We start from the raw sequence: 55,080 nt of genomic DNA on the forward strand, positions 1-55,080 counted from the left end.
CCTGCAGAACGGCCACCTGCCCGTCCCCACCGGCCCCGGCATCGGCGTCGACCCCGTCCCCGACATCCTGCGCGAGGTCACCGTCTCCACCGAATGGATCGCCCTGTGACCCGCTGAGCGGCGAGTGCCGGGACCCGGCAGCAAGGCCCGGCACGGGACCGTGCGGTGAGATCGGAGACGAGAGGACCCGGCCCACGCGCGACGCCGGCCGGGCCTTCGCCGTTCGGTCACCCCGACGGCGTCGGCGACAAGCCCGTGCGCGCTACCGCGAACGCGGCCACGCCATCACCGGACTGTCGTTGCAGCACCAGTCACCCTCCTTCCTTCGGAAGAGGGCACAAGCCGTTCCAGAAGAAGCCGACAGAAGGCCGAACAATCATGGAAAGCACAGGAAGGCGTTCTCCGGCGGTGACGGGCCCCGCTCGCGCGTCGACCGGGTACGGACAGGCGACCTTGCAGCGGGATCTGGACGCGATCCGCGACGCCGGCGCCGTGGGGGTGCAGGCACGAGTGGTGTCGCCCCGCGGTGAGCTCTCCGCCGCCAGCGGCACCGCGACACTGGGCCGCGACGTGCCTGTCCCGCTCGACGGGCACTTCCGGATCGGCAGCAACACCAAGACCTTCACCGCGGCGGTGATCCTGCAACTCGAGGCGGAAGGCCACCTGTCCCTGAGCGACAGGGTCGAACGGTGGCTGCCCGGTCTGGTGAGGGGCAACGGCAACGACGGAGCCGCGATCACCGTCAGGAACCTGCTCCAGCACACCAGCGGCCTGCACGACCACCCGCACGACGTCGAACAGGAGATGCGGACCGAGGCGGGGTTCCACCGGCACCGGTTCGCGCGCACGCCCCCCGAACAGGTGGTGGCCCTCAGCGTCGCCCATCCCCCCGTCTTCGCGCCCAACTCCGGCTGGGGGTACGCCAACGTCAACTACATCCTGGCCGGAATGGTCATCGAGAAGGCGACCGGGCACTCCTGGCGCGAAGAGGTCAGGCGCCGGATCATCGCGCCGCTGGAGCTTCGGCACACGACCCTGCCCGGCGACTCCCCGTCCCTGCCGGAACCCCACGTCGAGGGCTACACCCAGGACGCCCAGAGCTCCCGGCTGTTTCGCAGCACCGAGGTCAGCCTCGGCTGGGGCGGCCCCGCCGCGGAGATCGTCTCCACCACCGACGACCTCGGCCGTTTCTGGCGGGCGCTGCTGGGCGGACGACTGCTGCCCCGCACGCAGCTGCGCAAGATGACGACCACGGTCCCCACGGGCGTGCCCGGCTGGGAGTTCGGCCTGGGAATGGCTCAGCGGCGGCTGAGCTTCGGGATCCCGGTATGGTCCCACGCCGGCGGCACCCCGGGATTCGTCACCGACAACGCCGTCACCCCCGACGGCCTCACCAGCGTGATCGTGTCGCGCTCCACCGACGGCGGCTCACCCGCGCAGCACGAGGCCGCCGACCGCCTGATCGAGAACGCGGTCCGCGCCGCCTCGCCGACCGGCTGACCCGCCGGCCCGTACCGCTCACGCCCTCGGATCGTCGTCCGTGGGCGTGAGCGCCGCTTTCCGCCGCGGGCCGGAGCGTCCCGGCGATCCTGGTGGGACCACCGGGCGCGACCGGGCGGAGGCGACCGGGAGGACTCAGGAGAACAGGGCCCTGCCCCAGTAGTCGCCGGCGTCCTTGACTCCGCCGGGACAGGCGAACAGACCGCTCGAGACGTGCTTGATGTACTCGTTGAGCGAGTCCTTCCTGGCCAGGGAGAGCTGGACCGGGACGAACTGGCGGCGCGGGTCCCGCTGGTAGGCCATGAAGAACAGGCCCGCGTCCAGGCGGCCGAGACCGTCGGACCCGTCGACGTAGTTGTAGCCCCGGCGCAGCAGGTGGGCGCCCCCGTTGCTGCTGGGGTGGGCGAGCCGCACGTGGGCGTCGGCCTTGACGACCGGTTCGCCCGCCGCGTCCTTGGCGACGAAGTCGATCGGGTCGAACTCGGCCTTCTTCCCCAGCGGAGCTCCCTCCCCCTTGTTCCTGCCGAAGATCTGCTCCTGCTCGAGCAGGGACGTCCGGTCCCAGGTCTCGATCATCATCCGGATCTTCCTGGTGACCAGGTAGCTGCCGCCCGCCATCCAGTCCTGACCGTCGCCGGGGGCCACCCACAGCTGCTCCCTGAGCAGCTTCGCGTCCTCCAGCTTGAGGTTGTTCGTCCCGTCCTTGAACCCCATCAGGTTGCGGGGCGTCGCCTGCGCGCGCGAGGTCGAGGAGGTACGGCCGAAGCCGAGCTGGGACCAGCGCACCGAGACCCGCCCGAAGCCGATGCGGGCCAGGTTGCGGATGGCGTGCACGGCGACCTGCGGGTCGTGCGCGCACGCCTGGACGCAGATGTCTCCGCCGGAGATCTCCGGCAGCAGGGCGTCCCCGGGAAACTTCGGCAGGGGGGCCAGGGCGGCCGGTCTCCTGGCCGCCAGGCCGAACCTGTCGTCGAACAGGGACTCCCCGAAGCCGACCGTCAGGGTCAGCCCGGAGGCGGGCAGCCCGAGGGCCTCGCCGGTGTCGTCCGGCGGGGCCTCTGGGATCCCTCCGACGGCGCCGAAGGCGCCCGCCTCCCCGCCCTGGGTCATCCGGGCGGCCGCGGCCGTCCACTCCTGCAGCAGCTCGGCGAGCTCCGCCTTCTTTTCGGTGGTGACGTCGAAGGAGACGAAGTGGAGCCGGTCCTGGGCCGGGGTGACGATGCCCGCCTGGTGCTCTCCGTAGAAGGGCACGGCGTCCGAGGTCGCGGCGACGCTGGCGGAGGTCGCCACGGCCCCTCCGGACCCCGCGCGCACCGCGACGACGCCCGCGCCCGCCGCCGCCACTCCTGCCGCGCCCAGCCCGAACATCTTTCTGCGGCTGATCCGCTCACTCATGCCTTCTCCTCCGTACGGCTCGCGTGCCACCCACTCAGGACCGACCCGGTGGCCCTACTTGACGACAACCGCCGCGATCTTGCTGATCGGTTCGGACAGGGCGTTGATCGAGTCCGACAGCTTCTTCAGCTCGTCCTTGGACAGCTCAGTGTGGAGCTTCCAGCCGTCGCCCGCACGATGCGCGCCCAACTCGGCCTCCGTGGCGGCGAACTTCTCGTCCAGCGTCTTGACCAGGTCGGGAGCGCGCTCCTCGAGAACGGGCCTGAGCGCCTGGACGGCGGCCCTCGACCCCTGCAGGTTGGCGTCGAAGTCCCACAGGTCGGTGTGGGAGTAACGGTCCTCCTCACCGGTGATCTTCCCGGAGGCGACCTCGTCGAGCAGTTCCTTGGCGCCGTTGGCCAGCTGGACCGGGGAGAGCTCGGCGGCGTTGGCCTTCTCGACGATCGTCTTGATGTCGGTCATCAGCTTGTCGGCGACCGGGCCCGACTTGCTGATGTCCTTGGTGATCCAGAGATCCTTCTCGATCTTGTGGAAGCCGGTCCACTCCTCGCCCTCGGCCACGTCGTTCTCACGGGCGTCGATGGCGGGGTCCAGGTCGCCGAAGATCTCCGCGACCGGCTCGATCCGCTCCCAGTAGGTCCGCGACACGGGGAAGAGCGCCTTGGCCTTGTCACTGTCGCCCGCCTTGACGGCGTCGACGAACTCCTGCGTCTTGACCAGCAGGGTGTCGCTCTGGGTCTTGACGTAACGCTTGTAGCCCGCCGTCGCCTCGGCCAGCTTCGCGTCGGCGCTGAGCGGCTTGTGCTCGCCCGTCACCTTGAGCGGCCCCCGGATGCCCTTGCCGATCATGCCCGGCTTGCAGGCGGTCTCGTAGACGCCCGCGGGCAGTTCCACGATCACTTCGCGGGTCAGGCCGGGGACGATGTTCTCCACCTCGCCCATCACCCGGTCGCCTGAGGCGTAGACGTAGAACTCCGTCACCTTGCTGCCGCCGTTGGTGATGGTGAAGGTCGAGGTGCCGGCGGCGACCTCGGTGGTCGCGACCTTGCACTCGGTGTCGCTGGCGGCGACGGCGATCGGCCCGCCCGCGGTGCTCTTGGCGGCCTGGGGGCTCGCGGCGGGAGCGCCGCCGCCGGAGCAGGCGGTCAGCCCCGCGAGTGCGAGGAATCCTACGGCGATGGCGATGGAAGTACGCATGATGACCCTGTTTCAAGCCGCTGGACGCGGATCGGTGACGGACACGGGGGGTGAGGCGGCGGGGCGCTTGCGCTGGGGCCGCAGGAAGAGGAAGAGGGTGGGGACCGCGTAGGCGACCCAGGCGGCGGTCTCCAGCACGCTCGGCTGCGGGGTGATGTTGAACATCCCGGCCAGCAGCGCGCCGTACCAGGAGTCGGCGGGCAGGACCGAGCTGATGTCGAAGGCGTGGTTGGACAGGCCGGGCAGGACGCCGGCCTCCTGCAGGTCGTGCACGCCGTACTTGAGGATGCCCGCGGCGACCAGGATCAGCAGCAGGCCCGTCCAGGTGAAGAACTTGGTGAGGTTGACGCGCAGCGCGCTGCGGTACAGGCCCCAGCCGATCACGATCGCGGTGAGGACTCCCAGGCTGATGCCGACCAGCGGGCTGGCGCTCGTCGTCGCGCCCTGGACCGAGGCGAAGAACAGCAGGGCGGTCTCAAGCCCCTCGCGCGCCACCGCGAGGAACGCCATGACCGTCACGGCCACCGCGCCCATCTGCATCGCGTCGGTCAGCTTGGAGCGCAGCTCACCGGAGAGGGAACGGGCGGCCTTGCGCATCCAGAAGATCATCCAGGTGACGAACACGGTGGCCAGCAGCGAGACGACGGCCTCGAACAGCTCCTGCTGCCGGTACTCGAGGTGTGCCGCGGTGAAGGTCAGCAGCGCGCCGAACCCGATCGACAGGGCCACGGCGGCGCCGACGCCCGTCCAGACCTGGGGTAGTCGGTCCTTCCTGTCGCTCTTGACGAGGAAGGCGACGAGAACGGAGACGACGAGGGTCGCTTCGAGGCCCTCTCGTAGTCCGATGAGGTAGCTGGCGAACACCGTGACTCCTGGGAAGACTACAAAGGCTTACCTAATTTAGGGCAGGGCAACCTTACTCTCTACACGAGGATGCGTTATTTGGGCCCCCAGGTCGAGACATTGGCTCGCGATATGGCACTGATCTCCGGAAAACAGGCTTTGGGCGAGCTCCTTAAGAAGAGGTCAAAATCTGTCCCGAGACGGCGGGACCGGGCGCGGGAGCCGGGGCGGCCTGCGAGCGGCCCGCCGCCAGATCCCGGCTGTGGTGCTCCCAGGCGGCGGCCAGACGGTCGACCGCGGCCTCCAGGACGTGCGGGGACTCCGCGACCGACAGGCGGATGCCCGCGTGGTGACGCCCGTCGACGCAGTGCGCCGCGCCGGGGGCGACGATCACGCCGTAGCGGGCGGCGAGGTGGGCGTAGCTCTCGCTGTCGGTCACCGGCAGTGTGACCCACAGCGACAGGCCCGCGGCCTGCGGGTGCGCGCGCCAGGCGGGCAGATGCCGCCCCAGGAGGGTGACGAGTAGGTCACGGCGGGCGCGCAGGGCCGCCCGCAGGGCGTCGAGCCACGGGTCGTCGACGGCCTCCAGCAGGCGCGTGGCGATGACCTGGGCCGGGACGCCCGGCGCCAGGTCGCTGGCCGAGCGCAGCCGCAGCAGGTGGCCGCGCGGCGCGCCCTGCGTGCGGATCCAGCCGACGCGCAGGCCGGCCCACAGCAGCTTGGACAGCGAACCCACCGCGATGACGGCGTCCTCCCCCGCGGCCAGCGGCTCCGCCGGATCGGCGTCCGGCTCGAGGTGAAGGCCCCCCTGGGCGAGGTTCTCCACGATGAGGGCGCCGGTACGGCGGGCCGTGTTGAGCAGGGACTCACGGCGGGAGCGGCTCAGCACGGCTCCGACGGGACTGCCGCCGCCGGAGTCCACGTAGATCACCGGTGCGGACAGGTGGGCGGCGGCGCGGTGCGCGGCCTGGGCGTCGATGCCGAACGAGTCGACGGGGACGCCCACGAGGCGGGCGCCGCGCCCGGCGAGGGCGCCGGGCAGCCCCGCGTAGGTCGGGCAGCCCGTGACGACCGTGCGGCCCCGCGGGACGACCGCCGCGGCGACCAGGGTCAGGGCGTGCTGGGCGCCCGAGGTCACGATCAGCTGGTCGGGGTCGGTCGGCAGGCGGAGACGGCGGGTGAGGTGGTCGGCCAGGGCGGTCCGCAGGGCGAGGGAGCCCGCGGGTTCCAGGCCGTGGCCCTCGACGCCGGCCAGGACGTCCAGGCCAGATACCGGCGGGAGGTGGTCGACGCCCGAGGGCACGGCCTGTGACAGGTCGATCGACTCGCCTCCCCCCGCCATCTGGCGGCGCAGCAGCGCGGACGCCGGGTTCTCCCTCGGCGTGTCGGTCCAGGCGGGCCTGGACCTGACGAACGTGCCGGAGCCGCGCAGGCGCTCCACGATCCCGGCCGCCTCCAGCTCGTCGAGACAGCGGACCACGGTGCCGCGGCTGACGGAGAGCGCGTCGGCCAGCGGCCGTTCCGCGGGAAGCCTGTCGCCCGCCGCCACCAGGCGGCTCTCGACGGCCTCGGCGACGGCCTCGGCGATCCTGCGGTAGCGCGGCCCGGGGCGGTCACGCCAGCCGTCGAGCGCGATCCTCACCCACCAGCCCAGATCATGGTCCACTCCCCGAAATTGGCACTGTTCTTCCCGGGAGGCAACCGCGACCCTGGGCCGTGCCCGGAGGAAGAACCCGGAGAAAGGAGAGGTGTCCGTGGATCCGAGTCCCACACTGGCCAGGCGTTTCTGGGAGGCCCTCGAGCCTGTGCACTCGGTGGTCTACTTCACACCCGAGCCCGCGGAGGCGGCCAGGGCGCTGGGACTGCCCGCGTGGTGGACGGGCTACTTCGCGGGCAGGGCCGCGCCTCTCGGCGCGCTCGACGCGCCGGCGGTGACGGCGATGTTCTACGGCTTCGCCCCCGGCATGGTCTCCAGGGCCCTGCCGGACGCCTGGTCGTACGCCTCGCCCGCCGACGTGCTCGGCACCCGCCTGGAGGCCGTCCAGGCCGCCCTGAAGCGGACGCTGCCGCCCGCGGGGCCCGGCGGCCTCGAGCGGCTCGCCGTGCTCCTGGAACGGGCGGTGGGCGCGTGCCGTTACGAGGGCAGGCCGCTGGCGGCGGGCTGGTCGCGCGTCCGCCCTCCCTCCGACGCCGCCGGGCGCGTGTGGCTGGCAGCGACGGTCCTGCGCGAGCACCGGGGCGACGGGCACGTCATCGCCGCCGTCCACGCCGGGTTGCGGGGGCTGGACGCCGTCCTCACCCACGTGGCCACCGGAGCGGTCACCCGGGAGCTCCTCCAGGGCAGCCGGGGCTGGACCGACGACGAGTGGGAGGACAGCCGCCGCAGGCTGGCCGCCCGCGGGCTGCTGGACCGCACCTCACGGCTGACCAGGACCGGCGGGGAGCTGCGCCGCATGGTCGAGGACGCGACCGACCGGCTGGCCGCCGACCCGGTCGTGGCCCTCGGGGAGTCGGGAATCGAGGAGGTGATCGGCCTGGCGGCCCCGCTGAGCCGTCACCTGGTCGACACGGGGGTCGTCCCCGTCCCCAACCCGATCGGCGCTCCCCGCCCGTGACCTCCGCGACGTCCCGTCCCACCCACGATCGGAGAACCCGAATGACCGTCAAACTCGCCGTCGACGGCGCGGTGGCCACCGTCACCGTCGACCGCCCGGAGAAGCTGAACGCGCTCGACTACGCCACCATCGACCGGCTCTCGGCCGCGCTCGACCGGATCGAGGGCGACGACGCGGTCAGGGCCGTCATCCTGACCGGCGCGGGAGAACGCGCGTTCAGCGCGGGCGCGGACATCGGGGATCTGGCCAGAAGCATCGCGGGAGGCACGGACCGGGCCCTGCGTGAGATCGTGCGCCGGGGACAGGGACTCACCCGTCGCGTCGAGGAGTTCCCGAAGCCCGTCGTCGCCGCGGTGAACGGGCTCGCCTACGGCGGCGGGTGCGAGATCGTCGAGGCCGCGCACCTGGCCGTCGCGAGCGAGCACGCCGCCTTCGCCAAGCCGGAGATCACGCTGGGCTTCCCCCCGCCCTTCGGGGGGTCGCAGCGTCTGCCCCGCCACATCGGCCGCAAGCGCGGCCTGGAGATGATCCTGACCGGAGATCCGATCGACGCCGCCAGGGCGGCGGAGCTCGGCATCGTCAACGCCGTCGTGCCGCACGGCGACCTGCTCGCCGCCGCCAGGCGGCTGGCGGGCCGCGTCATCCGCCACGCGCCGACCGCGGTCGGCGCGTGCCTGGCCGCGGTGACCAGGGGGCTCAACGTCCCCATCGACGAGGGCCTCGCCGTCGAGGCGTCGTGGTTCGCCGTCACCGTGCCCACCGAAGGGGTCGCTCAAGGCCTGAGCCGCTTCCTCGACAGGGAGCGGCCCTCGGGTCAGGAGACCCGGCCCAGGCGGGGCACGGCCTCCAGCAGGGAGCGGGTGTAGTCGTGCCGGGGGGCGTCGACGACCTCCTCCGTCGGGCCCGTCTCGACCAGCCTGCCCTGGTGCATCACCGCGACGACGTCGGAGACGTAGCGGACCACGGCGAGGTTGTGCGAGATGAACAGCATCGACAGGCCCAGTTCCTCGCGCAGCGAGCGGACCAGGTTGAGCACCGAGCCCTGCACCGAGACGTCCAGGGCGGAGGTGATCTCGTCGGCGACCAGCAGTTCGGGCCGCGCGCCCAGCGCCCTGGCGATCGCCACCCGCTGCCGCATGCCCCCCGACAGCTCGCGCGGATAGCGCTGGGCCACGGCGCCCGGCAGGGAGACCAGCGACAGCAGCCGCTCGACCTCGGCCGCGCGGTCCGCGCGGGGCAGGCGGAGCCCCTCCGCGACCGACGCGCCCACGGTCATCCTGGGGTTGAGGGAGGCGTAGGGGTTCTGGAAGACCATCTGGATGCGCCGGGTGTCGGCGCCCGAGATCTCCCCGGTGTAGCGCACCAGCCCGGTCACCGCCTTGGCCAGGGTCGACTTGCCGGAGCCCGACTCCCCGACCAGGCCGACGATCGCCCCCTGGGGGATCTCCAGCGTGACGTCGTCGACGGCGGTGAACGCGCCGAACCGCACCGTCAGGTTCTTGATGATCACTGGGCCTCCCAGCAGGCGACGCTGTGCGCCTTGCCGTACGGGATCAGAGGGGGAAGCTCGGCGCAGCGGTCGCTCGCCAGCGCGCAGCGGGGCGCGAAGGCGCAGCCCGCGCCGACCTCGGCGGGAGCGGGCTGGCGTCCGGGGATGCTGGCCAGCGGCAGGGACCTGTCGGTGTCCATGTCGGGCAGCGAGGCGACCAGCGCGCGGGTGTAGGGGTGGGCGGCGCCCGTGACCAGCTGGTCGACGGGCAGTTCCTCGACCACCCTGCCGGCGTACATGACGACGACCCGGTCGCACAGTTCGCCGACCACGGCGATGTCGTGGGAGATGAACAGGGTCGCGGCGCCGGTCTCGGCCGTCACCTGGCGCAGCAGGCGGAGGATCTGCCGCTGCACCGTCACGTCGAGCGCGGTGGTCGGCTCGTCGGCGATGATGAGCCGCGGCGTGCCCATCAGGCCCATCGCGATCACCACGCGCTGACGCATGCCGCCGGACAGCTCGTGCGGATGCTGGCGCGCCCGCCGTTCCGGCTCGGGGATGTGCACGTGGTCGAGGCGGTCGACGGCCCTCTCCCAGGCCTTCTCCCGGCTCGCCCCCTGGTGCACCGTCGCTACCTCGGCGAGCTGGCCGCCGACCCGCAGCGCCGGGTTGAGCGAGGCCATGGGGTCCTGGAAGACCATCGCCAGCGAGGTGCCGAGCAGCTTGCGGCGCTCCTGTTCCGGCAGCTCGGCGAGGTCGACGCCGCACAGCCGCAGGCGTCCGGTCGTGACCTTGCCGGGGTAGGGCACCAGGCCGCCGATCGCCGAGGAGGTCAGGCTCTTGCCGCTGCCCGACTCCCCCACCAGGCCGACGATCTCCCCGGGCGCGACGGTCAGCGACAGGCCGCGGACCGGGGTCACGCCTCCGGGGAAGGTGACGGTGAGGTCCCGTACCTCCAGGACCGCCTCGGGGTCGGGCTCCTCGATCTCCTGCCGCGCGGCGGGCACGGGGGCCGCCTTCGCCGGTGTGGTGGTGCGCGCGGCGGCGCGCGCCAGGGCGTCTCCCAGCAGGTTGAACCCGATGCCGGCGAGCGCGACCGCCACGGCGGGACCGAGGGCGACGGCCGGGGTGTCGTAGATGCGGCTGAAACCCTCGAACAGCAGGCGTCCCCAGTCGAACGACGGCGGCTGCACGCCCAGGCCGAGGAAGGACATTCCGGCGAGCGCGAGCAGCGCGCTGCCCAGTGCCTGGGTGAGGTTGAGGATCAGCGGCTCGGCGATGTTGGGCAGGACGTGACGCGTCATGACCCGCATGCGGGGGACGCCGAGCATCCGGGCGGCCGAGACGTAGTCGGCCCCGGCGACGGAGGCGGCGAGCGTCTGGGTGAGCCGCGCGAAGCCCGGCGCGATGGCGACGCCGATGCCCAGCACCGCCCCCTTCGCGCCGAGTCCGGCGACCACCGCGGTGAACATGGCCAGCAGCAGCCCGGGGAAGGCGACCAGCGCGTTGACCGTGCCGGTGACCACTCGCGCGCCGCGGCGGGGCAGCACCGAGGGGAGCGCGCCGAGCACGGTCCCTATGACCGCGCCGATGAGCGTGGTCAGCAGGGCCAGGAGCAGGGAGAGCCGCCCGGCGACCATCACCCTGGCCAGGATGTCGCGGCCCAGATTGTCGGTGCCGAGCGGGTGTGCGTCCGAGACGCCCTGGAGGATGGCGGAGGGGTTGATGCGCTCGGCCTCCGCTCCCCAGATCGGCGGCCCGATGATCGCCAGGATCACCATGATCGTGACCAGTGTGGTCCCGGCGAGCCCGGCGGGGCTCCGCAACAGGTGCCGCATCAGGTCTCCTTCACTGCGGAGGTCGGGTCGAGCACGCCGAGCAGGACGTCGACGAGCAGGTTCACCACCAGCACGATCGCGCCGTAGACGAGGATCACGCCCTGGGCGACGGGGTAGTCCTTCTGCGTGATCGACTCCACGATCCGCAGGCCGAGGCCCGGCCAGGCGAAGACGTACTCGACGAGCACGCTCCCGGCGATCAGGCCGGTGAGCAGCAGGCCCCCGATGGTGAGGGTGGCGGTGAGCGTGTTGGGCAGGACGTGCCGGATGTAGAGGCGGGGGGCGGGCAGCCGTTTGGCACGTGCCAGCCGTACGTAGTCGCTGCCCAGCTCGCGCAGCGTCTCCACCCGGGAGATGCGGGCGATCATCGCGGCGGGGGCGATGGCCAGGGAGAGGATGGGCAGCACGTAGGACTCGGGGCCGCCCTTGCCCGCGGGCGGGAACCAGCCGAGCCCGATGGCGAAGGCCGCGACCAGGACGATGGCGTAGAGGAACTCGGGCACCGCGATGGCCGTGCCGGTCGCCGAGGTGAAGGTCGCCTCGGTGCCGCGGTTGCGGCCGTTCTCGGTGCGGACCCCCGCCCACATGCCGAGCGGCACCGCGATGAGCAGGGCCACCACGGTCGCGAGCAGGGCCAGGGTGAGGGTGTTGGGCAGCCGGGTGGCGATGACGTCGCCGACCGGCTCCCCGCTGAGGAAGGAGGTGCCGAAGTCCCCGGACAGCACGTTGCGGACGTAGGTCGCCAGCTGGGTGAGGATCGGCTGGTCGAGCCCGAGCGCCGCGCGCCTGGCCTCGACCAGCTCGATCGGCGCGGCCTGGCCGAGCGAGGCGCGCACCGGGTCACCCGGGATGAGGTGGATCATCGCGAACGACGCGACGAGCAGCACCGCCAGCGAGATCACGAACCGGATGAGGTGCCGGAGCAGGAACGCGCTCCGCGCGCGGGCCAGGGACACGCCGCCCGCGAGCAGGCGGCGGCCCTGGAGGCGAGGGATTCCGGCCACTCAGCCCGCCCCCGTCATCCGGATGGTGGTCGGCTGGAACAGGCCCGCCAGCAGCTCGAACTTGGCGCCCTTCTGCGCGATGAGCACGGTGTCCTCCACGACCGGCACCAGGTCGGAGTTCTCGAACAGGGCGGACTCCGCCTCGAGCCAGAGCTTGCAGCCCTCCTCGCCCGGCTTGAGCGCGGCATCGCCGACCAGCGTGTTGTACCGGCTGTTGTTCAGGTGGGCGAAGTTGCCGCCCTTGGGCGCGGCCGGCCCGGACAGGAAGCCGACGAGCTGGCTGGGCAGGGTGACGCCGATCGGCAGCCAGGTGACGTCCCAGTCCTGGGTGACGTTGAGCGACTCCGGCAGCTTGGTGTCGATGACGCCGTTCAGGACGGTCTCGGCGCCCACCTTCTTCCAGGCGGCGGCGAGGTACTCGGCGGCGGCCTGCGGACCGGCGCCCCTGGTGGTGATGTACAGCAGGCGCAGGGACAGCTTCTTGCCGTCCTTGACGCGGATGCCGTCGGGACCGGCCTTCCAGCCCGCGGCGTCGAGCCCGGCCGCGGCTGCGGCCGGGTCGAAGGCGGGAACGCGGCCGGTGACGCTGTCGCCCTGGCAGGGCCTGGGGTCTCCGACCAGCCCGGTGACCGGGCGTCCCGTCCCGCTGGAGGAGATGTTCCCCAGCTCGGGGAGGTTGATCGCCTGGGTGAGGGCCTTGCGCACCGCCGGGTCCTTGCCGGGACGGTCGTCACCCTGGTGGTAGAAGAACTGCCCCTTGGCCTCCGGCATGAGGACCTTGCTCACTCCCGGCGTCGCCTCGAGCCGTTTGCGGTCGGCACCGCGGACGATCGCGCCGTTGAGGCCGCCGGAGATGATCAGGTTGGCGGCGGTCTGCTCGTTCGGCACGACCTTCAGCACGACCTTGGCGGGCATGCCCGGCTCTTCGGTCGTGGCGCCGTTCGGCCCCCAGGCGTAGTCCTTGCGGATCTCGAAGGTGTAGTGGTCGCTGGGCACCGCCTCGACGAGCTTGTAGGGGCCGCTTCCCGAGGTGGCGTGGGCGATCAGCGAGCGGTCCTTGACCGCCTTGCCGCAGACGATGAACATCAGCGGGCTGCTCTCCAGGATGAAGCTGAACGGCTTGGGAGTGGAGAGGGTCACCGTCCCGGCCGCCTCGTCCGCCTTGGCCGTCATCCCGGCGGGGACGAGCACGCCGTAGATCGGCGACTTGGTGGCCGGGTCGGCGATGTGGTTGACGTTCTCCGCGACGTCGGCCGCGGTGAGCTTGGAACCGTCGGAGCAGGTGACGTCCTTGCGGAGGGTGAAGGTCACCGAGTCCGGTTTGACGTCCCACTTCTCGGCCAGCCCGGGGACGATCTTCCCGTCGGGGGTCTGGTTCACGAGCGTGTCGTAGGCCAGCGACAGCACGGTGTTGGTGACCCCGAGGATGCCCATGGCCGGGTCGAGCAGCCCCGGGTCGGCGGGGAGCGCGAAGGAGAAGGTGCCGCCTTCGACGGGCTTCCCGGACGGGCTGCTCTCCGCGCCGCCACAGGCGGCCGCGAGCAGGCTCAGGGAGGCGAGAACGGCCGCGGGCCCTACGTTTTTCATCGGAACTCCAGAAAATTTCTTTGCCACTTAGCCCGCCTCGGTCATCCGGATGGAGGTCGGCACGAACGTCGCCGCCGGGAAGTCGAACTTGACGCCCTTCTGGGCGACGAGCACGGTGGTCTCCACGACCGGCACCAGGTCGGAGTTTTCGAACAGGGCGGACTCCGCCTCGAGCCAGAGCTTGCAGCCCTCCTCGCCGGTCTTGGCCGCCGCCTCGGTGATCAGCTCCTCGTAACGGGTGTTCTTCAGGTGGGCGAAGTTGCCGCCCTTGGGCGCCGCGGGGCCGCTCAGGAAGCCGACGAGCTGGTTGGGCAGGGTGACGCCGATCGGCAGCCAGGTGACGTCCCAGTCCTGGGTGGCGTAGAGCGACTCCGAGAGCTTGGTGTCGATGACGCCGTTCAGCGTGACCTCGACGCCCGCCTTCTTCCAGGCGGCGGCGAGGTACTCGGCCGCGGCCTGCGGACCAGCGCCCCTGGTGGTGATGTACAGCAGGCGCAGGGACAGCTTCTTGCCGTCCTTGACGCGGATGCCGTCGGCACCGGCCTTCCAGCCCGCGGCGTCGAGCCCGGCCGCCGCGCCTGCGGCGTCGAAGGCCGGAACGCGGCCGGTGACGCTGTCACCCCGGCAGGGCGTGGGGTCCTGCACCAGCCCCTTGGCCGGGCGGCCGGTGCCGCTGGAGGAGATGTTCCCCAGCTCGGGGAGGTTGATCGCCTGGGTGAGGGCCTTGCGCACCGCCGGGTCCTTGCCGGGACGGTCGTCACCCTGGTGGTAGAAGAACTGGCCGTTGCCCACCGGCATGAGGAACTTCCCCATTCCCGGCGTCGCCTCGAGGCGCTTGCGGTCGGCACCGTAGATGACCGCGCTGTTGAGATCACCGGAGATGATCAGGTTGGCGGCGGTCTGCTCGTTGGGCACGACCTTCAGCACGACCTTGGCGGGCATGCCCGGCTCCTTGGTCGTGGCGCCGTTCGGTCCCCAGGCGTAGTCCTTGCGGATCTGGAAGGTGTAGTGGTCGCTGGGCACCGCCTCGGCGAGCTGGTACGGCCCGGACCCCGAGGTTCCGCGGGCGAGCAGCGAGCGGTCCTTGAGCCCCTTGCCGCAGACGACGAACATCTGCGACGTGGTCTCCAGGATGAAGCTGAACGGCTTGGGAGTGGAGAGGGTCACCGTCCCGGCCGCCTCGTCCGCCTCTGCCTTCATCCCGGCGGGGACGAGCACGCCGTAGATCGGCGACTTGGTGGCCGGGTCGGCGATGTGGTTGACGTTCTCCGCGACGTCGGCCGCGGTGAGCTTGGAACCGTCGGAGCAGGTGACGTCCTTGCGGAGGGTGAAGGTCACCGCCTCCGGCTTGACGTCCCACTTCTCGGCCAGCCCGGGGACGACCTTCCCGTCGGAGCCGATGGTCACCAGCGTGTCGTAGGCCAGCGACAGCGTGGTGTTGGTGACCCCGAGAATGGCCAGGGCCGGGTCGAGCGCCCCGGGGTCGGCGGCGAGCGCGAAGGAGAAGGTGCCGCCTTCGACGGGCTTCCCGGATGGACTGCTCTCCGCGCCGCCACAGGCGGCCGCGAGCAGGCTCAGGGAGGCCAGAGCCGCCGCCGGTCCTACGTTTTTCATCGGAACTCCAGGAAGGTGGGGGGCGATGCCCCACACTCGCTTTTTCATGCAGCTCCTTCTTCGTGCCCGATCACAAAAAGCGGGCCGTCCATCGTGCTATCTGCCGAAGATCCGCATCTGGAGCATGACGGTGAGCCGGGCCTCGGGGTCGCCCAGGTCCAGGCCGCTGATCTCGGTGAGCCGCTTCAGCCGGTAACGGAAGGTGTTGGCGTGCACGTGGACCCTGGCCGCGGCCGCGTTGACGTCGCCGAAGGCGTCGAGATAGGCCCGCAGGGTGGGGACCAGTTCGCTGCCGTGTTCGGCGTCGTAGGACAGCAGTCGCTCGTAGGGGCCGGTCGGCGCCTGTTCCTCGGCCTCGGCCAGGTCCGAGAGCTGCAACAGCAGCGCCTCGAAGTGCACGCCGGTGTAGCCCGCGACGGCGCCGGAGGACTCGCGGGCGCGCAGCACGCGCAGCGCCCTGTCCGCGTCCGCCCTGGACCTGGCCACCTCCGACAGGTTGCCCGCCAGGCGTCCGACACCGATGTTGGCGGCGTGCCTGGGGCCGACGCGGGCCAGGAAGCTCTCGGCGACCCGCACGGCCCGCGCCTCCTCCTCACCGCCGCTTCCCGCGTGCAACGGCAGCACGGCGTAGGCCACCGAGCCGACCAGCGCGGCCGCCGCCTTGGGATGGATGGCCCCGACGTGCAGGGCCAGCGCGTCGCAGAAGCGCTGTCTGTCGCTCTCCCTGCGCGCGGCGTCGCCGTCGGACCCGCCGCTGAGCTGGGCGGCGAGCACGCACAGGCGCTCGCTGGCGACGCCGAGCCGTCCCGCCGCCTCGGCGGCGTCCTTGCCGCCGGCCAGCACGGTGGACAGCAGGTCGGCGCGGAGCCTGCGCCGGGTGTCCGCCCCCGCGCGCTGCCGCAGCAGCTGCAGGGCGACGATCTTGGCCGCGTCGGCGAGGGCGCGCTGCCGCTGGTCGCTCAGCGGCTCGCGCACCGCGGCCCAGATGGAGCCGAGGATCTCGTCGCCCGACCGCACGGCCACCGCGGCCCGGTGGATGCTGTCGCCGTCCATCTCGAGGTAGATCGGCTCGTGACTCTGGTAGAGCTGCCGGAAGAACCCTCGCGCCTCCAGCATCCGCTGGAAGCGCATGGGCACCTGACGGCCGAGCACCGTCTCGACCCTGCCGGGGTCGGCCTCGTCCTGCCGTCCCGAGTAGGCCAGCACCCGTGAGGAGCGGTCCTCGATCGTCACGGGGGCGTCCAGCAGCGCGCACACGGCGTTGGCCAGGGAGAACAGGTCGTCGGGCGGGGTCTCCCCCGGCTCGGCGAGGTCGCCCTCGGCCAGCAGGGAGCGCAGCAGCGCGGCCACCTGCGCCCACGAGGCGGCCCTGGTCAGGCCCAGCACCGCGACCCCGGTCTCCAGCACCTTGGCGCGGACGAGCTCGTCGACGGGGACGGGCTGCTTGACGACGACACCCGCGGCCGGGCCGACCGCGTCGAGCAGGGCGCAGATCTGCTCGGCGCGGTCGACCCCGACGGCGAGCAGGATGCCCCCCTCGGGGAGCAGGAGCTCGTCGAGGGGGTCATAGATGTGCACCCCGGTGACCTCGGCGTCGAGTTCCCCGGGGGAGGCGGCCACGTCCAGCACGGTGCTTCCCAGGTCGTCCAGGATCCGCTGCATGCTGGCACGTGGCCGATTGCTCATCTGCTCACGATAATGGACATACAAGGACATCATTTATGGATGTGCTCTATTGCCACCTGAGCGGCACGGCCGATCGCCGCGTCCGCCCGGGGCAGCCGCAGAGCGAACGAGGGGGTTCGCAGGAAGACCGCCGCCGCGTAACGCCGTCCGTCCGGGTACTCCAGGACGCCCGCCTCGTTGCGGACGCCCCAGAGCGTGCCGGTCTTCGCGGAGATCTTCACCTCGTCGCCGAACGCGGAGGACAGGCGGTGCGGCCAGATCTGGTTGCCCAGGATCTTCCGCGCCTCCGCGCAGGCCTCCGGAGAGCCCGCCTCGTCCCGCCAGATCTGGCTGAGCAGGGTGGTGATCTCGCGGGGCGTGCTCGAGGTCGTCCGCTCGGGGTCGCGGATCGCCAGGTCCCTGATCTGCTCCTGGCCGACCTTGGCGAGCCCCTCCTCGTCGTCCAGCCCGGCCAGCCCCAGCTCGGTCACGACGCTTCCGAGCAGTTCGGCGCAGCCGCCGATCAGGCGGGTGCGCTCCAGGCCGAGCTCGCGCAGCGTGGCGTGCACGTTGTCGAGCCCGACCCGGCGCAGCAGCACGTCGGTGGCCGCGTTGTCGCTCATGGTCATCATGAAGTGGGCCAGGTCGCGCAGGGTGAGCGAGACGTCGTCCGCGCACCCCGAGGTGCCGATGCCGCCGTCCTTGTCCGCCGCGCTCACGGTCAGCCGCTCGGTGCGCTCCAGCGTCCCCGCCGCCGCCTGCCTGGTGTACTCCAGCAGGATCGGCAGCTTGAACACCGAGGCGAGCACCACCGGGTCGTCGGCGCCGTAGCAGACCTCGGCGTCGCCGTCGACCTCGCGGACGTGGACGAAGCCCTCCACGTCCGCCTCTTCGAACACTTCGCGCAGCGCGCTGGACACGTCAGCCACGGCGCAGCGTCCTCGCTCCGTTGTGCATGTGGGTGGCGCGCCCGTCCCCGACCACGAAGGTGATCGTGTCGTGCATGCCGTCCTTCGGCTCCGCCGCGATGAAGGAGTGGTCGGCGTAGTGCACGAAGCGGGTGGTGGTCCGCGTCTGACCGCCCTTCTCCATGAACTCGCCGGGGATCAGGGTGGCGTCCAGGCCGCCGTGGGCCTCGGTCACCTCCCAGGCGTACATCGGCCCCTCGTACCTGCCGACGTAGGGCTCGGGGTTGACCACCAGCGGCGTCTGGGGCGGAACGGGAAGATCCGGTACGGCCAGGCCGGTGGCCTCGCGGATCAGCGGCAGCAGCAGGTCGGAGATCAGGCCCACGAGGGCGCCGCCGTTGGCGCTTATCGCGATCGCGAAGTCCGCCCCCGGCACGACCCGCCAGAACGTGCTCTGCCCGATCGTGCCGCCGTCGTGCCCGTAGACCTCGCCGCCCCAGTCGAACAGCTCGAAGCCCAGGCCCCAGCGGTCGGCGAGCAGACCGGGGACCACGGGCACGTCGATCTGCCTGGTCCGCATGGCCGCGACCGACTCCTCCGACAGCAGCCGGGTGCCGTCCTCGGCCACGCCGCCCGCGATGAACATGCGGCCGAAGCGGACCAGCTCGCGCAGGGCCAGGCACATGGTCGAGCCCGCGGGGGCGTTGGAGCGCGGCATCGCCCACTCGAGGCTGACCTCGTTGTCCGGGCCGAGATGCCCGGCGGCGGCCCGGAACACGATGGCCTCCTCGGGCAGCAGCGCCCAGTGCGTGGCGCCGAGCGGGCCGAGCAGGTGCTCGCGCATGGCCTGCTCCCAGGTGGTGCCGCGCAGCCGGGCGACCAGCGCGCCGAGCACGCAGTACCCGGAGTTGCAGTAGGAGAACAGGGCGCCGGGCTCGTGGACGTGGCCCGCGCCGTGCAGGAAGTCGATGTACTTGTCCAGGCAGTCGTCGCCGCGCCCGGTGTCCTCGAACAGGTCGCCGTCGAAGCCGCCGCTGTGGCTGAGCAGCTGCCTGACGGTGACGACGCTCTCCGAGCCGTCGGCGACGGCGAACTCGGGCAGGTAGTCGCGGACCGGCTTGTCCAGGTCGACCAGCCCCTCGTCCACGAGCTGCATCACCAGCGCGGCGGTCCAGACCTTGGTGGTCGAGCCGACCTGGAAGACGCTGTCGGGGGTGGTCTCGACGCCGGTGTTGCGGTTCAGCACGCCGCTGACGGCCTCGTGCAGCTCACCGTTCGCCCAGATCGCCAGCGAGGCGCCGGGCACGTTGTGCTGCCGCGCGGCCTCGTCGAGCCGCTTCTGCAGATCCTCAAGCATTCTCGCTCCTTCAGGCGGTCTTGGGGGTGGCGCGGACGCCGAGGTGGACGTACGGCGAGCCGTCGGGCAGCTCGTAGAAGACGGCCGACAGCCACTGGGGCTCTCCGTCGGGGCGGCCGACGAAGGTGGTGTCGTTCACCGGGATGAGATCGAACTCCAGGGGCGGCTGCGTCCCCGCGAGGGCGCCGGTGGCCTCGGCGTACATGGACAGCTGCCCGTCGCGGACGGTCAGCGTCATCCGGGAGCCGGCCCGCTCGTACACACCGGCGTAGCGCTCGACGTCGACCTCGACCGGCTCGGCGGGCGGCCCCAGCACCGGCGGCACCTCCACGCCGACCAGGTCGGCGAACAGCTCGGTCGCCAGGGCGTCGTGGAAGGCCGCGGTGTGGCCGCCGTTGGTCAGCGAGCACACCACCGTCCCGGTGCCGGGGAGCACCCAGAGCATGGCGGCCTGGCCGATGGTGTTGCCGCCGTGGGAGATCACCTGGTGGCCCTGCCACTCGTCGAGGATCCAGCCGATCCCCCACTGCTTGCCGATGGTGTACGGGTTGGGGATGTCGACCTGCGGCTCCCACATCGCCCGCGGGTCGGCCAGCAGGTCCGTGCCCAGGTGGGCGCGGCCGAAGGCGACGACGTCGGCGGGGCGGGCGGAGATCAGGCCGGCCGGGCCGCAGGAGCGCATGAGGCTCGAGACGGGGGCGGGCCTGCCGTCGAGGTGGCCCAGGGCGGCGCGGAAGCGCAGCACGTCCTCCGGCAGGGTCCAGGTGTGGGTCAGCCCGAGCGGCTCGATGACCTGCTCGCGCAGCGCGGCGTCCCAGACCTTGCCGGTGAGGCGCTCGATGACGCGTCCGGCGATGATGAAGCCGGAGTTGCAGTACGACTGCGTGACGCCGATGGGGTGGTTCTGCGCGAGGTCCGCGCAGGCCTCGACGTACTTCTCGATGCAGTCGTCGCCGCGGCCCGTGTCGAGGAAGAGGTCGCCGTCGATGCCGGAGGTGTGCGAGAGCAGGTGCCTGATGGTGACGGTCTTGGTCACCTCCGCGTCGGCGACCTTGAACTCGGGCAGGACCTCCGAGACCGGGGTGTCCAGCGTCAGCGCGCCCTGCTCGATCAGGAGCATGAGCTGGGTCGCGGTCCAGACCTTGGTGATCGAGCCGATCTGGAAGAGGGAGTCGGTGGTCACCTCCACCCCGGTGTCCACGTTGAGCACTCCCGCGGCGAACTCGTGGAGCTCTCCCTCGTGGAAGAAGGCCAGGTTCGCGCCGGGAACCTCGTATTCGGCGATCAGCTCTGCGAGCCGGTCGTGCCAGCGTCCGGAATCCACTGCTCCAGCCACGCGACGATCCTTTCGTTGTAGTCCAGCCGATGAGACGGACGGCCGTTGAGAATGAACAGGTGGGAGCCGCCGGGGTAGCGGACGAGCCTGACCGGCACCCCTTGTTCGCGCAGCGCGGCGAACCACTGCTCCGCCTGGCCGACGGGACACCGGTCGTCGGCGTCCCCGTGGAGCAGGAGGGTCGGCGTGGTCACCCGCGCGACGCCGCCCATGGGCGACTGGGCGGCGACGTCGCCACCGCATTCATATGTCTTGAGGTAATATCCGGCGTCGGAGGTGCCGGACATGCTGTGCAGGTCGCTGACGCAACCGCCGGGAATGGCCGCCTTGAAGCGGTCCGTCCTGGTCGGTAGCCAGCAGGATATGTAACCGCCGTAGCTGTAACCGGTCAGCCCGAGCCGCTCCGGGTCGGCGACGCCCTCGGCGACCAGTTCGTCGATCGGGCTCAGGAAGTCGTCGGTGTCGGCGATTCCCCAGGCGCCGAGGGCGGCGGTGTAGAACGCCTCGCCGTACCCGTCGCTGCCCCGGGGGTTGAGGGTGAGCACGGTCCAGCCCTTGGCGGCCAGCACCTGGTGGTAGAGGTGCACGCCGTCGAAGACCGGCGCCCAGGTGTTGTGCGGGCCGCCGTGCACGTCGAGCAGGAGCGGCCCAGGTTCGGTGAGCGTCTCGTCGCGCAGCACGAACCCCTCGACCCGCGTCCCGTCCGGGGCGGTGAAGACACGACTGCGCGGGACGAGAAGCTCCACGTCGTCGAGCGCGTAGGCCGTCAGCTTCGTCACGGCCGGGGCCCCGGCGGCCGCGTCGGCCGTGGCTCCCCCGGGGGCGTCCGGCAGGGCGCCGGACCGAGCGGCCGGGAGGTCCAGGAGGTAGACCTCGCCCGCGCTGTACGGCGTGGCCGCGACGTAGGCGATCCTGCCCGCCACCGCGCTGGCGCCGGAGACCACCTGGTCCCCGCCGACGACCTTCTCCCCCGAGGCACGGTAGAGGTGCGTGAAACCGCCGTCTCGGGCGCAGAAGACCAGTTCGCTCCCCGCGAGCTGGGGGGTCGCCCCCGGATAGCCCGGCGCGCCCACCATGACGTTGCGGTCGAGTCCTGCCGCGATCTCCGTGAGCCCGTCCTCGCCGAGGACGAACAGGCGAGTGTGACCGCTGGGCCCCGAGGTGAACCCGGTGACCAGCAGCCGGTCGCCGAGCCACCACGCTCCCGTGCAGACCACGCTCTCGTCGGTGAGCCGCTCCGGCTTGCCTGCGGGGACGTCGGAGGAGCCCGCGGGACGACCGGGGACGTCGACCGAGTAGACGGCTCCGCCGACGACCAGGTCACGGTCGGGGTGCATGGCGGCGACGAAGGTCAGGGTCCGCCCGTCGAGGGTCCACGAGGGCTCGCCCGCGTGGAAGTCTCCCGAGGTGACCTGCGCGCTCTCGCCCGTCTTCGCGTCCACCACGAACAGGTGCTTCGTCAGGCCGCGCAGCAGGCCCACGCCGTCGGCCTTGTACTCCAGGCTGTCGGCCACGACCGGGGCGTGCGGGTCGAGGTCGCCGCACGGCGCGCCGTAGGCGATCCTCGTCCCGTCCGGAGACCAGACCGCGGCCCCCGCGCCCAGCGGCGCGGTGGTGAGAGGACGCGGCTCACCGCCGTCCATCGGCAGCAGGTGGATCTGCGGCTTTCCGTCCACGGGGCGGACGAAGGCGAGCACGCGCCCGTCGGGCGACCAGCGCGGAGAGGAGTCGGACGGTCCGTCCGTCAGGCGCCGCGGCTCGGCGCCCGGAGCGGCGAGCCAGATCTCCGATCGGTTGCCGTCGGATTCCTGGTCGGCTGTGGTGACCACATAGGCGACGGCGCTCCCGTCGGGGCGCAGCCGGGGGTCTCCCGGCACCGCGATGCGGTAGAGGTCAGTGGGGGAGAGGCGAGGCATGTCCGAACGCTAGGCGTCCGTTCGCGCCGCTTCTTCGGCCGCTGCGACGAACCCGGGCCGTATGCGTTGTGCCGTTGTCCAATCGGTCGCCGCGGTCCGCGCCGGAGTCGGCGAACCGCGGCGACGCACGGGACCGGAGGTCGCCCCGAGAGGGTGTCCGCGGGCGGAAACCCCCTCCGTGAGAGGTTCAGAGCGTGGTGGAGCTCATGGTGTCCTCGAGGACCTTGTCCAGGAAGCCCTCCAGGTTGACGACGGCGCGAACGATCCGCTCCTCCTCGGTGAGCGTCTCGAACCGCAGCGCGCCGAGGTCCGCCCGCTTCCTGCCCCGCACGTAGAGGGAGCAGGCCAGGTCGGCGCACATGTAGGTGCCGACCGTGTTGCCCTGGCGGCCCGCAGCTCCGACCCTGGGCGCGGTGAACAGGGCGACTCCCGTGCCCGGGTGGGCCGTGACGCAGACGGAGCAGATCGTGCTCTTGGCGAGGCTCCTGCGCACCTCCTGCGCCAGGCGCAGCGTCACACCGACGATCACACCGTGCCGCTCGGCGACCAGGTAACCGCGATCCGGCGCTCCGGGGTCGCGCCAGCCGAGGAAGTCCAGGTCATCCCAGGGAAGATCGGGCAGATTCCTGGGGAGATTGAGCCTGCGGGCCTCCCCCTTCGAGCAGTTGACGAAGGATCCGCGTATCTCCTTCTCACCGACCGGGTTCATCACTCACCTACCGTCGCGACGGGCCTGTCACGGGACGGGACCTGCGTGGACATCGTCCTCTCCCCCGAAACGTTGCCTAATATGATTAGGTTTTACGGTAGAGATCCTAGGAGTCATGCCGCAAGTCGTTTTAACGCCGTCGGCCCGGCGCCCGCCCGCCGGAGATCCGCCGAGGTCAGGACCGAGGCGAATCTCCACTTACCCACCTGAGCGCACGCTCACCTCAGGAGCAGGGAGAGCGTCTACGTCACCGTTGGACTGCGCCGTTCGACCAGGACGACGTCGCGCCATGCGCCGAGATGGCGTCCGACGCGTTCTCGGGTGCCGATCACGCGGAATCCGACGTGGGCGTGCAGGGCGAGACTGGCGGTGTTCTCGGGGAAGATCCCAGATTGGATGGTCCAGATGCCGGCGGCCTCGGTGGAGGCGATGAGCGCCTGCAGCAGAGTCGAGCCGACGCCGCGGCCGCGGGCGTCGGGGTGAACGTAGACCGAGTGCTCGACCACACCGGCGTAGGCGCAGCGGTCGCAGACCGCGCAGGCGGCGACCCAGCCGAGCACGCGGCCGATGTCGTCGACGGCGACGTGCCGGTGGTCGGGGAGCTTCGTCGCGTCGAAGTGTCGCCAGGTTGGGGCGGTGGTTTCGAAGGTGGCCTGTCCTTCGTCGATGCCGAGCCGGTAGATGGCCAGCACCTGGTCGGCGTGCTCTTCGGTCATGGCCTGGACGCGGGTGCTCAGGTCGGTCCCGTTGGCCGCCTTGGGGGTCAGGAGTTCGGTGATCAGGGCGTGGACGCGGGCCTTGATCTGGTCGCGGATCGGCCGTACGGCGTCGATGCCTTGTCCCGCCGGGTCGTCCACCTGCCAGTCCTCATACCGTTTGCCGGGGAAGATCGGGCAGGTGTCCCCGCAGCCCATCGTGATGACCACGTCACTGGCCTGGACCGCCTCGGTGGTGAGCACCTTGGGGATCTCGGCGGAGATGTCGACGCCGACCTCGTTCATCGCCGCCACCACCGCGGGGTTGATCGCGGCAGCGGGGGCCGAACCGGCCGAGCGGACGTGGATGCGCCCTTGGGTCAGGTGGGTGAGGAACGCGGCGGCCATCTGGGATCGGCCGGCGTTGTGGACGCAGACGAACAGCACGAACGGGACGGTGGTGCTCACGGGCGGGAACTTCCTTGCTCGGCGAAGGAGGCAGCGGGGACGGCGGCGTCGACGACTTCGCGAGCCGGTGAAGGAAGGAGCGGGTCGAACAGGAGAACGACCAAGCCCAGGCCGGCGGCGGCGCCGAGGAGCTGAGCGGTTATGAACGCAGGCACCGAGGTCGGGGCGATGCCGGCGAAGGTGTCGGTGAACGCGCGTCCGATGGTGACGGCGGGGTTGGCAAACGAGGTGGAGGAGGTGAACCAGTAGGCCGCGCCGATCCAGCATGCGACCGCGGCCGGAGCCAGGCGCGCGTGCCCGGTGCGGGCGAGCCCGAAGATCAGCAGGATCAGTGTGCCGGTCGCCACGACCTCGCTGATCCACAGGTGCGGCGCGAAGCGTTCGTGGGTAGACCAGGCCACCAGTGGGCGGGCGAACATGGCGTCGGCCAGCACCGCACCTGTGATCGCTCCGGCGATCTGCGCGGGAACGTAGGCGGCCAGCTGTCGCAGGCTCAGCCCATCGCCATCCCGGCGGCCCGTCCACCAGGCGGCCAGCGACACCACCGGGTTGAAGTGCGCGCCGGAGACCGGGCCGAGCAGCACGATCAGCACGCCCAGGCCGAAGACCGTGGACAGGGAGTTGGCCAGCAGTTGCACGCCGACATCGCGCGACAACTCGGTGGCCTGGATACCCGAACCGACCACCACGGCCACCAGCGCAGCCGTGCCCACCGCCTCAGCCACCACTCGGCGGGCCGGCGGAACGGCAGTGCTCACCTGCCGGCCCCGATGGCGATCGGGGTCTGGAGCAGGGCCGACAACCGGGCCAGCGCGTCGGGCAGCACCCAGTAGTACACCCACGTCCCCCGCCGTTCCGAACCCACCAAACCGGCCTCGCGCAGCACCTTCAGATGGTGAGAGATCGTCGGCTGGGAGACGTCGAACGGGCCGATCAGGTCGCACACGCACGCCTCACCGCCCTCGTGGGAGGCGATCAGCGACAGCAGCCGCAGCCGGACCGGGTCCGACAGCGCCTTGAACATCCGCGCCAGCTCGACGGCGTCGGTCTCGCCCAGCGGTTCGTGCACCATCGGCGCACAGCACCCTGCCGTCTGGCCGAGCACCGGAAGCGATTGTTTCGACATATATCTATGTTGACAGGCATCTAATCAGCATGGCAACCTCCCAACTGTATAGACGAACGTCGATACAGTTCTGCCAACGAGGGGAGACCGTCATGTCCCGCGTCCAGCTCGCCCTGCGCGTCGCCGACCTGGAAGGCTCGATCGCCTTCTACTCCAAGCTCTTCGGAGCCGAGCCGGCCAAGCGCCGCGAGGGATACGCCAACTTCGCCATCGCCGAGCCCCCGCTCAAGCTCGTCCTCATCGAGGGAGAGACCGGGCAGGACACCCGCCTGGACCACCTCGGCGTCGAAGTCACCTCCACCGAGGAGGTCACCGCCGCCGTCAGCCGTCTGAAGGAGGCCGGCCTGGCCACGTTCGAGGAGAACGACACCTCTTGCTGCTACGCCCTGCAGGACAAGGTCTGGGTGCATGGGCCCGGTGCTGAACCCTGGGAGGTGTATGTGGTCAAGGCCGACGCCGACACCCTCGGCAAGAGCAAGGCCCCAGGCGTCGAAGGCGACGCCTGCTGCGGCACCGCCGCCTGCTGCACCCCCGAAGAGAAGGCCGTCGACCCCGGCCGGACCGTCGCCGAGGCCAAGGCCGCCGCTGGTTGCAGCTGCGGGCGCTGAGCGCGGTGGTGAGCGCGGGCTGCGACAGTCTGACCCACTGCACCTGTCCCGACTGCCCCTTGCCCTTCGCCGACCTGGCCGGTGACCGCGCCCCTGAGGAGAACTGACCGCTGTGAGCGCCTCTGGGCTGCTGATCGCCGCCGCCGCGGGCATGTGGTGGCTGCACCGCCGCCGCGCCTCGCGCGCCGCCGAGGCAGGAAGCTGTGGCTGCGGCGGGAACGGTTGCGGACGCTGAACGTCCGCCCCGCCGCACCAGCCCCGGCGGCGGCCCGGCGAAGGGCCGGCTGCCGGGATGCGTTGTACTACCTGCCATGACGGTCGTTCGCTCCCTGCTGCTGTTCGCCTTGGCCGCGCTCGCCGAGATCGGCGGGGCATGGCTGATCTGGCAAGGCGTGCGCGAGCAGCGCGGCCTGGTCTGGATCGGCGCCGGTGTCATCGCGCTGGGCCTGTACGGGTTCGTCGCCACGCTGCAGCCGGATGCGAACTTCGGCCGCATCCTGGCTGCCTATGGCGGGGTGTTCGTCGCCGGATCCTTGGCGTGGGGCATGGTCGTCGACGGGTTCCGGCCCGATCGCTGGGACGTGATCGGCGCGCTGGTCTGCCTGGCCGGCGTCCTGGTGATCATGTACGCGCCGCGCGGCTGAGCCGGGGCTTGCGTTCTCAGAAACTTGCGTTCTCAGAAATGAGAGGGAATCCACAGGCATGAGCAGGCACGCCAGGGCCCTCGAACAGGCCGAACATTCTTCGTCGTCGCCGAGGCGAAGATGCGCCGACATCCGGCGGCGGTCAGGGCGTCCAGCTGGCGTTCGAGCTTTTGGCCGCCGGTGGAGACGCGGGCGTAGCCGATGCGGATCTCGCTGGGCTGGGCGGGAAAGGCGTCCAGCAGGTCGGCGGGGGTGTCATGCCCGCCCGCCATATTCTCAACAAACGGTCCTCGGGAATCGTTGAAAGAGGGAGGTTGTGAAGGGTTTCCGGGGTCCGTGGACGCATCTCTGGAAGTTCGTCAAAAAACGAAGGTTTTTGACGGGATTGACTCGGCTCTAGCCAGACGGCAATCAGCGGTCACCGCTACGAAACGTCACCTCGATCACGCACAGCTGCTTCTGGGCTCATCGCACGAACCCGAGTGAAGGACCGCTCAGCCGAACACCTGGGCCGCGCGGCACTCGTAGGCGCGCCGCCAGGAAAGCCGGTACAGCACCCGCAGGATCACCGGTGTCGCGGCGACCAGGCGTTCGCGCTGGTCCGGCCCTGCGGCGTCGACGGTCCAGGCCGCGACCATCGGCAGATCCCGGCCGTAACCGCTGGTCGCCCTCCTGCTCGCCCCCTCCCACCAGTCGGCGGCGACGTGCTCGCGGATCAGGGGGACCATCCCGTGCTCCTCGAGGTCCAGGTGGTCGCCGACGAGCCGGTGCATCAGGCGCAGGTCGTCGACCTGCTCCCCCGTACTGCGTCCCACGGCCGAAAGACGCCCGACGACGGCGTCCATCTCCCGGTGCTCGGCGTGCAGCCGGTCCATGACGTCTCCCGCCCCGGGGGCCAGCGTGCGCAGCAGCGGCCAGATCTCCTCGTCCTCGATGACGTGGTGGTGGTGCAGGGCACGCAACAGCAGCGCGAGATGCTCGTCGATCAGAGCACGGCGCGGCGCGTCCGCGGGGTCGCAGGCGGCGAGGGCGTCGGCCAGACGGCCGAAGTCCCGGCGCAGCCCCGCGTGGAAGGCGAGAAAGGCGACCAGGTCGGGCACGGGGTCTCCGGGACGACGCCGGAGGACCGCCTTCGGTGCTGTCATGGCCTCACGATGAGCCAGGCCTCTTGGCCGCCACTCAACGTGCTCTTGTGCCCCGCTTCACCGGCTTGTGAGCCGCTCGGCCCGTGAGCCGCCCACCCGCCGACTCAGCGCCTCTGCGCCTCGGGAAGCCTCTCCAGCAGTCCCTTGAGATCGTCCGCGTGCTCCTCCTCCTGGGCGAGAAGGTCCTCGAAAATCCGCCTGGTGGTCACGTCCCGGTCGCCCAGCCACTGGACGATCTCGGTGTAGGAGGCGATGGCGATCCGCTCAGCGACCAGGTCCTCTTTGATCATCTCCACCAGGTCAAGGCTGGAGTCGTACTCCGCGTGCGATCGAGCCGTCAGCGTGTCGGGGTTGAAGTCGGGCTCGCCGCCGAGCTGCACGATGCGCCGGGCGAGCCGGTCGGCGTGCTCCTGCTCCTCGGCCGCGTGCTCGAGGAACTCGGCGGCCACGGGCTCGGCGTAGATCCCGGTGGCGGTGTAGTAGTGGCGCTTGTAGCGGAGCACGCAGACGAGCTCGGTCGCCAGCGCCTCGTTGCACACCTGGACCACCCGCTGAAGGTCGGCGCCGTACGCGGAGGTGATCGGCCCCTTGTCGATCTCCTGCCGCGCCCGGGCCCGGATCTCCTTGATGTCGGTCAGAAATTCAGCCATGCCCCTCCCCCTACCCCGATCGGCCGCCTCAAGCCTCTCTGTCCGCCGCGGGGAGCCGGCGACCGGCTGACGCCCGGGACCGGCCCTGAGCTGGCAGTACGGCCAGCGAATGATCCACAAAACATACTGTTGTCCGATTTTTTGATGATGCGTGCACTTTTGGGGTAGCCCATCTCCGCTATGGGAACCGCGACGAGTGTGCCGCAGACGCGAAGCATGAACGGCGAGGAGCTCTCGGCCGACCACGCCTGGGTCGCCCTGCGCAGGTACGGCCGCTGGCGTCTCGTCCGTGACTCCTTCGCGAGATTCAGGTACGGCGACGGCATGACCAACGCGCGAGCGCTGGCCCTGCAGATCTGCCTGTCCATCATCCCCGGCGCGATCGCGCTGGTCGGGCTGAGCTCGGTGCTCAACCAGGAGAGGCTCGGCCAGGTGCTGGAGCTGACGCTGAGCAGGATCGCCCCGGGGGACGGGGTCGAGGCGGTCAGGGACGTGCTCGCCGACAGCCACAGACAGGCGGGCCACTCCGGCGGCGCGCTGGCCCTGTGGCTCGGCCTGGTCACCGCGCTGGTCTCGCTGACCAGCGCGATGGCCCAGATCGAGCGCGGGGCCAACCGCATCTACGGTGTGGAGCGCGACCGTCCGTTCCTCCGCAAGTACGGCAGGGCCCTGCTGATGGCGCTGACCGCGGGAGCCTTCATGACCGTCGGCTTCGTCGTGATGGTCGGCGGCGGGGCGATCGGGCGGGCGCTCGTCCAGGTCTACGGCTGGGAGGACGACGCGCTGGCGGCCTTCACGCTGGTGCGATGGCCGGTCGGTTTCCTGCTGGCGCTGCTGTCGGCCTCGGTGCTGTTTCGCGCCGCGCCCCGGCGCAGGCAGCCGGGGCACACCTGGCTGGCCTTCGGCGCGCTGGTCTCGCTCGTGCTGTGGACACTCCTCACCCTGTCGCTCGCCCTGTACACCGAGCGCAGCGGCACCTTCGGCGCCACCTACGGACCGCTCACCGCGGTCATGGCGCTGCTGCTGTGGTCGTTCCTCAGCTCCATGGCGCTCTTTCTCGGGCTCGCCTTCGCCGCGCAGCTCGAGGCGTGCCGCGCAGGGAACGCCGAACCGGTCGGGCCCGATCCCGGACCGACGGCACAGGAGGAACGGGAACCCCTGGTCGGGGCCGCCGGGGCGGCGATCATCGAGGCGGCGCGGCGGCTCACGGGCATGCTCCGGCGCCGCCTACAGGACGATCCCGGCGAGCCTGCCGAGGCCGCCGGGAGACGAAGCGCGGCCGTCCGCGAGGAGAGCCGCAGCCTCGAACAGACCGCTCCTCCCACGGTCTGAGGCGTGTTCCCCGGGAATAGATCTTGAGGGCGCGATGCGGGGCTGCTCTCGATGCGAGATCCGCGGGGGTTATGGGTTCCCCGCCCGTGAGACGCGGGAATGATCCACGGTTCCCGACGTGCGGCGCAGCGAACGACGCCGGGTACGGGCCGTACCGGCGAGGGGTCGACCCTGAGTACGAGTGGTACCAGGACCGTGACGGTGACGGCGTGGTCTGCGAGCGCTGGCTTCTCCGCGTGGCGCCCCGCTGTCCTTCGGGACGGCGGGGCGTTTGTGATCTTTCTGGCAGGATGATCTCTCCACGTCCCCCTCGTGAAGGACATCTCCCATGAGGCGATTGCTCGCCCTAGCGGCCGCCACTCTGGTCGCATCCGCCCTCACCGCCGTCCCCGCAGCCGCGCAGACCGCTGCTCCCGACCCGGTGCAGGCGGTTAAACGACAGCTACGGGCCGACCGCGGTGTGCAGATCAACGAGATCTCCCGCACCGTCTTCGACAGCAAGAGTTCGATTCGGTTCCGCTACAACAGCCGACTGCAGCTTGGCCCCGCCAGCCCCGTCGCCGTTGACACCTCCATGCAGATACTGCTCGCCCCAGAGGTCAAAAAGGTGATGGAAGATGAGTTTCCTGAGCTGGGAGGTGTGCTGGAAGGGCCGATCGCCGTGACCGTCGTCGGTGGGCACGTCTACATGTCCGGTGTCTACGCGCTGCCCAAGGGCAAAACCTGGGTGAGTGCGGAAGTGCCGAAATCAGCCGCGCCCGTGACCGAGTACGTTAGGCACGTCGCCAGCCAGCAGGAGACGGTCAACGTGTTCGATCCGGCGGCTTTGAAGACCCTGTTGAAGGGGGCGACGGCCAAGCCGGTCTCCGGTGGCTTCTTCTACCAGGGGAAGCTCGCCCAGCCGAAGGGGACCTGGCGGTTGTGGACTGACGCCAAGGGCCTTCCCACCCGTCTGATGACCAGCAGCGCCAGAGAAACGATGGCCGAGAGGGTCGATACCCGTTACACGGACTGGGGGATGCCGCTCGTGGTCGTGCCGCCGTCGGCTGACGAGGTCATCGACTACAAGGACCTCAAGGACCCCTGGGGCTTCTCCCCGTCTGATCCGCAGGAGCTCATCAACACGGTGAAGTAACCGGTGGTCGGCGCCCCGTCGTCCTCTTGAATGCGCCCGGAGGGCGGCGGGGCGCTTTCGTCATGTCAGAGGGGCAGTATCCGATGACAACCCAGTCGGCCCGGTCGTTCTTGTCGTTGCCCACACAGTCCGAGCTGGCGCCCGGCCACCCACCGAAGAGCGCGATGGAATCAGGCGCCCAGCGTTGAGACCCCGCCATGATTCCCGCCGCCAGCACGTGGAGCCTTTTCATGACTCTCCTTGGGTTGACGTTCCGTTTCAGCTGGTGTCTGGCAAGGAGGCGTTGTCAGGCGTCGGCGGTGGGAGATGAGAAAAACAACTCTGAACAACACCGCAGCCGGAGGCGCGGGCGAGGCGGAGGTCACGGAGGAGCAGCGGGCCGGGTTCGCGGAGGCTCGCGCGGCATGCCTGAACGCACTGGAGGCGCTCACCGCCCACGCGTGGTGGAGTGAGCGGCAGGACCGGCACGGCGCGTGGATGGCGCTGCAGAAGGCCGCTACGGAGTGAGTGATATCCGCTGCCATAGGGCGGGGGTCGTGTCCGGATCCCACTCGGGCAAGGCGTAGTGGGGCAGGAGGCACCTGTAGCGGATGTAGAGCGAGGACAAGACGACCTCGTCGTAGTCGTAGTACTGGTATGGGCGCCACATGATTGGCGGAAGCGCTGCGTTGGTGGCCGCACCGGCTGCGCTGGTGGCCTGGCGGCCCGTGGAGGCGGTGGCGGGTGCGGTGCCGGTCAGGACGCCGGCGGTCAGCGTCGTCGCGAGTGCCACGACGGCCAGTTTGCGGATCTTCATGGTGACTCCTCACGGCTGGCTAGGAGAACACCTCAAGGTGAGCACTGATCGGCGAGGGCGGGGAGCTCCCGGTTTCCCATATTTCGGCGGCATGGCTCGTGCTTCCCGATCCTGTATCGCCGGACCTGAACGGCGGAACGTCCCACCCGCTCACGACCCACCGGCGCCGGGGACGGGTCGCCTGGTCTTGCGAGCCATTGCACATTCATGACGCGGCGATGACAAATCAATGACAGAGGCGAGTCAGGGCGATGGGCGGTCAGCGACCTGGCGCCGCCCCATCCGCCCGGAGGTTAGTCGATCAATGCGCTCTCTCACCATGCCCGCCGCCGTGGTCTCCACGGTGGTGGCTCTCAGCATGGCCCTCGCGCCCGCCGCCAGTGCCGCCCCGTCGCCTTCCGACGTCGCCGCCCCTTCACCCCGCACCGGACAGGCCCCGCCGACCGGTAAGCACTGCGCGATCCACCTGACCGCCGGCAAGTCCTCCGTCGCGGTCCCCGGCGAGAACATGATCTGCTATCGCACCTTCACCGAGGCCATCGCCGACGCCAGCGGCGGGAGAATCACCGATGCTCCCCGCGACCCCGCCACCGCCGTGGCCGACCCCGAATTCGACCGCCGCGTCAACGCTCTCAGCCAGATCAACGGCCGAACGGCCGCACTGGACGAGGATGTCATCATCGGTATCGAGTACGAGCACGGCAACTTCGGCGGCTCCAGCCTGGCCGTAGCGGGTCATCGTTGCCCGGACAACCACGGCTCCGTCGAGACCACCTTGGCCGTTCTGCCTTCTCTGGACAACGCGATCTCCTCCTACAGCGTCTACTCGGGCTGCCAGGTCATCCACTTCGCGGACACCTACTTCAAGGGCGCTTTCACCGGCTGGCTCGGCCACCAGAGCGGAAACGGGCACACCTACAGCAGCTACTTCCCCTGGATCGGTTCCACGATGAACGACAAGACCAGCTCCATCGCGTGGCGCTGAGAGGTTGACGTCGTCGGGCCAGGTCGGCGCGTGCTCCCGCGAGTGTCCTTCTTGAGCTGAAGAGGGTTCACGCGGCGCCCGGGGATGACGGACGTAACGGCCTGGACAGCAGCGCGCTCCGCTCGCTCTCCATACAGGAGGACGAGCGGGGCACTTCGTGCGTCTGATGTCAGCGGGCCCGCCAGGCGCGGCGGGCGGCGTCGGCGAGGCGGGTCTGTGCGGCGTCCAGCGTGTCGAGCTCGGAATCCATGCCGCCATGGCGGCGCGGCCGGATGGGCGTGTGTGGGTGAACGGGGCGTGCGGGCGGGGCGCGGGGTAACAACACCCTTCCCGTAACGCTCGGCGATTTCATGACTACTCACAGCTAGGGTCGAAGGAGTCGCCCCTGAAAGGACCATCCGATGAGACACCTCCCCACTCTCCTGGCCGCAGCCGCGGCCGGGACGCTCGCACTCGCCTGCGCCGGCCCCGCCTCCGCGGCGTCAGGAGCCGTGCGCCTGTACTCGCAAGACGGCCAGGTCGAGACGGTCACCGACCCGCAGCGGGGCGTCTGCCATCGGGGTTTCGGCGCCAACAGCGCCGTGGTGAACCAGACCGAGGGCACGATCCTGATCTTCCCTGACCCGAACTGCCGGACCAGGACCTTCAACCCGGTGGACCCCGGCGAGGCCAAGCACGGCAACATCGGCAGCTTCCTTGCGCTGGACTGAAACGCAGGCGGACAGCAGGACGCCCCGCCTCCAGCGCGGAGGACGGGGCGGCAGGGGCGAGGGCATCACGATCGCGGACGCACCGGCATAATCGGCGTTATCAGGGTGTCCGCTTCAAGTAGTTGGTCAGTGTGGCGTGCTTCACGCCCAGCTCGCCGGCTCTACTTCGCTGACTTCGGACTCGCTCTGAGCTCCCGCTTCGACCTTTCGGCGGACGAGTCCGACTTCCTCTCGGACCACCTCGCGTACGACCACTGCTACTCGGCCCGCGCCGCTGGGTCGTCGAGACCAACCCCACCAGCGCCCCTGACCATCGGTCCGATTTCGTGCGGGCCGAGCTTCACCACGACGGGCCGGTCGTCCTTGCGGCGGCGGTGGAAGGCTGGTGCGGGCCCAGACAGGACGGCCTCAACCGCCTGCCGACTCCCCTGGCGGAGTCCTTCGCCGCCGACTTCACCCCCTGGCCGAGACCTACGCCCGGCACCTGGGGGGTCCCAGTAGCAATCGCGGAAGATCCGACGGATATGGGCCTGACCTGTATGGATGGGCTTTGGGCCCGCTGTCCCGTGATCGTGTTTTTCACGGAGTCCCGCAGGTCAGCAGCAACACCGTCGGAGTCTGCTTCATTGCTACCGGGACCCCGCGTCGCGATGACGCGATGACGGGAACGGGGTCGCGCACCGGGTGGCGAGGCCGTCCAGGAGGCAGCCGAGGCCGAACGCGAAGCGCCGCTCGCTCTCGCGTTCGACGTCGATCTCGCCCGTGGCGGCCATCCGGCCGGCCAGCGTCGGGTGGCGTTCGGCGATCTGGCGCAGGTACTCGGCCGCCCGCTCGTCCCAGCCTGACCCGGTTCCGCTCATGCGGGCCAGCGTGTCGCGCCAGGCAACCTCCGCGATGACCGCGCCGACCACGTGGTCGTTGACGGCGGCCATGGCGGCGTCGAGGTCGGAGCCGACGAACCCGGCGCGCTCCAGCAGGCGCAGCCCGGTCTCGGCCAGGGCGAGTGCGTTCGGGCCGAGGTTGGGCCTGACGGTCAGCTCGGACAGGGCCCACCGGTGACGCAGCAGCATGGCGCGGTTGCTGCGGGCCAGCGCCGCCAGGCCGTCCCGCCAGTCGGACGTGCCGGGGTCGGCACGCACCTCGGCCAGCACGCGGTCGAGGGCCAGCTCCAGCAGGTCGTCCTTGGTGTGGACGTACCAGTACAGCGACCCGGCGGTCACCCCCAACTCGGTGGCGACGCGACGCATCGACAGGCCACGGTGACCCTCGGCGTCGAGGACGGCGGCCGCCACGTCGACGATCCGCTCGCGGGTGAGCTGGCGGTCGCGCGGCGGCCGCTCGGGACGCAGCCACACGGACCCGCCGGAGGACTCTGACGACGGCACGCGATCACCCTACCCGCCTTGACGGTGTCCGCACCTACGCCCACCCCGGCACGCCCCCCAAGAACGGCCGCCATTCGCTGTATGAAAGGACCGCAACCACCTGCGCCCGCCAGGCCGGAGGCCTGAACCCGCCAGGGCTCAGCTGAGACGGCCGGCCGGACCACCCGCCCCCCTCCACGCGGACCCACCCCCACCCTCGACAGCGGCAGCCCGAACAGCCCCACTCACCCGACAAAGAGCAGCCCCACAACCCCCGCAGCGTGAACAGCCTCGCGCGGAGCGGCCTACCGCTGCGCGTCCCCCTCCACCCGCTCCTGCCTGTCCGCCGGCCCGGGGAGGGTGGGCTCCAGGTAATGGGCGTGGATGACCGACTCGATCCGCTCGGAGTCGCCGGAGGCGAGGCCCGCGATGACGAGGCGGTGGCGGTTGGCGGCCTCGGCCATCCCCAGCTGCTGGCGGTCGAGAGAGGATCGCATGAGCGCGTACATGTGGCCGTTCATGGTCTCCCAGAGCTCGGCCAGACGCCGCCGCCCCGAGGCCAGGACGATCTCGCGGTGGAAGCGGGTGTCGATGTCCACCAGCTCCTGCATGTCACCGGCCTCCGCGGCGCCCGTCATCTCCTGGACGATCAGTTCGAGGCGTTCGAAGAACCCCTTGGGGAGGTTGGTGACGGCGTCGCGGGCGGCGGCGGTCTCCAGGACGCACCGGGCGTAGCAGATGTCCTGGATGTCCTCGTTGGACATGCGGGTGACCATGCTGTAACGCCGGGGGTTGATGTCGACCAGGCCCTCGTTGGACAGGTCGCGGAGCGCCTGGCGCACGGTCGCCCGGCTCACTCCGTAGTCCTCGGCGATGCCGGCCTCGACGAGGCGGGTGCCTGCGGGCAGCTCGTCGTTGAGGATCTTGCGTCGCAGCGCCAGCCGTACCGTGTCGGGTAGGGATAGGTGTTCGAGCACTTCCCCTGGTGTCCTCTCTCCGTAGCTCGCGTTGACGCCTGTCTGCTTCAGTATGGGCCGCTGTTCAGTATGGGACGCCGTGCAGCGCGTCCTCCGTCAGCCCCGGCTCGCAGTCCGGGTCGACCGTGACGGTCAGCCGGTCCGCCGGGCCGCTGACGATGGGGGTCACTCCGGGGCCGTGTCCCGGCAGCGGGCTGTCGCCGTGCACGACGACGCCGAGCGTGCGCCAGCCGCGCCGGTAGCCCATGTTGTGCCGTACGTCGATGTCGTCCAGGCAGACGAGGTCGCCGAGGCGGAGCCCGGCCAGGCCCGGGGTGGACGGCGTGACCTGGACGTCCAGGTCCCACATCTGCGCGGGGCGGCCCAGGCCGTTGCCCGCCAGCCTGCTGGGCACCACGCCGCGGACGGTCGCGGCCAGGCCCTCGGCGTCGATCCGCAGGGGCAGGCGCTCCAGCAGGCGGGGGTCGAGGTTGAGCAGCTCGACGCCGGGGACGCCCAGACGCGCGCCCTGGCCGTGGGCGCGGACGCTCATCCCGTCGCCGGGGCGCAGCGCGGCCAGGTGCTCCTGCGACAGGCTGACGATCACCCGGCCCGCCTCGCCCCGCTTGCCCACGACCCGGCCCCGCGCGCCCCGCGCGGCTCCGGTGCGGACCACGACCTCGTTGCCCACGCAGGCGTAGGCGGTCAGCGCGAGGCGGGCCGACGGGTCCGGGTGGACCAGACAGGCCCCCGGCGCGGCGTGGTCGGCGTCGAAGCCGAACGCCGAGTCGCCCAGCCGCACCCCCAGCACGACGCCCCCGTCTCCCGCCGGGACGTAGGGGCGTCCCTCGGCGTCGATCCGGTACGGGTTCATGCCGTCGATCTCGGGGTGCTCGACCACCCCGAGAAGGTTCACGGCCAGCACGGTCGCGGTCATCGGATCCCTCCCAGGTTGGCGTCGGAGTCGTGGACGATGTGGAAGGCGTCGGCGGGGCCGCTGATCAACGAGGAGGGGCCCGGACCGTGACCGTAGAGCATGCAGTGACCGGTGGAGATCACGCCGATAGTGACATACCCGGCCCGGTGCCCGCGACCGAACCGGTGGTCGGTGTCCTCCAGCGCCACGAAGTCGCCGATCCGCAGCCCTTCCAGGCCGAGCGACAGGTCCGGCGACTGGCCCGCGTAGGCGCCCATGAGGTCGGTGTTGGCGAACTCGGAGGCCATGCCGACGCCCGCTCCCACGGCCTCCGCGGGCGCCGTCGCGGCCACGTGCACCTCGAGTCTTCCGTCCGCGCGCGTGCCGCCCGGCATCCGCTCGATCAGGCCGGGGTCGCAGTTCTTCACCACGAGGTCGGGGTGGTCGGCGAGCCGCAGCCCCTGGCCGCGGGCGACGACCGTGACGGGGTCGCCGACGGTGACCTCGGCGAGCGTCTCCTCGGGGAAGTCGGCGAGCACGTAGGCGTGCTGGCCGATCACGAAGCCCTCCGCTCCCGAGGCGGTGCGCACCGTGTTGCCGACGCAGGCGAGGAACTGCAGCGCCATGTTGGCGCCCGCCTCCCTGTGCCTGATGGACAGCCCCGGCTCCAGGTGGTCGGCGGCGTATCCGGTGGCGGGGTCGCCGCAGTGCACGCCGAGCGTGACCCCGCCCATGCCGGGCAGCAGGAAGGGGTGGCCGTCGGCGTCGACGTGGTAGCCGTTCCTGTTCGCGAGCGGCGGCCAGACCTCGCCGGTGAGGATCTGGGTGACCAGGCGGTCGGCGTTGGTCCTGACCCTCATGGCCTCGGCCCGAACCTGAAGCCGCGCACCCGCAGGGCGGGGGCGGTCGCGGCGCCGTTCCACACGTTCATCAACGCCTGGGTCGCCACCCGGTCGCCGACCGCGTCCACCCTGGACAGCAGCCCGAAGACGCTCTCGGTGAACCGCTTGCCCGCCACCGGGCGGGTGATCCTGCCGTTCTCGATGAGGAAGCAGCCGTCCCTGCTCACCCCGGTGATCGTGCTCTCCTGCGGGTCGACGACGCGGGTGTACCAGAAGCGCTGCACGTACACCCCGCGTTCGACTCCGGCGACGAGCTCGTCCTGCGGCGTCGTGCCCGGGGCCAGGACGAGGTTGGCGGGGATCGCGGCCGGGGACTCCTCGCGGGCGATGTGGGCGTGCCCGGTCGAGGGCGTGCCGAGTCTCGCGGCCGTCGCCAGGTCGGTGACCGCCTCGCCGACCCTTCCCTCGGTCAGGAAGTCGACCCGCCGTTTCGGCACCCCTTCGATGTCGAACGGGAACGGCAGCCCGACGTCGGCGAGCGCGTCGTCGGCGACCGTGATCGACGGCGCGGCCATCCGCGCGCCGGGGGTGCGGGCGACCGCCCCGACCCCGGCGGCCGCGGCCGCCCCGGTGAACCCGAACGCGCCGAAGAAGTGGAGCAGCTCCCCCGCCGCCAGCGGGCCGAGGACCACGTCCTGGACGCCGTCGGGCAGCTCGACCGGCTCCCGGCTGCGCGCGGCCTCCGCCACGGTGCGCTCGACGGCCTCCCGGACGCCGAGGGCCGGCGCGGACCTGCCGAGGTCGCACCAGTAGGACGACCCGCCGCCCGCCTTGACGGTGAGGGCGCCCGAGGCCTCGGTCGCGGCGGCGTAGGCCCGCACGCCCGCGGTGGTCGCCACCGCCAGCTCGGTGACGGCACGCCCGAACATGCCGTAGGCCCGCCCGCCCGCGGCCGCCGCCTCGCGCATGGCGTGCGCGGCGTCCCGCGAGCGGGCCGCGGCGTCCCACGCCTCCACGTCGGCGTGCCACAGATCGAGCTCCGGGTAGGGGCTCGCGGCGGCCACGCGATGGGAGGCGGGACGCCCGCCTCCGGCTCCGCCCTCCGCCAGGGCCAGCGCGGTGCGCACCGCCGCGCCGGGGTCCTCGATCCTGGAGGTGGCCGCCCTCGCCGTGCGGCCGCCCACGACGACCCTGACCATGAGCTGGCGTTCCACGATGTCCTGTGCCTGGTGGATCCGCTCCCCGGCGAACCGGGTGTACTCCCCCGAGCGCACGGTCAGGAACGCCTCCGCCTCCTCGGCTCCCTTCGCGTGGGCCAGGGCCCTCTCGAGCGCCTCGACGGCGGCGTCTCCGCCGACGTACGGTTCCATCACGCCACTCCCGTCCCGGCCCGCGCCGTCGTCGTCGTCGCGTACGGCCTCATCACGCCACCCCGATCCGCACGTCGCGCACGAGCGTCGGGGAGGCGCCGTGCCCGAGGAAGCCCCACTGCTTGGGTTCGCCCTTGCCGCAGGGCATGCCGAACGCCCTGAACTCCACGGGGCCCGCGACGGCCTCGACGGAGCCCCAGAATCGCGGCGTCACTCCGCCGTAGGAGAAGTTCTTCAGCAGCCGCCCGCGTCTGCCCCGCCGTACCTCGTAGGCGACCTCGGTGCCGAACTGGAAGTTCCAGCGCCGCTCGTCGATGGACCAGCTGCGGTTGTCGTCGACGTAGTAGCCGTCGCCGAGGCGGTCGAGCAGCTCCTCCAGGCTGCCGGAGCCGGGTTCTAGGAAGACGTTGGTCGCGAAGCAGACCGGCGGGTAGGCCCAGCCGTCGGCTCTGGCCGCGCCGACCGGGGTGAGGCCGAGCCTGGCCGCGCTGTCCCTGCTGGACAGGAAGTCGACCACGACGCCTTCGCGGATCAGCTCTCTGCGCCCGGCCGGGGTGCCCTCGTCGTCCCAGGCGAAGGAGCCCCGGGTGCCGGGAACGGTCGGGTCGGCGGTGACGTTCACCGCGGGCGAGCCGTAGCGGAGCGTGCCGAGCGCGTCCGGGGTGATGAAGGAGGCCCCGGCGAAGTTGGACTCGTCGCCGAGGATGCGGTCGAGTTCGAGGGCGTGACCGCACGACTCGTGGATCTGCAGCGCCATCTGGGCGGGACCGATCACCAGGTCCCCGGTGCCGGAGGGCGCGGGCGGCGCGGTGAGCAGGGCGACCGCCTCCTCGCCGACCCGCGCGGCCTCCTCGACGAGCCGCAGCGACTCCACGTACTCCCAGCCCGCCCCCGCGGTGTTGCCGTGGAAGGAGTTGGGGTAGGAACGGCGCTGCACGTCGTGCTCGTCGGCCGCGAAGACCATCACCGTCGCGCCCGACTCGACCAGGTGCTGGTGCTGCCTGGACCCCTCGCTGTCGGCGAAGTGCCGGTGCTGCCGCTTGGCGTTCAGCCCCACCTCGGCCGAGACGACCTTCTCCGGCGCGCCCGCGGCGGCCAGCGCCCGGTCGAGCAGGTCGTGCCTGCCGGTGTGGGAGAAGGGGTCGATCGCGGCCTCGGTGGCGTGGCGTCCCGAGGCGGGCGGGCGCGGCGGAAGGGTGATCCGCTCGTCGCTCGCCCAGGCCGCGGCGCGGGCGCCTGCGACGGCCCGCGCCGCGACGGCGCGGATGTCGGCCTCGTCGCCGAGCGGGGCGGCGGCGAATCCCCAGACTCCGTCGAGGAGCACCCGGACGCCGACGCCCAGGTTCAGCTCGGCGCGCTCGTCGCGCTCTCCGCCGCGTCTGCCGTACAGGCGGGTCTCCTCGCACTCGACCAGCCGCACGTCGGCGTAGCCGACGCCGGGCCCCGAGGCCGCGCCGAGCGCCGTCTCGCACAGTGCCCGCGCCGTCTCGTCGTCGTGGGCCGAGCCCCATTCGTGCGTCACCGGGCCTCCTCGGGTGAGGCCTCGAGGGGGAAGGAGACCCAGCGGCGTTCGCGGAAGGACCTCTCGAAGGTGTTGACGGTCTCCTGGACCAGCGCGCCCTGCGCGAAGTCGCCCTGGTTGGCCGGGCCGCCGGACAGCAGTTCGTCGGCGAAGTCCTTGCAGAGGTTGGAGTAGAACAGGAAGGGCCAGTCCTCGGTGGAGCCGCCGCCCTCGGGGAAGAAGCGTTGCGGGATCTCCCGCTCGACGAACTCCACGGAGTCCTTGGTCGCCGTCCTGATCGTCTGGCAGACGCCGAACTCCTCGACGAGCCTGACGATGATCGCGCCCTCGGAGCCGTAGACGCGCGCCTCGATGCCGGGGTAGTTGCCGACCGTGACGAACGACGACTGGATCGAGGCGAGCGCGCCGCTTTCGAACTCGGCGATCCACATGTCGCCGTCGTCGATGTTCATCCGGGTCATCAGGCCGGTGTCGCGCACGACGCGTTCGGGGACGAAGTTGCGCATCGTCCCGACCACGGAGGTCATGGGCGAGCCGACCCACCAGTGCATGATGTCGATGATCGGCGCGCCGTACCCCTCGATGGACGACACCTGGATGACGTCGGGGTCGGCGTTCGGGTCCTCCTGGCGCAGCGGGTTCGACGGGTCGAGCCACTGGCTGTTCTGCTCGTAGCCGTTGAAGATGTACGGCTCGCCCACGAAACCGGCGTCGATGAGCTCCTTGGCGTACTGCACGGCGGGCGCGTATCTGAAGGTGAAGCCCAGTTTGGTCTTCAGCCCCTTCGACCTGGCCAGCTCCGCGGCCCGCCGGGTCTGCCGGTAGTCCTTGTGCACCGGCTTCTCGCAGAGCACGTGCTTGCCCGCCTCCAGGGCGGCCCAGGTGATCTCGAAGTGCGTCCGGTTGCCGGTGGTCACGTCGATCACGTCGATCGCCGGGTCGTCGAGCAGCTCGCGGTAGTCGGTGACGCGGCGGCCGACGCCGAAGCGTTCGCCCACCTCCGCGACCAGCTCGGCGTCGACGTCGGCGAGGGCGACCACTTCGACGCGGGGGTCGCGCTGCCAGCCGGGGATGTGGGCGGCCTGCGCCCAGCGGCCCGCGCCCACCACGGCGACCCGCAGCTTGTCCTGTCCCATACGAAAAGATCCCTTCGGGGGTTGGCGCCGATCCGGAGTCGTGGCCCGGGTCAGCGGCGGTTGCGCACGCGCGGGTCAACGACCGCGTACGTGAGGTCGACCAGGAAGTTCATGACGACGACGAAGAAGGCGGCGAAGAGCACCGCGCCCGTGACGATCGGGATGTCGAGCTGGTCGATGGCGTCGTAGGTCAGCTTGCCGACGCCCGGCAGGCCGAAGACCGACTCGATGATCAGGACTCCGCCCAGGAAGTAGCCGAAGTCCATCCCGATCATGGTGATCAGCGGGGTGAGCCCGTTGCGCAGCGCGTGCCTGGTCAGGATCGTGCGCTCACGCAGGCCCTTGGCGCGGGCCATCTGGATGTACGGCGAGCGCAGCACCTCCAGCATCTGGGTGCGCGTCATCCGGGCGTACCACGCCGCGCCCGCCAGGCCGAGGGTGAAGGTCGGCAGCGCCAGGTACCACCAGAGCGGGTCGCCGAGCCCGTTCAGCGGGAAGACCGAGGAGCGGTAGGCCAGGTAGTAGAGCAGCAGCAGACCGATCCAGAACGGCGGCGCGGACAGGCCGATGAGCGCACCCAGCGTGGCGAGCCGGTCGGCGGCGCTCTTCGGCCGGTAGGCGGCCACGATCCCCGCGGGGACCCCCAGGACGAGCTGCCAGAGCACACCGCCGAGCGCGATGAGCGCGGTGGTCGGCAGCGCCTGGAGGATCTGTCCGGCGACCGGCGCGCCGTGCAGCGCGTAGGACGTGCCGAGGTCGCCTCGCAGGAGGCGTCCGAGGAAGGCGGTGTACTGGGACCAGAGCGGGGCGTCGAGGCCGAGCTGGTGGCGGATCGAGGCCACGGTCGCGGCGTCGGCGTTGGGGCCCGCGATCAGCCTGGCCGGGTCGCCGGGCACGGCGTAGGCCATGAAGAAGGCGAGCGTGACCACGCCGAGCAGGACCAGCGCCGTCTGCCCGATCCGCCGCAGAACCCATCCCGTCACGTCGTCACCTCCGTTCCGGTGCGGTGGGGTCGAGGAGGTCGCGCAGCCAGTCGCCCGCCAGGTTGAAGGCGAGCACGGTGACGATCAGGCAGACGCCCGGGGCGAAGAGCAGCCATGGGGCGACCTCGTAGTACTTGCGGCCGTCGTCGATCATCTGGCCCCAGGAGGCCTCGGGCACCGGCACGCCGACGCCGATGAACGACAGCGAGCTCTCGATGAGGATCGAGCTGGCCACGCCCAGCGTCGCGTACACGATGATCGCCGGGACGAGGTGCGGGAGGATGTGCCGGACCATGATCCGCACATTGCCCACGCCGAGGGTGCGGGTCGCGGTGACGAACTCCCGTTCGCGCAGCGAGAGCACCATGCCGCGGATGATGCGCGCCAGGTAGGTCCAGTAGATGAGCGCGATGACGAGCACCACGTTGCGCTGGCTCGGCCCGGTGACGGAGATCAGCGCGACGCAGAAGAGCAGGATCGGGAAGGACATGATGACGTCGGTGATCCTGCTGATCACGGTGTCGGCCAGGCCGCCGAAGTAACCGGCGGTCACGCCGACCACGACTCCGACGATCGTGGCCAGGCCGTTGGCGACGATCCCGATCGTGAGGGACACGCGCGCGCCGTACAACAGCCTGGACAGCACGTCCCGGCCGTTGGGGTCGGTGCCGAGCGGGAAGTCCCCGCCGGGTGACACGGGCGCGCCCCGGTCGGTCAGGCCCTCGGCGTAGGTGCGCAGCGGATCGTGCGGGGCCAGCAGCGGCGCGAGGAGCGCCGCGAGCACCAGCAGCACGAGCACGATGATCGAGATGAGCGCGGGGAGGTCCCTCAGGAGGCTCCGCCCCGCCCTGCGCAGGCCGTCACGCACGCTCGGCGCCTCGGGATCCGCGGGCCGCCGCGACTCCGGCGGCTCCAGGGGCTCCGGCGGCGCCGTCACGGGGCCGCCTCCTCTCGGGCGGGCTCGGACGCGAGATGGCAGGCGGCGAGCTGGCCGCCCTGTTTGACCGCCAGCTCCGGCCTGGTGGTCCGGCAGACGTCCTGGGCGAGCGGGCAGCGCGGATGGAAGGCGCAGCCCGTCGGCGGGTGGGCGGGGCTCGGCGGCTCCCCGGCGAGCCTGACCCGCCGGGCCGCGCGGCTCGCACCCGGCACCGGCACGGCCGCCAGCAACGCCTGTGTGTAGGGATGCCGGGGGGCGCCGAACACCTGGTCCCGGGTGCCGATCTCCACCAGCCTGCCGAGATACATGATCGCCACCCGGTCGGCCGCGAACCGCATCGTGGACAGGTCGTGGGAGATGAACAGGTAGGCCAGGCCGCTGTCCTCCTGGATGTCCTTGAGGAGGTTGAGGATCTGGGCCCGCACCGAGACGTCGAGCGCGGAGACCGCCTCGTCGCAGGCGATCACGGCCGGGTCGACGCCGAGCGCGCGGGCGATGGACACCCGCTGGCGCTGTCCTCCGGACAGCTCGTGCGGATAGCGGACGGCGAAGGCGGCCGGCAGTCCCACCCGCTCCAGCAGTTCCCGTACCCGGCCGGGGCGCTCCGCGGCCGGGACGCCCTTGACGAGCAGCGCCTCCTCGACGGTCGCGCCGATCTTCATGCGCGGGTCGAGGGAGTCGTAGGGATCCTGGTAGACCATCTGCATCTGACGCCGGAACGCCTTCAGCGAGGCCCCCCTGAGGCCCGCGATGTCGCGGCCTCCGATGCGGACGCGCCCGCCCGCCGGGTCGGTGATGCGCAGCAGCGCACGGGCGACCGTGCTCTTGCCCGACCCCGACTCACCGGCCAGGCCCAGGGTCTCGCCGGGCGCGATCGTGAACGAGACACCGTCCACGGCCCGCACGGTCACACCCCTGCGGCGGGAGAAGTGCACGCGCAGGTTCTCCACCTCCACGATGTTCACCTCCCGTTCTCCTCTCTCGTGGCGATCTCTCTCGTGTCTCTCGTGGCGATCTCTCTCGTGGCGACGTGGCAGGCGACGCCGCCCGTCAGCGGCGGGTCCGCCTCATGGCAGACGTCCTCGGCCAGCGGGCAGCGCGAGGCGAACGAGCAGCCCGGCGGGCGCGTCCCCGCCTGGGGAGGGCTGCCGGGGATGGACGGCAGCCTGCGTGGCAGCGGCCCCGTCATGCTCGGGATGGAGCCGAGCAGCGCGCGGGTGTAGGGATGCCGGGGAGCGCCGACGATCTCCTCGATCGTGCCGCTCTCGACCACCCGCCCCGCGTACATGACGAGGACGCGGTCGCAGAAGGTGGAGACGACACCGAGGTCGTGACTGATCAGGATGACCGCGGTGCCGAGCTCCGAGGTCATGCGGTCCATCAGGTCGAGCACCTGCGCCTGCACGGTGACGTCGAGCGCCGTGGTCGGCTCGTCCGCGATGAGCAGCTTGGGCGAGCACGAGGCGGCGATGGCGATGGCGACCCGCTGCCGCATGCCGCCGGAGAACGTCATCGGGTAGTCGCGCAGCCGGGCGGGGGCGTCCGGGATGCCCACCTCGGACAGCAGCTCCACGGCCCGTGCGACCGCGGTCCTGCGATCCGTCCCGAGGTGCTCGCGGAGCGTCTCGGTGACCTGCCGCCCGATCCGCACCAGCGGGTTGAGGCTGGACAGCGGATCCTGGAACACCATGGCCGCCTGCGCGCCTCGCCAGCGGCGCAGCTCGTCCTTGGAGAAGCCGAGCACGTCGCGCCCCTCGAAGCGGACGGCGCCCGCCTCGACGGTGGCGGCCGGTCCGAGCAGCCGCATGAGGGCCTGGGCGGTGACGGACTTGCCTGAGCCCGACTCGCCGACGATGCCCAGGCGCTCACCCGCGGCGACGGAGAAGGAGACCCCGCGAACAGCCGTGTGGTCGCCGTTCGGCGTCGCGAAGCGGACGACGAGGTCGTCCACGTCGAGCAGCGCGTCCATGATCAGCCTTTCGTGGGGGTCGCGGGGGTCGCGGGGGTCTGGACGGTCAACGGAGGCGGAGCTCAGTCGGTCGGCCTGCCGTCGGTCTTCCAGTAGTTGGTCATGTCCCAGGCCCAGACGGGTTGCGGGAAGTAGCCCCCCACGTTCTTGCCGAAGACCTCGGTCTTGGAGCCGTAGTAGAGCGGCACGAGCGAGCCGCCGGCCAGGAGCCTGGTGGTGGCCTGCGCGTAGAGCTTCTGGGCCTCGTCGGGAGAGTCGGTGGCCAGCGCCTTGGCGACCAGTGCGTCGGTCTCCTCGTCGCAGGAGAAGGCGTAGTTCTGGCCACCCTGGACGGCGGCGGCGCAGGCGGTGAGCGCCTGGAAGAAGTTGCTGCCCTCGGGGTAGTCCGCCACCCAGAAGGAGAGCGCCATCGGGGCCTTGCCGGGGGTGCCCGCCAGCTCGAAGAACGTGCTCTGCTGGAGCGGGCGCGGATCCGCCTTGACGCCGATCTTGGCCAGGTCCTGCTGAAGCTGCGGCAGCAGGTTGGTCCAGGGCGGGGTGTTCCAGGAGTACAGCGTGGTGGAGAAGCCGTCGGGATAGCCCGCCTCGGCGAGCAGCTGCCTGGCCTTGGCGATGTCCTGGTCGTGAACCAGCTTCTCCTCGGTGTGACCGACCACGCCCGGCGGCAGGAACTCGTTGGCGACCTGGCCCTGACCGTTGACCAGCTTGAGCAGGAACGCCCGGTCGATGGCGTAGGAGACGGCCTCACGCACCTTCGGGTTGTCGAACGGCTTCATCTTGACGTTCAACGTCAGGAAGTACGTGCTCGGCTTGGCGATCGTGATGGTCTGGTCCTTCAGCGTCGCGTTGGCCGTCACCGACAGGTACTGCGCGGGCGGGATCGGGTCGCCCATCAGGTCGATCTCCCCCTTCTCCAGCTGCAGGAGCTGCACGTCGGGGTTGACGCCGAGCCGCTCGACGACCTTGTCGACGTAGGGGCGGGGCCTGTCCCAGTACGTGGGGTTCTTCTCCAGCACGATCTGACGGCCCGGGGAGAACTCCTTGAAGGTGAACGGGCCGGAGCCGAGCGGCTGGGCGGCCGCCTTGTCGCCCGAGCCCTCGGGGATCACCGACGCGTGCGGCATGGCCAGGATGTACTTGAAGGCGGAGTTGGGCTGGGTGAGCTCGATCCGCAGTTCGCCGTCGGAGACCGCCTGGATGCCCTTGGGCGTGCCCTCCGGCTTCTTGCCGTACTCCTCCGCTCCCACGACGCCGGTCCAGAAGCCGCGCACCGGCGACTTGGTGGCGGGGTCGAGGATGCGGGAGAAGGAGTAGGCGAAGTCCCGCGCCCTGACGGGCGAGCCGTCGGAGAAGGTCATGCCGGGCCTGATCTTGACGGTGTAGGTCCTGCCGTCGGGTGAGACGGCGGGGGGCTCGGCGGCGCCCTGCGGGACGAGCTCGCTGGTGGAGCCCTTGTAGTCGTACAGGCGGTCGTAGAGCATCCGCATGTTGTTCCAGCACGTCGCGTCGTAGCAGACGGCCGGGTCGAACGTCTTGGGGTCGGACTTGTAGGCGACGGTCATCGTGCCGCCGAGACGGGGTGAGCCCGTGGCGGGGCTCGTGCCGGACGTGCCGGAGGTTCCGGCGTTCTTCTGGACCGCGCCGCAGGCGGGCGCCGTCGCGAGCAGGGCCACGGTCGTCGCCGTGGCGAACATGACGCGGGACCGGCGTGGTTTCGCCATTGATTCCCTCCTCGGGGAAGAGCAGTGCGCGGAGTCCTCGATCCCCCGAGGACCTGGTGGAGGGCTGGGCCCGCCGTCCTGCTCGCTGCCTCCGCTTGTCGATCGTCGACAATCGACAATATGGAGGGAGATTCTGGCGGGCGTCAATAGCGGATTCGCCCCGTTATGAATCTGCGTTCAACACGCGTCCGAGCACGGCGACTCACGCCCTCACGGCACTCGCGACCAGGGCACGCGTCAATACGGTAGGCGACTGCAGCCCCTCTGACCAGGGGCGATGAACGATCGCGGGCGAAAGGCGCGTTCCCCGCCGTACCGTTCGGCACGTGGCGGCGCGGGGGCCGGCGCGCCGACATCCCGCCCGGGCGCGACGGGCACACACCACGCCCGCACTCCCGCCGCGCCGGTACGGCGAGCGGTGACACGGACCGGACCGCCCCTGGACCGCCCCCGGACCGGCGCCGGTGAACGGCGCACGGCCCGGTGAAGGGAACGGCCCGGTGAAAGGGTGACTTCGGCTCAGGAGGAGAGATGGGCCGCCAGGCGGCGCAGGCCCTCCTCGATCGCCTCGGGGGCCGCGGCGAGCGAGAGCCGTACGGCCCCCTCCCCGCCCGGCCCGAAGGCCGCGCCGGGGGCCACGGCCACGCCGCGGGTGCGCAGCAGGTCCATGGCCAGCTCCGCCGAGGGACGGCCTCCCACGTCGAGCCAGAGGTAGAACGCCCCCTCCGGCCTGAGCGCGGGCAGTCCCACCTCCTGCGCCACCGCGAGCGCGAGGTCCCGGCGGGCGCGGTAGGCCGCGCGCATCTCCTCGACCGGTTCCTGGGGACCGCGCAGCGCGGCGAGCGCGGCGTGCTGCGCGGGTGTGGAGACGCAGGAGACGGCCGTCTCCTGCACCCGGGCGATCCGTTCGGCTAGGGGCCTCCCCGCCACCACGTACCCGACGCGCCAGCCGGTCATCGCGTACGTCTTGGAGAAGGAGAACACGCTGACCACCGGCGCGTCAGGCGCGAGTGCGGCCATGGATCGGGAGGGCTCGTCCAGCCAGAGCTGGTCGTAGCACTCGTCGGCGATCACCCAGATCCCGTGCCGCGCGGCCCACTCCGCGACCGCCGCGAGCGTCGTGCCCGGCCAGACCGTCCCCAGCGGGTTCGCCGGTGAGTTGACCAGCACGGCGCGGGTGCGCGCCGTCACCGACCGGTCCAGCCGTTCCAGGTCGGGGAGGTATCCGTCGGAGGGGAGCAGCCGGTATCCCACCGGACGGGCCCCGGCCAGGTGGGCGAGATTGGTGAAGTTCGGCCATCCGGGGTCGGGGACCAGGATCTCGTCGCCCTCGTCGAGCAACGCCCGGTAGACGGCGTACAGGCCCTCGACGGCCCCGCAGGAGACGAAGACCTCCTCCGGCGCGGCGGCGACGCCGTTCACCGTGCCCACCTTGGCGGCCAGGGCCTCACGTAGCTCCGGGATCCCCGCGGTCGGGGCGTAGCGGGTGGCCCCGCCCCTGGTCGCGGTGTACGCCGCCTCGACGATGTGAGGCGGCGTGGCGAAGTCGGGTTCGCCCAGCTCGAGGCGGATCGCCCCCGGCACCCGCCAGGCCGCGTTGGCCACCGCCCTGATCCCGGAGCCGGTGATCCGGCCGACCGCCCCCGAGAGGCCGGGCGGGGCGCCGGCCTGCGGAACGGCCCGCCTCGGCTCCTTCGCGCTCCCCGGCGGCCCGGCGGCCACCGTCCCCGGCGGCCCCTGGGCCGTCACGGAAGGCCCCTGAGCAGGCCGCCGTCGCACGCGATGGTGGACCCGGTGACGTACGAGGCCGCGGCGGAGGCGAGAAAGGCGACGACGGCGCCGAACTCCTCCGGCGTGCCGTAGCGGCGCGCGGGGATGGCGGCCCGGCTGCGTGAGCGGACCTCTTCGGGATCGACGCCCTCGCGTTCTGCCGCCGCCTCGTCGAGGGAGGCGACCCTGGGGGTGGCGATCCGTCCGGGCATGACACCGTTGACCGTCACCCCGTCCGCCGCCACCTCGCGGGCGACGGTCTTCAGCCAGGCGTTCAGCGCGGAACGCCCCGCGTTGGAGTACACCAGGTTGGGGATGGGCTCGCGGACGCCCGAGGAGAGCACGGCGAGAACGCGCCCGTACCCCCGTTCGCGCATGCCGGGCAGCAGCCGGGTGGCCAGGTCGATGGGGGTGACGGCCAGCAGCTGGAACGCGGCGCGCCAGCCGTCCGGGGTCGTGGCGTCGGGCGGCGCCGAGGGCGGGCCGCCCGCGTTGAGCACCAGCACGTCGACCCCGCCGAGCCGCTCACGGGCGACGCGTTCGACCTCGGCCGCCGCGTCCGGGTCGCCGGCGTCGGCCGCGACGACGGCGGGCCTTGCGCCGTACCGGCTCTCGATCTCCCGGGCGGTCGCCTCAAGGCGACCCTCGTCACGCGCCCAGAGCAGCAGCTCGGCGCCCTCGGCGGCCAGGGCGTGCGCGCTCGCGCGGCCGAGGCCGGAGGTGGCGCCGCCGACGAGCGCGCGCCTGCCGGTCAGTCCGAGGTCCATCACCTCACCTCCAGCGGCTCTGGCCCGGGGACGATCCCCACGCGGGCCAGCACGTCGTCCAGCTCGGCGCTCGTGACCTCGTCGACCGTCGGGGCGAGCCCCCTGGTGCGCGCCGTCTCCAGGACGCCGCGCCTGCGGAGCACCTCCTTGCGGATGGCGAGGCCGACGCCGACCTGCCCCTCGAAGGCGATGTAGGGCAGGTAGCGGTCGAAGATCCGGGCCGCACGGACCCGGTCGCCCTCTTCCAGCGCCCCGCGGACGGCCTTGAGGATCTCGGGGAAGGCGAAGCCGGTCATGGTGCCCGCGGCCCCCCGGTTGAGCTCGTCGTAGGCGGCGACCCCGCCCAGCCCGCCGAACACGGTGAGACCCGGCGCGGCGGCGAGCAGCTTTGTGATCTTGGGTGGAGTCGGCGGGTCCTCCAGCTTGACGACGTCGGAGCCGGCGGCGGTCATGGCGGCCAGCAGCGCGGACACGGGGATCCTGACCCCGGTGGCGTTCGGCTCGTCCTGGACGATGATCGGCAGCTCGGTGTCCTGCCGGACGCGCTCGAAGAACCTCGCCAGGCCGTCCACGTCCGGCAGGAGCGGAGGCGCGGCGACCATGGCCGCCGCCGCGCCGTACGACGCGGCCTGCCGGACGCGCTCGCGCACCAGCGACGGCGAGGCGGCGGAGCAACCCGCCGCGAACGGCAGCCGCCCCTGCGCCGCCTTGGCGACCGTGGTCAGGACGGCCTCCCGCTCGGCGTCGGAAAGGCTGGTGACCTCGCCCATCACCCCGAGGACGGTCACGCCGTCCGCTCCCCACGCGGCCGCCCGCTCGACCGTGCGGGCGATGCTCGCCTCGTCGACGCGGTCATCCTGGGTGAACGGCGTGGGCACGATGTACCACGTGCCGTGGAAACGTTCCTGTGTCACCTGTCAGCAGCCCTTCTCACGGTCAGTAGCCTCTCTCGCGGTCGAACAGGTTGCGCAGCGGGCGGCCGTCCAGCCAGCGCCGCAGGTTGTCGGTGAAAAGCTCGGTGATCGTCCCGTTCTCGCTGTCGACGGTCGAGGCCGAGTGCGGGGAGACGATGACGTTGTCCATTCCCCACAGCGGGGAGCCGGTCGGCAACGGCTCGGTCGAGAAGACGTCCAGGCAGGCCCCGCCGAGGTGGCGGGCAGCCAGCGCGTCGACCAGCGCGCCCTCGTCGACCACCTGGCCGCGCGCGATGTTGACCAGGACGGCTCCCGGGGCGAGCGCGGCGAGTTGCCCCGCGCCGATCAGCCCCTCGGTCTCGTCGGTGAGCGGACAGGCCAGAACCAGCGCGTCGGCTCCGGCCAGGGCGGCGTCGATCGCGGTGAACGGGTGCAGCTCGGTCAGGCCGGGGACGTCGTACGCTCTGCCTGGCCTGCCCACGCCGACGACCTCGACTCCGAGGGCCGAGAAGACCCGGACGACCTGTCGTCCGATGCCGCCGAGGCCGACCACGACCACCCGCCGTCCCGCGAGCCCCCGGGTGGTGTAGCGCTCCCAGTGACGGGCGGCCTGCCAGCGTCGCAGTTCGGGGAGGCCCTTGACGAAGTGCAGCACGCCGGTGAGCGCGAACTCCGCCAGGGGGACGGCGTGGACGCCGGCGGCGGTGGTGAGGACGAGGTCGCTGTCGGACAGGCGGGTCCTGCGGACGAACTGGCCGATCCCCGCGCTGGTGGCCTGCACCCAGCGCAGGTCCGGGCAGTTGACCGGCATGCCCGCCGGATCCCACCAGTCGAAGTCGAAGCTGACCTGCGCCCTGGCGAGCAGGTCGCGCCAGCGCTTGAGCTCGGGTTCCGGCAGCTCGGGCCGCACACCGGTGTGATCGGCGGGATAGCGCGGGCGCGGCAGCAGGTCCGGCTCGTAGAGCACCTCCAGACGCCGGTCGGCGGCCTCGATGGCCTCCACATGCTCGGGTTCCAACGGCGATGCCACCAGCACGCGGAGCTTGTCCGACACCACGCCTCCAAATTGTCGATCGTCGACAATCGACGATAGGGCGAGCCAGTGGCCCCCGCAAGACCTGCCGCCGACAAACAGACGATGGGGCGCCGGATTCACCGGACACGCCGCTCGGAGGCACGGCGACGGCCGTCGGCCGGGGCGTCACGGGGTGACGCGGAATTCGCTTTACCGGCGCGTTCCGGGCGACCACCATGATCTCTATGATCACAAAGCTGGTGGAGCACTACACCAAGGAGACCTCCGAGGACACCCGGCTGACCAGGTCGGCGCACGGAAGGCTGGAGTACCTGCGCACCCGGGAACTGCTGCGGCGGACGCTGATGCCGCCCCCGGCGCGAATCCTCGACGTGGGCGGCGCGACGGGAGCGCACGCGCGCTGGCTGGCCGCGGACGGATACGCCGTGCACCTGGTGGATCCGGTGCCCGTCCACGTCGAGGCGGCGGCGGCCCTGCCGGGCGTCAGCGCGGAGGTGGGCGACGCCCGCGGACTGGGCGTCCCGGACCGGAGCGTGGACGCCGTCCTGCTGCTCGGCCCCCTCTACCACCTGACCGAACCGGAGGACCGCGCGAAGGCGCTCGCCGAAGCACGGCGGGTGCTGCGTCCGGGAGGCGTCGTGGCGGCCGCCGCCATCAGCCGCTACCTGTCGCTCCTGGAGACCGGCGCCACCGGGCGGCTCACCGCGGAGATGGCCTCCGCGGTGAAGCGCCTCATCGCCACCGGTGACTACGACGGGCACGTGGGCTTCGTGCCCGCCCACTTCCACACCGCCGAGGAACTGCGGGCCGAGGCGCTGAACGCGGGACTGAGGGACGTGGAGGTCTACGGGATCGAAGGACCGGCGTGGACCGCCCTGGACGCCGCGGGCCCCCAGGAGGCCGACCGGCTGATGGACGCGGCGCTGCGGTGCGCCCGCGCCGTCGAACAGGACCCCTTGATCGTCAACACCAGCGCCCACCTCCTGGCCGTCGCGCGGGCCTGAAGCGTGTTTCCCGGGTCGGGGGCCGGACTGTTGGGCGGTGTTGGCTCGCGCTGTGGGGGTCCGGCTCCCTCCGCGCGAACAAAGCGAACCCAACGAACCAAGCGCCCTCTCCACGCGACCAAGCGAACAAATCGCCGCGTTCCGCGCATGTTCCGGCAGACGGCATGCTGGGGGCATGAGCTATCGCGTGTGTCTGGTGTGTCTGGGAAACATCTGCCGCTCCCCCATGGCCGAGGTCGTGCTGAGAAGCACCCTCGCCGACCACGGGCTCGGCGACCTCGTCTCGGTCGACAGCGCGGGCACGGGCGGCTGGCACCAGGGCCACCCGATGGACGACCGGGCGGCGGCGACGCTGGCCGAGCACGGTTACGACGGTTCCCTGCACCGGGCCAGGCAGTTCCTGGCGCCCTGGTTCGGCGAGATCGACCTGGTGCTGGCGATGGACAACGACAACCTGCGGGCCCTGCGCCGTCTAGCCCCACCGGGGGCAGACGTACGGCTGTTGCGCTCCTTCGACCCGGCGGCGCCGGAGGGCGCCGAGGTGCCCGACCCCTACTACGACGGCCGTGAGAGCTTCACCGAGGTGCTGGAGATGGTGAAGGCCGCCTCCGAGGGCCTCGCCAAGCACCTGGCGGCCGTCCTGCGCTGAAAGAGCCCCGTCCCCGAACGAGACGCCCCTGGCCGGAGGCCGTGCCGGCGACGTCGGGCGTACGGGAGCCGACGTGCGTGGCGGGCTGTTCGCCGGTGAGCCGGAAACCGCCGCCGAGCGCGATGTCGAGATCGGGTCCTCCGCTCCGACCTCTCCGTGAGGCGCCCGAGGGGGGCGCCCCACGAGCGCCGGGCCACCGGCGCGGAGAGGATTCGTCATGGGACGGCCAGTGGTGCACTTCGAGATCATCGGCAACGATCCGGCGGCGCTCCGCAGTTACTACGGAGACCTGTTCGACTGGGAGTTCCGCACGGGTGACGCGGTCACCGAAGCGGTCTCCCCGCCCGGGGCGTACGGATTCGTGGACGGAAGCACGACGGGCGACGGGACCGGGATCAACGGCGGCGTCGGCGGCGGCGAGGGCTACGAGCGCCGTGTCCTGTTCTACGTGGACGTCCCCGATGTCGAGAGCGCGCTCCGCAGGGCGGAGAGCCTCGGCGGGACACGCAGGCTGGGCCCCGAACGGGCCCCCGGAGGGGACCTCGTGATCGGGCACTTCACCGACCCGGAGGGCAATCTGATCGGCGTCGCCGGCCCCGCGTGACCGGCCGTGCGGCGCCGCGCGGCTGGCGGCGCCGCACAGAGCAGAACGCCCAGAGCAGTGTGTCCACCGCCAACCGGAAGAAGCCGCGATGAGATATCTGATCCTGATCTACAGCAATCCGGAGAACTGGGAGCACCCGATGTTCTCGCGGAGGCCGGAGTTCCTGTCGCTGCCCGAGAAGGAACGCGACGAGCTGACCAGGCAGGCCGAGGCTCTGCGCGGGGAGATCGTCGAGTCCGGGGAGCTGGTGGCCGGCATGGCGCTGGCCGACCCGGCGAACACCAGGACCGTGCGGGTGCGCGGCGGCGTCCCGGTGACCACGGACGGGCCCTACCTCGAGGCCAAGGAGCACCTGGCGGGGTGTTTCCTGGTCGACTGCGACAGCCGGGAACGGGCGGCTGAGATCGCGACGCGATTCCCCGACGCCCGGTTCACCGCCGTGGAGGTGCGCCCGGTCGCGGCCGTGTCCGGCCAAGAGGTGTGAACACCCGGGTGACGGCGAAGGACCGCGACGGCGATCCGCGCCACTGCCTTCACCGTCACCCGCCGGTTCCGTTCCCGGGTCCGCCCGGCACCTCGGGGAGTCGGCGCGGACCTTCCCCGGCTCAACGGAAGGCCCCTTGTCAAGAACCAGAACCCTGAGGCGGGCGGCGGCCGCGGCCCGCTTTCAGGCCGCCTGCCGCCACTGGGGTGTGGTGCGGTCGATGGACCGGGCGGGTTGTGCGCTGGACAATGCTGCGGCTGAGTCGTTCAATTTCACCCTCAAGGTCGGGTTCGCCTACCGGCATCGTTTCGCCACCTGCACCGAGGCCCGGTTGAGGATCGCGACCTGGATCACCGGTTTCTACAACACCCGCCGTCGGCACAGCGCCGCCGACGAGTCACCACCGATCGTCTACGGACAGCAGATCACGGCCGCCCGAGCGGCCACCACAGCGAGGCGTCGGCAGCTCATGGCTGCATAGAAGGTCTCCACGGTTTCAGGGGGTTGCCGGCCGACGAAGGTGCCCCGAATCAGGCGAACCGTTCGGGGCCCTCATCCGGAGAGCCTGATGATCAAGACAAGATCTCTGCTCGCAGAACCTCGTCACGCAGGGCGCGATGGATCTCGGCGGTGTCGGCGTTGTAGCTTGTCTGCCGTCGAAGCTCCTTGCGTACGGCGTCGACCACCACTTCGGACAGCAGGACCTGCGCCAACGACTTCGCAGACGTCGCGGCACAGGCCTTCCACAGGTCGTCCATCAGGCGTCGCTTGACCGCCTCCTTCGTCAGGTAGAAAAGACTGTCGACCTTGGCCGCCAGACCGGCGTCCCCGAGAAGGTCGACCTCGAAGGCGAGGTCGATGACCACGGG

57 protein-coding genes and 1 pseudogene (1 of these 58 only partly in view) are annotated in these 55,080 nt (G+C 71.3%); 18 read left to right on the forward strand and 40 right to left on the reverse strand.

Annotated features, from left to right (window positions below; genetic code table 11):
- Window positions 1–378: 378 nt before the first annotated feature.
- On the forward strand, window positions 379–1,500 hold the full coding sequence (locus tag PKF00_RS39845) for a serine hydrolase domain-containing protein (protein WP_271222946.1): 1,122 nt from the start codon (window positions 379–381) through the stop codon (window positions 1,498–1,500).
- Window positions 1,501–1,635: 135 nt separating this feature from the next.
- On the opposite strand, the gene efeB is transcribed toward PKF00_RS39845, so the two are convergent.
- The 4 genes from efeB to PKF00_RS39865 form a co-directional block, all read right to left on the reverse strand.
- Entirely contained in the window at window positions 1,636–2,895 is a 1,260-nt protein-coding gene (gene efeB / locus PKF00_RS39850; RefSeq protein ID WP_271222947.1) for an iron uptake transporter deferrochelatase/peroxidase subunit, read from the reverse strand.
- A gap of 54 nt (window positions 2,896–2,949) precedes the next feature.
- Entirely contained in the window at window positions 2,950–4,092 is a 1,143-nt protein-coding gene (gene efeO, locus PKF00_RS39855) for an iron uptake system protein EfeO (RefSeq protein WP_271222948.1), read from the reverse strand.
- A 12-nt stretch (window positions 4,093–4,104) separates the two neighbouring features.
- The gene (gene efeU / locus PKF00_RS39860; protein ID WP_271222949.1) at window positions 4,105–4,956 is read right to left on the reverse strand and encodes an iron uptake transporter permease EfeU; all 852 of its coding nucleotides are present in this window, start codon (window positions 4,954–4,956) and stop codon (window positions 4,105–4,107) included.
- A 151-nt stretch (window positions 4,957–5,107) separates the two neighbouring features.
- Complete coding sequence (locus PKF00_RS39865) at window positions 5,108–6,601, reverse strand: aminotransferase-like domain-containing protein (protein ID WP_271222950.1); 1,494 nt, start codon at window positions 6,599–6,601, stop codon at window positions 5,108–5,110.
- An 88-nt stretch (window positions 6,602–6,689) separates the two neighbouring features.
- Between PKF00_RS39865 and PKF00_RS39870 the strand changes: the two genes are divergently transcribed.
- Entirely contained in the window at window positions 6,690–7,550 is an 861-nt protein-coding gene (locus tag PKF00_RS39870) for an SCO6745 family protein (RefSeq protein ID WP_271222951.1), read from the forward strand.
- A 41-nt stretch (window positions 7,551–7,591) separates the two neighbouring features.
- Window positions 7,592–8,416 carry a crotonase/enoyl-CoA hydratase family protein gene (locus PKF00_RS39875; protein ID WP_271222952.1) on the forward strand — a complete coding sequence of 275 codons (825 nt, stop codon included), beginning with the start codon at window positions 7,592–7,594 and terminating at the stop codon, window positions 8,414–8,416.
- Here PKF00_RS39875 and PKF00_RS39880 read toward each other — a convergent pair.
- The 15 genes and pseudogenes from PKF00_RS39880 to PKF00_RS39950 form a co-directional block, all read right to left on the reverse strand.
- Window positions 8,365–9,060: an ABC transporter ATP-binding protein gene (locus tag PKF00_RS39880; protein WP_271222953.1), complete on the reverse strand. Its 696-nt coding sequence runs from the start codon at window positions 9,058–9,060 to the stop codon at window positions 8,365–8,367. The genes PKF00_RS39875 and PKF00_RS39880 overlap by 52 nt on opposite strands.
- Window positions 9,057–10,877 (reverse strand): dipeptide/oligopeptide/nickel ABC transporter permease/ATP-binding protein, encoded by a 1,821-nt coding sequence (locus PKF00_RS39885; protein ID WP_271222954.1) that lies wholly within the window; start codon window positions 10,875–10,877, stop codon window positions 9,057–9,059. The genes PKF00_RS39880 and PKF00_RS39885 overlap by 4 nt, the downstream gene beginning before the upstream one ends.
- Complete coding sequence (locus PKF00_RS39890) at window positions 10,877–11,881, reverse strand: ABC transporter permease (protein WP_271222955.1); 1,005 nt, start codon at window positions 11,879–11,881, stop codon at window positions 10,877–10,879. Before PKF00_RS39890 ends, PKF00_RS39885 begins: the two co-directional genes overlap by 1 nt.
- Complete coding sequence (locus PKF00_RS39895) at window positions 11,882–13,468, reverse strand: ABC transporter substrate-binding protein (protein WP_271222956.1); 1,587 nt, start codon at window positions 13,466–13,468, stop codon at window positions 11,882–11,884.
- Between the two features lie 27 nt (window positions 13,469–13,495).
- Window positions 13,496–15,082, reverse strand: coding sequence for an ABC transporter substrate-binding protein (locus tag PKF00_RS39900; RefSeq protein WP_271222957.1), 1,587 nt, complete (start codon window positions 15,080–15,082; stop codon window positions 13,496–13,498).
- Between the two features lie 96 nt (window positions 15,083–15,178).
- Window positions 15,179–16,768 (reverse strand): PucR family transcriptional regulator, encoded by a 1,590-nt coding sequence (locus PKF00_RS39905; RefSeq protein WP_271222958.1) that lies wholly within the window; start codon window positions 16,766–16,768, stop codon window positions 15,179–15,181.
- A 29-nt stretch (window positions 16,769–16,797) separates the two neighbouring features.
- Entirely contained in the window at window positions 16,798–17,676 is an 879-nt protein-coding gene (locus PKF00_RS39910; RefSeq protein ID WP_271222959.1) for a serine hydrolase, read from the reverse strand.
- Window positions 17,669–19,012 (reverse strand): serine hydrolase, encoded by a 1,344-nt coding sequence (locus PKF00_RS39915; RefSeq protein ID WP_271222960.1) that lies wholly within the window; start codon window positions 19,010–19,012, stop codon window positions 17,669–17,671. Before PKF00_RS39915 ends, PKF00_RS39910 begins: the two co-directional genes overlap by 8 nt.
- 10 nt (window positions 19,013–19,022) lie before the next feature.
- Window positions 19,023–20,348, reverse strand: coding sequence for a serine hydrolase (locus PKF00_RS39920; protein WP_271222961.1), 1,326 nt, complete (start codon window positions 20,346–20,348; stop codon window positions 19,023–19,025).
- On the reverse strand, window positions 20,297–22,264 hold the full coding sequence (locus PKF00_RS39925) for a S9 family peptidase (RefSeq protein WP_271222962.1): 1,968 nt from the start codon (window positions 22,262–22,264) through the stop codon (window positions 20,297–20,299). Before PKF00_RS39925 ends, PKF00_RS39920 begins: the two co-directional genes overlap by 52 nt.
- A 187-nt stretch (window positions 22,265–22,451) precedes the next feature.
- Entirely contained in the window at window positions 22,452–22,973 is a 522-nt protein-coding gene (locus PKF00_RS39930) for an FBP domain-containing protein (RefSeq protein ID WP_271222963.1), read from the reverse strand.
- A 242-nt stretch (window positions 22,974–23,215) separates the two neighbouring features.
- The gene (locus tag PKF00_RS39935) at window positions 23,216–23,689 is read right to left on the reverse strand and encodes a GNAT family N-acetyltransferase (RefSeq protein ID WP_271223016.1); all 474 of its coding nucleotides are present in this window, start codon (window positions 23,687–23,689) and stop codon (window positions 23,216–23,218) included.
- 48 nt (window positions 23,690–23,737) lie between these two features.
- Window positions 23,738–24,136: pseudogene (locus tag PKF00_RS39940) on the reverse strand (arsenate reductase ArsC); the annotation flags it as partial.
- A complete protein-coding gene (locus PKF00_RS39945) occupies window positions 24,133–24,978 on the reverse strand; it encodes an aquaporin (protein ID WP_309298472.1) in 846 nt (281 codons plus the stop codon). The pseudogene PKF00_RS39940 and the gene PKF00_RS39945, both read right to left, overlap by 4 nt.
- On the reverse strand, window positions 24,891–25,262 hold the full coding sequence (locus PKF00_RS39950; protein ID WP_271222965.1) for an ArsR/SmtB family transcription factor: 372 nt from the start codon (window positions 25,260–25,262) through the stop codon (window positions 24,891–24,893). The genes PKF00_RS39945 and PKF00_RS39950 overlap by 88 nt, the downstream gene beginning before the upstream one ends.
- Window positions 25,263–25,354: 92 nt before the next feature.
- On the opposite strand from PKF00_RS39950, the gene PKF00_RS39955 reads away from it, so the two are divergent.
- From PKF00_RS39955 to PKF00_RS39970, 4 genes are all read left to right on the forward strand, one after another.
- Window positions 25,355–25,870, forward strand: a complete 516-nt coding sequence (locus PKF00_RS39955; protein ID WP_271222966.1) for an ArsI/CadI family heavy metal resistance metalloenzyme — start codon at window positions 25,355–25,357, stop codon at window positions 25,868–25,870.
- Window positions 25,852–25,977, forward strand: coding sequence for a hypothetical protein (locus PKF00_RS39960; protein WP_271222967.1), 126 nt, complete (start codon window positions 25,852–25,854; stop codon window positions 25,975–25,977). The genes PKF00_RS39955 and PKF00_RS39960 overlap by 19 nt, the downstream gene beginning before the upstream one ends.
- 5 nt (window positions 25,978–25,982) lie before the next feature.
- Window positions 25,983–26,105 (forward strand): hypothetical protein, encoded by a 123-nt coding sequence (locus PKF00_RS39965; protein ID WP_271222968.1) that lies wholly within the window; start codon window positions 25,983–25,985, stop codon window positions 26,103–26,105.
- Between the two features lie 76 nt (window positions 26,106–26,181).
- Window positions 26,182–26,514, forward strand: coding sequence for a YnfA family protein (locus PKF00_RS39970; RefSeq protein ID WP_271222969.1), 333 nt, complete (start codon window positions 26,182–26,184; stop codon window positions 26,512–26,514).
- A gap of 32 nt (window positions 26,515–26,546) precedes the next feature.
- Here the strand turns inward: PKF00_RS39970 and PKF00_RS45280 are convergent, their stop codons facing one another.
- The 3 genes from PKF00_RS45280 to PKF00_RS39985 form a co-directional block, all read right to left on the reverse strand.
- Window positions 26,547–26,786 carry a recombinase family protein gene (locus PKF00_RS45280; protein WP_425582220.1) on the reverse strand — a complete coding sequence of 80 codons (240 nt, stop codon included), beginning with the start codon at window positions 26,784–26,786 and terminating at the stop codon, window positions 26,547–26,549.
- 222 nt (window positions 26,787–27,008) lie between these two features.
- A complete protein-coding gene (locus PKF00_RS39980; protein ID WP_271222970.1) occupies window positions 27,009–27,659 on the reverse strand; it encodes a hemerythrin domain-containing protein in 651 nt (216 codons plus the stop codon).
- A 104-nt stretch (window positions 27,660–27,763) separates the two neighbouring features.
- Window positions 27,764–28,309, reverse strand: a complete 546-nt coding sequence (locus tag PKF00_RS39985; protein WP_271222971.1) for a ferritin-like domain-containing protein — start codon at window positions 28,307–28,309, stop codon at window positions 27,764–27,766.
- Between the two features lie 180 nt (window positions 28,310–28,489).
- Here PKF00_RS39985 and PKF00_RS39990 point away from each other — a divergent pair, with 180 nt between their 5' ends.
- The 4 genes from PKF00_RS39990 to PKF00_RS40005 all read left to right on the forward strand — a co-directional run bounded on the left by PKF00_RS39990 (window position 28,490) and on the right by PKF00_RS40005 (window position 31,283).
- Window positions 28,490–29,641, forward strand: coding sequence for a YihY/virulence factor BrkB family protein (locus tag PKF00_RS39990; protein ID WP_271222972.1), 1,152 nt, complete (start codon window positions 28,490–28,492; stop codon window positions 29,639–29,641).
- Window positions 29,642–29,712: 71 nt separating this feature from the next.
- Entirely contained in the window at window positions 29,713–29,973 is a 261-nt protein-coding gene (locus tag PKF00_RS39995; RefSeq protein ID WP_271222973.1) for an excalibur calcium-binding domain-containing protein, read from the forward strand.
- Window positions 29,970–30,776 carry a hypothetical protein gene (locus PKF00_RS40000; protein WP_271222974.1) on the forward strand — a complete coding sequence of 269 codons (807 nt, stop codon included), beginning with the start codon at window positions 29,970–29,972 and terminating at the stop codon, window positions 30,774–30,776. Before PKF00_RS39995 ends, PKF00_RS40000 begins: the two co-directional genes overlap by 4 nt.
- 306 nt (window positions 30,777–31,082) lie before the next feature.
- Complete coding sequence (locus PKF00_RS40005; RefSeq protein WP_271222975.1) at window positions 31,083–31,283, forward strand: DUF8825 domain-containing protein; 201 nt, start codon at window positions 31,083–31,085, stop codon at window positions 31,281–31,283.
- Here PKF00_RS40005 and PKF00_RS40010 read toward each other — a convergent pair.
- Window positions 31,273–31,572, reverse strand: a complete 300-nt coding sequence (locus tag PKF00_RS40010) for a hypothetical protein (protein WP_271222976.1) — start codon at window positions 31,570–31,572, stop codon at window positions 31,273–31,275. The two genes, PKF00_RS40005 and PKF00_RS40010, sit on opposite strands and share 11 nt — an antisense overlap.
- 304 nt (window positions 31,573–31,876) lie before the next feature.
- On the opposite strand from PKF00_RS40010, the gene PKF00_RS40015 reads away from it, so the two are divergent.
- Together PKF00_RS40015 and PKF00_RS40020 are read left to right on the forward strand one after the other, a co-directional pair.
- Window positions 31,877–32,557, forward strand: a complete 681-nt coding sequence (locus PKF00_RS40015; RefSeq protein WP_271222977.1) for a hypothetical protein — start codon at window positions 31,877–31,879, stop codon at window positions 32,555–32,557.
- 401 nt (window positions 32,558–32,958) lie between these two features.
- Window positions 32,959–33,267 carry a hypothetical protein gene (locus PKF00_RS40020; protein WP_271222978.1) on the forward strand — a complete coding sequence of 103 codons (309 nt, stop codon included), beginning with the start codon at window positions 32,959–32,961 and terminating at the stop codon, window positions 33,265–33,267.
- Window positions 33,268–33,896: 629 nt separating this feature from the next.
- Here PKF00_RS40020 and PKF00_RS40025 read toward each other — a convergent pair.
- The 16 genes from PKF00_RS40025 to PKF00_RS40100 form a co-directional block, all read right to left on the reverse strand.
- On the reverse strand, window positions 33,897–34,652 hold the full coding sequence (locus PKF00_RS40025) for a TetR/AcrR family transcriptional regulator (protein ID WP_271222979.1): 756 nt from the start codon (window positions 34,650–34,652) through the stop codon (window positions 33,897–33,899).
- Between the two features lie 284 nt (window positions 34,653–34,936).
- On the reverse strand, window positions 34,937–35,608 hold the full coding sequence (locus PKF00_RS40030; protein WP_271222980.1) for a GntR family transcriptional regulator: 672 nt from the start codon (window positions 35,606–35,608) through the stop codon (window positions 34,937–34,939).
- Between the two features lie 64 nt (window positions 35,609–35,672).
- Window positions 35,673–36,524 (reverse strand): DUF4438 family protein, encoded by an 852-nt coding sequence (locus PKF00_RS40035; protein WP_271222981.1) that lies wholly within the window; start codon window positions 36,522–36,524, stop codon window positions 35,673–35,675.
- On the reverse strand, window positions 36,521–37,363 hold the full coding sequence (locus PKF00_RS40040; protein WP_271222982.1) for a DUF4438 family protein: 843 nt from the start codon (window positions 37,361–37,363) through the stop codon (window positions 36,521–36,523). The genes PKF00_RS40035 and PKF00_RS40040 overlap by 4 nt, the downstream gene beginning before the upstream one ends.
- Complete coding sequence (locus PKF00_RS40045; RefSeq protein ID WP_271222983.1) at window positions 37,360–38,715, reverse strand: TldD/PmbA family protein; 1,356 nt, start codon at window positions 38,713–38,715, stop codon at window positions 37,360–37,362. The genes PKF00_RS40040 and PKF00_RS40045 overlap by 4 nt, the downstream gene beginning before the upstream one ends.
- A gap of 52 nt (window positions 38,716–38,767) precedes the next feature.
- A complete protein-coding gene (locus tag PKF00_RS40050; RefSeq protein WP_271222984.1) occupies window positions 38,768–40,237 on the reverse strand; it encodes a TldD/PmbA family protein in 1,470 nt (489 codons plus the stop codon).
- Window positions 40,234–41,373, reverse strand: coding sequence for a Gfo/Idh/MocA family protein (locus tag PKF00_RS40055; RefSeq protein WP_271222985.1), 1,140 nt, complete (start codon window positions 41,371–41,373; stop codon window positions 40,234–40,236). The genes PKF00_RS40050 and PKF00_RS40055 overlap by 4 nt, the downstream gene beginning before the upstream one ends.
- Window positions 41,374–41,423: 50 nt before the next feature.
- A complete protein-coding gene (locus PKF00_RS40060) occupies window positions 41,424–42,356 on the reverse strand; it encodes an ABC transporter permease (protein WP_271222986.1) in 933 nt (310 codons plus the stop codon).
- 4 nt (window positions 42,357–42,360) lie between these two features.
- Window positions 42,361–43,293, reverse strand: a complete 933-nt coding sequence (locus PKF00_RS40065; RefSeq protein ID WP_271222987.1) for an ABC transporter permease — start codon at window positions 43,291–43,293, stop codon at window positions 42,361–42,363.
- Window positions 43,290–44,258, reverse strand: coding sequence for an ABC transporter ATP-binding protein (locus tag PKF00_RS40070; RefSeq protein WP_271222988.1), 969 nt, complete (start codon window positions 44,256–44,258; stop codon window positions 43,290–43,292). Before PKF00_RS40070 ends, PKF00_RS40065 begins: the two co-directional genes overlap by 4 nt.
- Window positions 44,255–45,262, reverse strand: coding sequence for an ABC transporter ATP-binding protein (locus tag PKF00_RS40075; protein ID WP_271222989.1), 1,008 nt, complete (start codon window positions 45,260–45,262; stop codon window positions 44,255–44,257). Before PKF00_RS40075 ends, PKF00_RS40070 begins: the two co-directional genes overlap by 4 nt.
- A gap of 62 nt (window positions 45,263–45,324) precedes the next feature.
- Window positions 45,325–46,983 (reverse strand): ABC transporter substrate-binding protein, encoded by a 1,659-nt coding sequence (locus tag PKF00_RS40080; RefSeq protein WP_271222990.1) that lies wholly within the window; start codon window positions 46,981–46,983, stop codon window positions 45,325–45,327.
- A 519-nt stretch (window positions 46,984–47,502) separates the two neighbouring features.
- Window positions 47,503–48,732: a pyridoxal phosphate-dependent aminotransferase gene (locus tag PKF00_RS40085; RefSeq protein ID WP_271222991.1), complete on the reverse strand. Its 1,230-nt coding sequence runs from the start codon at window positions 48,730–48,732 to the stop codon at window positions 47,503–47,505.
- Complete coding sequence (locus PKF00_RS40090) at window positions 48,729–49,520, reverse strand: SDR family oxidoreductase (RefSeq protein WP_271222992.1); 792 nt, start codon at window positions 49,518–49,520, stop codon at window positions 48,729–48,731. Before PKF00_RS40090 ends, PKF00_RS40085 begins: the two co-directional genes overlap by 4 nt.
- Window positions 49,520–50,434 (reverse strand): dihydrodipicolinate synthase family protein, encoded by a 915-nt coding sequence (locus PKF00_RS40095; protein WP_271222993.1) that lies wholly within the window; start codon window positions 50,432–50,434, stop codon window positions 49,520–49,522. The genes PKF00_RS40090 and PKF00_RS40095 overlap by 1 nt, the downstream gene beginning before the upstream one ends.
- 22 nt (window positions 50,435–50,456) lie before the next feature.
- The gene (locus PKF00_RS40100) at window positions 50,457–51,488 is read right to left on the reverse strand and encodes an NAD(P)-dependent oxidoreductase (protein WP_271222994.1); all 1,032 of its coding nucleotides are present in this window, start codon (window positions 51,486–51,488) and stop codon (window positions 50,457–50,459) included.
- Window positions 51,489–51,694: 206 nt separating this feature from the next.
- On the opposite strand from PKF00_RS40100, the gene PKF00_RS40105 reads away from it, so the two are divergent.
- From PKF00_RS40105 to PKF00_RS40125, 5 genes are all read left to right on the forward strand, one after another.
- Window positions 51,695–52,474, forward strand: coding sequence for a class I SAM-dependent methyltransferase (locus tag PKF00_RS40105; protein ID WP_271222995.1), 780 nt, complete (start codon window positions 51,695–51,697; stop codon window positions 52,472–52,474).
- A gap of 175 nt (window positions 52,475–52,649) precedes the next feature.
- Complete coding sequence (locus PKF00_RS40110; RefSeq protein ID WP_271222996.1) at window positions 52,650–53,123, forward strand: low molecular weight protein-tyrosine-phosphatase; 474 nt, start codon at window positions 52,650–52,652, stop codon at window positions 53,121–53,123.
- A gap of 217 nt (window positions 53,124–53,340) precedes the next feature.
- Entirely contained in the window at window positions 53,341–53,727 is a 387-nt protein-coding gene (locus tag PKF00_RS40115; RefSeq protein WP_271222997.1) for a VOC family protein, read from the forward strand.
- Between the two features lie 88 nt (window positions 53,728–53,815).
- On the forward strand, window positions 53,816–54,211 hold the full coding sequence (locus PKF00_RS40120; protein ID WP_271222998.1) for a YciI family protein: 396 nt from the start codon (window positions 53,816–53,818) through the stop codon (window positions 54,209–54,211).
- A 136-nt stretch (window positions 54,212–54,347) separates the two neighbouring features.
- Window positions 54,348–54,692, forward strand: coding sequence for an integrase core domain-containing protein (locus PKF00_RS40125; protein ID WP_271222999.1), 345 nt, complete (start codon window positions 54,348–54,350; stop codon window positions 54,690–54,692).
- 91 nt (window positions 54,693–54,783) lie between these two features.
- Here PKF00_RS40125 and PKF00_RS40130 read toward each other — a convergent pair whose 3' ends face one another.
- On the reverse strand, window positions 54,784–55,080 hold the end of the coding sequence (locus tag PKF00_RS40130) for a type I restriction enzyme HsdR N-terminal domain-containing protein (RefSeq protein WP_271223000.1). It continues 336 nt past the right edge of the window; only the last 297 of its 633 coding nucleotides appear in the window; the start codon falls outside the window, past its right edge — the gene reads right to left on this strand; its stop codon occupies window positions 54,784–54,786.

Source organism: Streptosporangium carneum (genome assembly GCF_027922005.1).
Taxonomy (GTDB): Bacteria; Actinomycetota; Actinomycetes; order Streptosporangiales; family Streptosporangiaceae; genus Streptosporangium; species Streptosporangium carneum.

Bases quoted from the DNA above. Each gene is read 5' to 3' on its own strand.
- PKF00_RS39885 (WP_271222954.1), bottom strand. From the start codon at position 10,877: ATGCGGCACCTGTTGCGGAGCCCCGCCGGGCTCGCCGGGACCACACTG.
- PKF00_RS39895 (WP_271222956.1), bottom strand. From the start codon at position 13,468: ATGAAAAACGTAGGGCCCGCGGCCGTTCTCGCCTCCCTGAGCCTGCTC.
- efeB (WP_271222947.1), bottom strand. From the start codon at position 2,895: ATGAGTGAGCGGATCAGCCGCAGAAAGATGTTCGGGCTGGGCGCGGCA.
- PKF00_RS39925 (WP_271222962.1), bottom strand. From the start codon at position 22,264: ATGCCTCGCCTCTCCCCCACTGACCTCTACCGCATCGCGGTGCCGGGA.
- PKF00_RS39935 (WP_271223016.1), bottom strand. From the start codon at position 23,689: ATGACCGAAGAGCACGCCGACCAGGTGCTGGCCATCTACCGGCTCGGC.
- PKF00_RS39905 (WP_271222958.1), bottom strand. From the start codon at position 16,768: ATGAGCAATCGGCCACGTGCCAGCATGCAGCGGATCCTGGACGACCTG.
- PKF00_RS40090 (WP_271222992.1), bottom strand. From the start codon at position 49,520: ATGGACCTCGGACTGACCGGCAGGCGCGCGCTCGTCGGCGGCGCCACC.
- PKF00_RS40055 (WP_271222985.1), bottom strand. From the start codon at position 41,373: ATGGGACAGGACAAGCTGCGGGTCGCCGTGGTGGGCGCGGGCCGCTGG.
- PKF00_RS40115 (WP_271222997.1), top strand. From the start codon at position 53,341: ATGGGACGGCCAGTGGTGCACTTCGAGATCATCGGCAACGATCCGGCG.
- PKF00_RS40040 (WP_271222982.1), bottom strand. From the start codon at position 37,363: ATGAGGGTCAGGACCAACGCCGACCGCCTGGTCACCCAGATCCTCACC.
- PKF00_RS39970 (WP_271222969.1), top strand. From the start codon at position 26,182: ATGACGGTCGTTCGCTCCCTGCTGCTGTTCGCCTTGGCCGCGCTCGCC.
- PKF00_RS39980 (WP_271222970.1), bottom strand. From the start codon at position 27,659: ATGACAGCACCGAAGGCGGTCCTCCGGCGTCGTCCCGGAGACCCCGTG.
- PKF00_RS40010 (WP_271222976.1), bottom strand. From the start codon at position 31,572: ATGAAGATCCGCAAACTGGCCGTCGTGGCACTCGCGACGACGCTGACC.
- PKF00_RS40005 (WP_271222975.1), top strand. From the start codon at position 31,083: ATGAGAAAAACAACTCTGAACAACACCGCAGCCGGAGGCGCGGGCGAG.
- PKF00_RS45280 (WP_425582220.1), bottom strand. From the start codon at position 26,786: ATGGCGGGCGGGCATGACACCCCCGCCGACCTGCTGGACGCCTTTCCC.
- PKF00_RS40105 (WP_271222995.1), top strand. From the start codon at position 51,695: ATGATCACAAAGCTGGTGGAGCACTACACCAAGGAGACCTCCGAGGAC.
- PKF00_RS39845 (WP_271222946.1), top strand. From the start codon at position 379: ATGGAAAGCACAGGAAGGCGTTCTCCGGCGGTGACGGGCCCCGCTCGC.
- PKF00_RS39950 (WP_271222965.1), bottom strand. From the start codon at position 25,262: ATGTCGAAACAATCGCTTCCGGTGCTCGGCCAGACGGCAGGGTGCTGT.
- PKF00_RS40080 (WP_271222990.1), bottom strand. From the start codon at position 46,983: ATGGCGAAACCACGCCGGTCCCGCGTCATGTTCGCCACGGCGACGACC.
- PKF00_RS39930 (WP_271222963.1), bottom strand. From the start codon at position 22,973: ATGAACCCGGTCGGTGAGAAGGAGATACGCGGATCCTTCGTCAACTGC.
- PKF00_RS39985 (WP_271222971.1), bottom strand. From the start codon at position 28,309: ATGGCTGAATTTCTGACCGACATCAAGGAGATCCGGGCCCGGGCGCGG.
- PKF00_RS39955 (WP_271222966.1), top strand. From the start codon at position 25,355: ATGTCCCGCGTCCAGCTCGCCCTGCGCGTCGCCGACCTGGAAGGCTCG.
- PKF00_RS40045 (WP_271222983.1), bottom strand. From the start codon at position 38,715: ATGGAACCGTACGTCGGCGGAGACGCCGCCGTCGAGGCGCTCGAGAGG.
- PKF00_RS40120 (WP_271222998.1), top strand. From the start codon at position 53,816: ATGAGATATCTGATCCTGATCTACAGCAATCCGGAGAACTGGGAGCAC.
- PKF00_RS39875 (WP_271222952.1), top strand. From the start codon at position 7,592: ATGACCGTCAAACTCGCCGTCGACGGCGCGGTGGCCACCGTCACCGTC.
- PKF00_RS40015 (WP_271222977.1), top strand. From the start codon at position 31,877: ATGCGCTCTCTCACCATGCCCGCCGCCGTGGTCTCCACGGTGGTGGCT.
- PKF00_RS40000 (WP_271222974.1), top strand. From the start codon at position 29,970: ATGAGGCGATTGCTCGCCCTAGCGGCCGCCACTCTGGTCGCATCCGCC.
- PKF00_RS40075 (WP_271222989.1), bottom strand. From the start codon at position 45,262: ATGGACGCGCTGCTCGACGTGGACGACCTCGTCGTCCGCTTCGCGACG.
- PKF00_RS39995 (WP_271222973.1), top strand. From the start codon at position 29,713: ATGGGTTCCCCGCCCGTGAGACGCGGGAATGATCCACGGTTCCCGACG.
- PKF00_RS40020 (WP_271222978.1), top strand. From the start codon at position 32,959: ATGAGACACCTCCCCACTCTCCTGGCCGCAGCCGCGGCCGGGACGCTC.
- PKF00_RS40110 (WP_271222996.1), top strand. From the start codon at position 52,650: ATGAGCTATCGCGTGTGTCTGGTGTGTCTGGGAAACATCTGCCGCTCC.
- PKF00_RS39990 (WP_271222972.1), top strand. From the start codon at position 28,490: ATGGGAACCGCGACGAGTGTGCCGCAGACGCGAAGCATGAACGGCGAG.
- PKF00_RS39900 (WP_271222957.1), bottom strand. From the start codon at position 15,082: ATGAAAAACGTAGGACCGGCGGCGGCTCTGGCCTCCCTGAGCCTGCTC.
- efeO (WP_271222948.1), bottom strand. From the start codon at position 4,092: ATGCGTACTTCCATCGCCATCGCCGTAGGATTCCTCGCACTCGCGGGG.
- PKF00_RS39915 (WP_271222960.1), bottom strand. From the start codon at position 19,012: ATGCTTGAGGATCTGCAGAAGCGGCTCGACGAGGCCGCGCGGCAGCAC.
- PKF00_RS40035 (WP_271222981.1), bottom strand. From the start codon at position 36,524: ATGACCGCGACCGTGCTGGCCGTGAACCTTCTCGGGGTGGTCGAGCAC.